Genomic DNA, 57671 nt, shown 5'->3' with positions numbered 1-57671 from the left:
TACGGGAATGGGCTTTTGACGTTGCAGCACTACGTGGTCAGAAAATAAACGGGCGAGTTTGAGTTGGGCAAAGCTTTGAATCTGAACGAGAAGAAAGAAAAGGAGTAAAAATCGTTTCATCATGGATTAGGATTAGTAACGTTGGTGCAATAAAATATTACTAAGTTTGAGTAAAGGTTTTTCTTTTGTCAGGGCTAAAGCTCATCATTCATACCCCTTCCTCACCAGTCTAAAGGCTAGAATTGCTCACTTTCATTTGTTGGAATTATATTCCAAAAGTGCTTTTTTAAAGTATTTTCCTTGCCTTGTGGGTGTAAAATTCCAATCAGAAAACATACGGGGTGCCCAGCGGTCGTCAAAGACCCAGCCCACCCAACTGATGCCCTGTTCAGCGGTATATTTGGTGATGGCCTCACCGTACGATTCATCGCTGATGACCGGAACGTGCGCCCCTACTTCCTCGGTTCCTGAAAAACCTATTTCGGTCAGTATCAATGGGTATTTTTTAGCCACAAATCCCCAGTCCACCGTCCATTTGTCTTCCCAAGGCTTTGATCTTTTCATGGGATACGGGTGACTTACGTAGGCAATACCAACAGCGTTGATTGGGTTTTCTTTGACGGGAGTCAGGTCATAGGCCCAATTGAAACCAGCGACCAATGGTATAGCATCGTTGCCGTGGGCACGAATGATTCCAATCATTTCTTCATTCAAGGTTTTCCATTGCTCCCACGAACACGTTCCCAACTGCCCACCCGCAACGGTGGGTTCGTTAAACAATTCAAAGAAAGCAACGGTGTTGTTCCCTTTAAAATGTTTGGCCATGGTCCGCCAAAACTCAAAAGTTTCTTTTTGGGTCGTTTCATAATTATCAGATTGGTACATTTCGGTCCGTAGATTACCAATCGAATGCCAGTCAATGATGACGTACAAGCCCAATTCCGTTGCCCATTTTACGCCGTCGTCCAGTAATTTTAGATACTCTGCTTTCCCCCGTTTCCGCCACGCAGAAGGATGAACAGGAAAACGTACAATATTGGCTCCCCAGTTTTTGATTTCCTGAAAAAATGCTTTTTCCCAATGTCCTTTGGTATGCAGGTTGTCGGGGTCGGCTACGTTTAGCCCCCTGAATACCATCGCTTTACCGTCTTGGGTCACAAACTGATTCCCCTCTACTTTTATTTTTTTAAGGGCGGTTTGGGCAAAAGCCGAACTTAACAGGACGCTAAAAGTCAGGAGTAATAGATGTGTTTGTAATTTTACCATGGGGTTTGTACATTAATCGCGCATCGCTACTCACTTAAAAAGCACCAAAACACCCAACCATACCCTCCGCCGTTACCTAACTATTTGCGGGAGAAGGTGAGCGATGCAGGTGGTTCAAATTTTCGTTTTCAAGTGGCTCTGGGTATTAAACAGCTACTTTTTTTATCAGAAGAAAGTATTTCAAGGTTGTTTCTAAGACTATTTTGCCATTTTCAAAGAATACAATTCGGCCAAATTTGTATCTTGCCCTACCATTCCTTTACAAACCTTTTATGAACGCTGCGATTTGCAAAAACTGCCAAAACCCTTTGGGAAAAAATGATGATTTCTGCGCTAAATGCGGCCAATCAGCCCACATACACCGTATTGATATGCACCACATTTGGCACGATGTAGTGCACGCCTTTGTCCATGCCGACAAAGGAGTCATTCATTTGACCAAAGAATTGGCGCTTAAACCCGGGATTGTGGTAAAAGAATATGTAACAGGCAAACGAAAAAAATACTACAACCCATTTAGTTATCTGGTACTTACCGTAGCCATCTCGGCGTTTCTGACCCATTATTTCCATTTGATGGAAAACAACAGCCAAAGTGTCAACCCCGTTACGGAGCTTTCTTCGAAGTATTTTAACCTTATTTTATTTATTGGCGTCCCTATTTCGTCCTTTTACATGTGGCTGCTGTTTCGCAAAAAGGGGTACAACTATGCGGAAAATCTCACCTTTCAAGCCTTTATAGGGGGCTTTCGCGTGGTTTTCTTTATTCTGATCTTCACGCCGTTGGTGCTTTTATTTCGTCAGTATTATTTTTACGTGCTTAGCATCTACATGCTTGCCTGGTTTATTTTTACGGCTTGGGCAAAAGTTCAGTTTTTTGGTGGGCCTAAATGGCTTACGATTCTCAAAGCTTTTTTGGTCATTCTCTTTACCCAAATGACCATGACCCTCATTCTTTCGATGGTTGCTTATTTCCTGATTAAGCGTCAGCCCTAAAACTCAGGATTTGAAACAAAATTCAAGAACGAATTACTGAAGGAATTGTACTTCTCTTTGTTGACTTCATAAAGATAAGCACCTTTCTTTGAGGACTTTTGCTTTTCTTTGAGCTTTACAAGCAGGTGCGTTGAAAGGATTTTACGGCTAAAATTTCGCTTGTCAAAAGTCGTTTGGAAGATGGCTTCGTAGAGTTTTTGCAGTTGCGGAATCGTAAATTTTTCGGGCAAAAGTTCAAAACCAAGCGGGTGCAACGCCGCCTTGTAGCGAAGTTTTTGAATGGCTAAATCAATCATTTGACGGTGGTCAAACAAAAGTTCACTGGGCATTTCGCTGACGGGAAACCAATGCGCAAAGTGAACCTGCGAAATTTTGGAATCGTAGTGTTCAATGTTTATCAAGGCAAAATAAGCCACCGAAACGGTGCGGTCAATGGGGTCGCGGTTGATATCACCAAACGTGTAAAGTTGCTCCAAATAGACACCTTTAAGTCCAGTCAGTTCAAACAATATCCGCTCCGCTGATTGTTCCAAATTTTCGTTGGGATTCAACCATCCACCCATCAACGACCACGTATCGGCGTGCAGATTCGGACCGCGTTTTACCAATAAAATTTTCAGGAGGTCACCGTCAAAACCGAAAATGATGGAATCCAGCGCAACAAGGCATTTCGGTTGGGTGTCATAAGATGCTTTATCCAGCATACAGGAAGAGAATTAATCAAAGGTTAAGTGCTAGCGTACCATTAACAAGAAAAAAGTATAAAATCATTCCCTGTTTAATGTTAGGTTAAAGATAAGAGACCCTCATTTTTACCCTATACGCCGATGGTATCGTTTTCGTCGGCGGGAATTTTCTCTTCAATAAACGACACAATCAAGTCAGCGACATTGACACCCGTACAATTTTCGATTCCTTCCAAACCAGGCGAAGAATTGACTTCCATAATCATCGGCCCCCGATTCGACAGTATCATATCTACCCCTGCCACGCGCACTCCCAAGGCTTTTGCGGCTTGAAGAGCGGCTTTTTCTTCCTGTGGCGTCAATAAAATCGGGGTTGCTTTGCCCCCTCGATGGAGATTGGAGCGAAAATCCCCTGCTTTGCCTTGGCGCTTCATGGCAGCAACAATTTTGTTACCAACCACAAAAGCCCTAATGTCAGCCCCTTTTGACTCTGCAATGTATTCTTGAATCAAGACGTTGGTTTTCAGTCCATAAAAAGCTTCAATGGTTGATTTTGCGGCAGTTTCTGATTCCGCCAAAACCACCCCTACGCCCTGAGTTCCTTCCAATAATTTAATAATAACGGGCGGCCCACCCACCAAGTGAATGAGGCTTTCGATGTCTTTAGTCTGATTGGCAAAAACCGTTTTAGGAATCTGTACACCCGCTTTTGAAAGGATTTGCAAGCTTCTCAACTTATTGCGCGAACGCATGATGGCCTGAGATTTGACAGTCGTAAATACTTTCATCATTTCAAACTGCCGCACTACCGCGCACCCATAGTCGGTTACTGAAGCTCCAATGCGCGGAATAATCGCGTCGATGCCCTCAACGGGTTTATTTTTGTATAAAATGACGGGTTTTTCTTCTTCAATCATCACATGACACAACGCATGATTAATGACAAGCGCTTCATGCCCATGCGTGCGAATGGCTTCTACCAGGCGTTTGGTAGAGTATAATTTGGGGTTGGTAGAAAGAACAGCAATTTTCATTATAATAATTACATAATCAGCCGATTAGCATTGTTATTTGCAGCATAACAGAGCCGTAACGGTGGGGTAAAATTAATGGGAAGTTGATTGAATCAAGGTTATCTTTTTGTTAATGCAGTACCGACTCAGCAGCGGTTCTTTTTTGGGATAGAGAAAGGTCTTCTAATGAGACATCCACTAAAAAACGATTTCGAAGAAGTTTTCGCCCCAACAATACGGGGTAGCGCATTTTTTCGCGGTCGGCCAAGGAAAATTCGGCCTGAAAAGCTTTGCCAAAAATCACAATGCGCGTTTTGATTACATAACGCATTTCAGTTTGCCCAAATGAATTCTTGATGGATTTCAGCTCAAATGCTTTAGCCACAAACCGTTTTCGTTTTTCTCCCTTGTGCGCTGGCAAATAAAAAACGAGCTTCTCTTTCACCAATTTTATATTATAACAGTGGATGGAAGAAGTATAAGCCCCCGTGTCTATTTTGGCACGAACGTCCGTTAAGCCCAAATCAGGGAAATCTACACTGTCAGTACGACCGATTAGCCGCATTTCAACCTTGGGGGATGCCATTCTGTTGGCTGTTCTTACAGATCTCATTTATCCCAAAAAAACAATATTTTCTGTTAAAATAGTATGATTTTATGCAAAAAGAGAGTCAATCAGACAACATTTTGCATTGTACCTTTGTTGTTGGAAAAAAATATCAATATTTATTCGATATAAAATGATATTCTCTTCCTTATTTTAAAGTTCATTTGTACGTTTTTAAAGTTCATTTATCTATTTTACACTAAACAATTACTCTATGAAGCAGAAATTACTACTGCTATTCGTCTGTTTGTGGGCGAATTTGAGCTTGTTCGCTCAAGAACGAACAGTGTCGGGTCAGATTAAAGACCCTACCGGTGCACCACTACCCGGGGTAAGTATTTTGGTCAAAGGTACGACCAAAGGTACCAACTCTGACGCAGATGGGAACTTTAAAATTGGAATGGCTCCTGGAAGTACGCTCGTTCTCAGTGCCATCGGCTTTGCCAAACAGGAAATTACTCCTTCGGGCATTACCGTAAATGTTACCATGCAGCAAGATGTTGCCGCCCTGAGTGAGGTAGTTGTGGTAGGTTATGGTACCCAAAAGAAAGAAACCGTTACGGGTTCTGTGGTATCGGTAAAAGGAACTGACTTGGTAAAATCTCCAGCAGCCAACCTCTCCAACTCTCTGGCTGGACGCTTACCAGGTGTTACTGCCGTAAACCGCAGTGGTTTGCCAGGTGGTGATGGCTCTGCCATCAGAATCCGGGGTTCAAATACATTGAACAACAACGGCGCACTTATCGTAATCGACGGTATCCCTAACCGGGCTGGTGGTCTTGACCGCCTCAACCCTGCCGACATCGAAAGCATCTCTGTATTGAAAGATGCAGCGGCAGCTATCTACGGTTCACGGGCAGCAAACGGTGTTATTTTGATTACGACCAAGCGTGGTAAGACTGGTAAGCCTGAGTTGTCGTACTCGCTCAACCAAGGTTGGTCAAACCCAACCGTTATTCCTAAGTTGACAAATGCTGCTCAATATACAAGTATGCTAAACGACTTGGATATTTACGCTTTGCCAACTTCAGAATGGGCCGCTGCCAACCAAGCTTACAAAACAACGGGCTCATTTACCCGCCCCAACGGTACCGTACGTAACGCTCCTTTTTCTCCGCAAGCTATTCAGAAATACGCTGACGGCTCCGACCCATGGAACTACCCCAACACTGACTGGTACGGTTCTACCCTTAAAAACTGGTCGCCACAGGTACGTCACAACCTCCAACTTAACGGTGGAACAGAAAACTTCTCTTATTTGGCTTCATTGGGTTACCAAAACCAAGATGCCAACTACATCCAGTCGTCTACGGGTTATAAGCAGTACGATATGCGTTTGAACTTTGACGCAAAAATCAACAAGTACGTAACCATGACTTTGGGCGTAGTAGGTCGTCAGGAGGCGCGTCGTTATTCTACACAATCTCCCGGTGCTATTTTCCGGATGTTGATGCGCGGAAAACCCCAAGAGCCTGCTTTCTGGCCTGATGGCCGTCCTGGCCCAGACATCGAAAACGGGCAGAACCCCGTGGTAATCACAACTGACTTGGCTGGTTATGACCGCGACACCCGCAATTATTTCCAATCTAATGGTCAGCTTGACATCAAAATTCCAGGCGTAGAAGGCTTGAAATTGAGCATGAATGCTGCCATTGACAACTTGGCCCAGAACAACAAAACATGGTTGATTCCGTGGACACTTTACCAAAAAGGCTCGGGAGTAGATGCCAACGGCAATCCAAACCTTGTTCCTGCCCGTAGAGGACCTGCTGATCCAAGCTTAAACCAAGTAAATATTAATCAGCTTAACATCTTGTTGGGTACGGTGCTTTCTTATGACAAAACCATCGGCAATCATACCTTCAACTTGTTGGCTGGTACAAACCGCGAAACCATCAAAGGCGATAACTTCTCGGCTTTCCGTCGTTTCTTCCTTTCAACTGCTCTCGACCAGATGTTTGCGGGAGGTGACTTACAACGTAACAACAACGGTGGTGCGTTTGAAACAGCTCGTATCAACTACTTCGGTCGTGTAGGTTATAACTTCAAGGAGAAGTACCTCGCCGAGTTCTTGTGGCGTTATGATGGTTCTGACATCTTCCCTGAAGAAACCCGTTACGGCTTCTTCCCAGGAATTATGGCAGGTTGGGTTGTATCAGAAGAAGAATTCTTCAAAAAAGCACTCCCTTCGGTTAATTTCTTAAAATTGCGCGGGTCAATCGGCCAATTGGGTAACGACCAAATCCCTTCGTATCAGTACCTTTCTACCTACGGATTCAGAAGTTATATCTTAGGAAATGCTGAAACAAAAACGTTGTTTGAAGCACGTATCCCTAACACCCAAATTACTTGGGAAGTAGCGACCAACTCTAACTTAGGTTTGGAAGGACAGATGTTTAACGGTAACGTTTTCTTTGAATTTGATGTATTCTCTAACAAGCGTACCAACATTCTTTGGACCAAAAACGCTTCAGTACCTCAAAGTACAGGTTTGACGCTTCCACGTCAAAACTTGGGAGAAGTGCTAAACAAGGGATGGGAATTTAACATCGGTTACCGTAACCAAAAAGATGGCTTCAAGTACAACGTAAGCGTGAACGGTGGCTATGCTCAAAACAAAATTTTGTTCTGGGATGAAGCTCCAGGAGCCCCTGCATGGCAGCAAACAACGGGCAAGCCGATGTTTACGTATCAGACTTACCTCTACGACGGTGTGTTTAAAGACCAAGCCTCCATTGATGCCAACACCATCGACTACAAGGCAATCGTAAACACCCTCCGCCCTGGCGACATGAAGTACAAAGACTACAACGGCGACGGCAAAATCACTCCCGATGACCAAGTACGTAACAACTTCACCAACATTCCTTTGTTTACGGGTGGGGTTAACCTATCGGCCAGCTACCGCAACTTTGACTTGACCGTCCTTATCCAAGGAGCAGCAGGTGCGAAGCAGTTTGTGAGTGCAGCAGAAATGGGTAACATCGGTAACTACTTGTTGGATATGTACGAAAATCGTTGGACCATTGACAATCCAAGCGATGTTCATCCACGTATCGCTAACCGTAACGACCAGTATTTCTCTACTGGTAACGACTATTGGCTCAGAGATGCCGACTACCTCCGCCTGAAAAACTTGGAAATTGGATACAATATTCCTTCTACTTTGGTGAAGAAAATCGGAATGAACACGCTTCGCGTATATTTCAATGGTTTAAACCTGTTTACAGTTGATAAGTTGAAGGTATTTGACCCCGAAACAGATAACTCTACTGGACAGTATTATCCTCAGCAAAAAATCCTGAACGTAGGTCTTGTTGCCGCATTCTAACAACATCGTAATTTGATTTAAAAATGAGTCAATTTGAAAACACTAATCATAAACAGACAGTTGATTATGTTGGCAAAATCTCACTTTGTTTAATCACAAATTACACAACTAAAAAATAGAGATGAAAAAATACAAATTTCTAATCGCGTCACTCATTGCTTCGACGGTAGTTGTTACCAGTTGCGACGATAGTTTCGTAAACACACAACCCCTAAACGAACTTTCAGAAAATGCCGTTTGGACGGATGCTGCGCTTGCAGAAGCGTTTGTTTCTGAAATTTACGCTGGCTTCGGCAACGGTGGTTTTGATGAGCAAATGTTGGCTTCATTGACCGACGAAACCATCTTTACTCACCCAGGTCGCGGAATTACGACCATCACTGAAGGCCGTTCAAACCCCGCCGACATCGGTTGGGTAAACAACACCATCAGCTGGCAGCAAATGTACCTGCGTATTCGCGCATGTAACCTTGCCCTCAAAAATCTCGCAAGCCCTAAGTTTACAAACACGGGCAACATCGTAGAGCGTTTAACGGGTGAGACCAAATTCATGCGTGCTTATTTTTACCATCAGTTGGCCCGCTACTACGGCGGCGTACCTTTGGTGGATCGTCCGTATGATTTAGGAGAAGCCGATTACATGGCTACTCGTAACACGTGGGCCGAAACAGTCGCTTTTATTGTCAAAGATTTGGACGACGCCGCTACTTTGTTGAAGGGTAGAAGCATGGCTGCAGGTCGGGCTAACGAGGCTGCAGCTTTGGCGCTGAAAGCCCGTATTTTAACTTACGATGCCAGCGATTTGCACGATGCTACCAAGATGAAAGCAAAATCTACGGTACTTTCTTCTTTCTCAAAACCTGAATTAGTAGCAAACGTAACAGGCTCACAAGCCGACCGTTGGCAAAAAGCAAAAGCTGCCGCTAAAGCAGTTTTGGATTTGCCAGGATACGGCAACTTGCTCAACCTTACGGCTCCCGTCTCTGCTCAACAGGGTACAACCAACTATATGAACAACTCATTGTCGCGCAATGGCGGTCAAAATGAGTTGCTGATGGCGCGTTATTTTATCAACGCAAAACAAGAAAACGGTGGCCGTCAAGGACTTTTCAATGGTCCTAACGGATACAACAACTGGGCAGGTAATACACCAATCCAAGTCATGGTAGATGACTACGAAATGATGGACGGAACTAAGTTTGACTGGAAAAACCCTGCTCATGCTTCAGATCCTTACGTAAACCGCGACCCTCGTTTCTACGCTTCTATCTTGACCGAAGGTTCACCTTGGAAAGTGCGTAGCAATGCTAACTTACCCCGTGACCCAGCAAGCCAAATCCAAACAGGCCGCTACGAAATCGTAAACGCTTCAGGGGCTAAAGTAACCCACTTTGGTTTGGATACACGCCAAAGCCCAATCGAAGACTGGAACGGAAGCTATACTGGTTATTATATCCGTAAATTTACCGATCCAAACCCTGCCATCGTTGACCAAAATACATGGCAAGAAGTACCTTGGCCTATCTTGCGCTATACTGAGATGATCTTCAACTACGCCGAAGCTTGTATTGAGCTAGGTCAGGACGAAGAAGCCCGTACTTGGTTGAACAAGATTCGTTTCCGTGCTGGTATGCCTGCCATTACCGAGTCAGGAGATGCGCTGAGACAACGTTTCCGCAACGAAAAACGCATTGAAATGTACTTGGAAGAGCAGCGTTTCCACGATGCCCGCCGCTGGATGATTGCTCCTACTACCTTAGGTCGCAAAGCCAACGGTATCAGCATCGTAGGTACACTTAAGCCTGGCAAAACGGTTAGTCTTTATAAATACGATAAAGAAAACTACAACTACTCTTACACGGTATTTGAAATTGATCCAGGTAAGGAAAACCGCAGCTGGGCTGACAAACTGTACTATTTACCAATTGACCGGAACGAAATGAACCGGAACACCAAATTGGTTCAAAACCCAGGTTATTAATTAGAATTATAAGCACTTGGAGAGCCTTATAGCTCTCCAAGACTTCTAAAAATCTATGCTCTCAAAAAATGCGGGGCATAGATTTTTTTAATTTATACCCTCATACAGAGAACTTTGTGTAGATTTGTTTATTAAGAAATGTTATTCCCAAAAAACAGAAATCATGAAAACAGGCATTATTATATCGGTCATTTTTGGAGTTTTTTCCTTGACGCTACGGGCACAAGATACCAAAACAATCAGAGTAAAAGCCGATACCGACCTCAAATACGCCATTCCAGTAGCTGAGCGGTATCGATATCCCCAATTCAAAGAGGGGACTGTATCTTTTTTCAACGCTGCTCCCGCAACGGCAAAACTCAATTACAATTTTCAATTGGGAGAAGTACAATTTCTTAGTCTAACCAAAGACACCTTATCCTTGGCCAACGAACAAAGTATTAAACAGATTCAAATTGGCGAGAATACCTTCTACTATGACGTGGCCCACGGATATGTAGAACGTATTGCTACTTATCCGAAAGCTTATTTAGTAGTCAAAACCATGTTTAAAGTAGCTGCGGTCGAAAAAATGGCCGCGATGGGCAAATCCTCCGCTACATCGTCCATAAGAGAAGTCAATATGCTTTCTACGGGCAATAGTTCGGTCCAAAAACTTGCCTCAAAAGGTGACATCGTTTTTTCCAAAGAAAAAATGTATTTTCTAATGGACTTAAACCATCGTTTTTACAAAACAACCAAAGGAGGATTTTTAAAGCTTTTCCCAACCCATAAAAAGGCCATTGAAGCCTATTTCAAAGCCGAAAGTCTTGACCTAGAAAATGAAGATCATCTCAAAAAAATCCTTCAATTTTGTAGTGAGTTACCCCAGTAAATGAATTGATGCCATTTGCAATAACCATTCATTTTTACTCAATTTGTATCTGCTTTGAGCGCTAAAAGCGCTTCAGGGCTTCATTAATTTTTTTAGCTTTACTTTATCTTCTATTGATGAAACATCTTACACTGCTCGCAGGGTGCATCATTGTACTATTCCTATCGACAAGCTGCCAAGAACAAAAAGATACCCCAACGGAAGTAACCGAGCCTACGCTTTTTACCCTGCTTACTCCTGAAAAAACCAATGTCGATTTTCAGAATATCATCAATGAAGGCCTTAATACAAACGTGTTGATGTATGAGTATTTTTACAACGGTGGCGGCGTTGCTGTGGGTGATTTGAACGGTGATAAACTGGAAGACCTCTACTTTACTGCCAATCTCAGCGCCAACAAACTCTACCTCAACAAAGGAAAAATGCAGTTTGAAGACATCACTGCCGCCTCAGGAGCCGCCGGACGCGAAGGCCCCTGGAAGACTGGAGTGACCATGGCAGATGTCAATGGCGACGGAAAATTGGATATTTTCGTTTGTCATTCGGGCAATCTCCCCCCCGAAAAAAAAGCCAATGAGTTGTTTATCAATCAGGGAAACAACGCCCAAGGAATTCCAACATTTCTGGACCAAACCGCTGAGTATGGCTTAAACGACCCTTCGTCGAGCACCAATGCTTACTTTTTCGACTACGACCACGACGGCGATTTAGACCTGTTTTTACTTAATCACAACATAAAGTCTCTGCCTGTACTCAATGAATCCAACAGCGCCGAATTCAACAAACAAGACGACCCAGTAAGTGGCTCTCGGCTTTTTCGAAATGAGGGCAAACGTTTCGTTGACGTGACCACCAAAGCGGGTATTAACAGCTCTCCCCTCTCCTACGGTCTGGGGGCAGGCATCGCTGATTTTAACCAAGACGGCTGGCCAGATATTTACGTCAGCAATGATTATACCATCCCCGACCATCTTTACATTAATAATAAAAAAGGTGGTTTTGTGGACAAACTCACTACCTCGATAGGGCATACCTCTCATTTCTCCATGGGCAACGACGTGGCCGATGTAAACAACGACGCCACGCCTGATATTTTCACGCTTGATATGCTGCCTGAAGAAAATCGCCGACAAAAACTTCTCATGGCCCCCGACAACTACGAGAAATTTGATATGGTGGTTCGGTCGGGTTTTCATAAGCAGTACATGCGGAACATGCTGCAATTGAATACCCCTCTCCCAGCCTCCCCCAAGTTAGGAGTAGCATTCTCCGAAATTGGTCAACTCGCGGGCATCTCCAACACCGATTGGAGTTGGGCCGCGCTTTTTGCCGATTATGACAACGACGGATGGAAAGACCTCTACATTACCAATGGCTACCTACGCGACTACACCAACCTCGACTTTCTGAAATACATGAACGATTTTCAGCAGAACCAACCCAACATCGGGCGACAGGATGTGCTGAATCTGGTGCAGCAGATGCCCGCATCCAACGTGGTGAATTACCTCTATAAAAACAACAAAGACCTGACGTTCAAAAATGTGGGAATGCAATGGGGATTGGGACAAAACTCCAACAGCAACGGAGCCGTTTATGCCGATTTAGACAACGACGGTGACTTGGATTTGGTTGTCAACAACGTAAATCAGCCCGCATTTATCTACCAAAACGAAGCCCAACAGTTGCTCAAAAATCACTACCTAAAAGTGACATTGGCGGGCAATTCACCCAACCGTTCGGGCATTGGGGCAAAGGTCATTCTGTACCAAAAAGGTCAAACCCAGTACCTAGAGCAAATGCCCATGCGTGGGTATCAGTCGAGTGTTTCTAACGTCCTGCATTTTGGATTGGGCAACGCCACAACGATTGATTCGCTAAAAGTACAATGGCCTAATGGCAAACAACAGCGCCTTTCCAACGTTAAAGGAGATCAATGGCTAACCCTGAACGAAAAGGACGCCAATGAAGCCATCAGTGCGCCCGCTTCCAAACAACCTCTATTTAAAGAAACTCCCTCTGGCATAGATTATGCCCAGCCTGCTTTAGCCTACAATGATTTTAAAAGGCAGATTCTGATGGTCAATCCGCAATCGTACGTGGGTCCAGCACTGGCCAAGGCCGATGTCAATGGCGATGGCTTAGATGATGTATTTGTGGGCGGCGGTAACGGACAGGCAGGGGCCTTGTTTTTGCAACAAAAAGGGTCTACGCCACGCTTCCTCAAAAAACCACAAGCAGCTTTTGAAATCGACGCCAAAAGCGATGCGGACGACGCCGTCTTTTTTGATGCTAACGGCGACGGTACCCTAGATTTGTACGTTTGTCATGGAGGGTATGCCAATTTTGAGCCGAATGACCCTGTTTTGCAGGATGCGCTTTATTTCAATGACGGAAAGGGTAACTTCAGCAAAAATACGACCGCGCTTCCGTCCATGCCCGTCAGTACGAGTTGTGTGCGGGTGGCCGATATAAACGGGGATAAAAAGCCCGATTTATTTGTGGGTGGGCGCGTGGTGCCCGGTAGTTACCCCGAAATTCCCCCCAGTTTTATTTTACTCAACGACGGCAAAGGCAACTTTAAAGATGCCACCTCTTCTGTGGCCCCTGAGCTTCAAAAAATTGGCATGGTGACCGATGCCGCTTGGCTCGACCTCAACGGAGATAAAAAATCCGAGTTGATTGTAGTTGGGGAATGGATGCCTCTGACGGTTTTTGAAAACAATAATGGTAAACTGGCGAACACAACCGATAAATACTTTGACCAAAACTACAGCGGTTGGTGGAATAAACTGCTAGTGGACGACTTCAACGGCGACGGAAAAATGGACTTAATCGTCGGCAATTTGGGTCTTAACAGCCAAGTGAAAGCATCTCCCGAACAACCCGCCGAGGTATATTTCAAGGATTTTGACCAAAACGGCCGCATTGACCCCATTTTGTGTACGTACATCCAAGGAAAAAGCTACCCTTACATCACCCGCGACGAATTGATTGGGCAATTACCCATCATGGGCAAGCGGTATCCTGATTACAAAACCTATGCTGATGCTACGCTCAAAGATGTATTTACAGCATCGGAGCTTGAAGGCGCCACACGACTGGAAGCCAACCACTTGGCTACCACTTGGTTTGAGCAAGGCCCTGCTGGTAAATTTACGGTCAAAAAATTACCCATCGAAGTCCAGACCTCGCCCATTCACGCCCTGATTGCATTGGATTATGACAAAGACGGCAAAAAGGATTTGCTCCTTTGCGGCAATCAACTCCGCACCCGCCTGCGTCTTGGGCAGTACGACGCCAATTTCGGTACGCTGCTCCACAACAACGGCAACGGAACGTTTAGTTATGTTCCTCAGAATGCCTCTGGTTTTTACATTAATGGCGAAGTAAGAAGCATTTTGTCATTAAATAATACCCTTTACTTTGGCATCAACCAACAGAAGGTAGTGGCGTATGGAATGAAATAGAGATATACCTACAACCCCATCAGATGAGCCAGCTTTACCAAATCATCTGATGGGGTTTGATTAAACGCGCATCGTCCGAGCTGCCGTCAACGAAATATCCAGAAACAACACTTTGGCGCGGGCGTTACGTTCGAGGTGATAGTAGCCGTCGGTGATTTCCTGAATCAGTAACTCAATGGCTCCTGGGTTGACGGCTTTGCCAAATTTTTGCACAAAACTCAGTTCTTCGTCCTGCAACCGTAGCAATTCCTCCACGCCGTTTTGCCACAAAAACAAATCCCGAAACAGATTGAGGGTATAGTCGAAAATCCCTTTTTGTTTCTCTTTGCCCAACGTATCAAATTCATCCGCAAGTTTGACCAAAGACACAAAGTCTCGCGAGTAGCATTTACGCATCCATTGCGCAAACCACGCGTGGCGGTCGTCTTCCGTCTCGTTGGTCAGGCGCATGGCCTCGGCCAGATTCCCTTCACAGAGATACGCAATCTGCCGCGCCCGTCGCTCATCAATCCTTTTTTGGGCCAAAAACTGCGTCACTTCTTCATCCGTAAAGGCACGAATGGCTACACGTTGCGTGCGGGAAATGATGGTAGTCAATAATTTATCCGACTGACTGGAAACAATCAAAAACAGTGTCTTTTCGGGCGGTTCTTCCAGAATCTTCAACAGGGCATTGGCCGCTTGTACATTGAGCAATTCAGGTTGCCAAAACAGCATGATTTTAAACTCCCCCTCAAACGCCTTGAGTGACAGCTTACTAACAATATTCCTTGATTCTTTGATGGGAATAATTCCCTGTTGATTGCCGGTGGCGTTAATATACGCCAACCATTCGGGGAGCGTTCGGTAAGGATGTTCTTCTAAAAAAGCACGCCATTTAGGCGTTAGTTCACCCAACAAATCCTCCCCTTCTTTGGGGGTGCGAGGCAACGGAAAGATATGATACACATCGGGGTGGACCAACTTACGCATCTTGGAACAAGAAGCACAACGCCCGCAGGCATCGTCGGGCTGACGGTCTTCGCAATTGACAAACGTAGCAAACGCCCACGCCAACGCAATGCCCGCCCCGCCCACGGGCCCGTCAAAAAGCTGGGCATGCGCAACGTGGTTATTCTGTACGGAGCGAATCAGTGCGCGCTTGGTATCGTCGTGACCGAGTATATTCTTAAAAAGCAAAATAGAAGCGATTGGATGTTGTCTGCAAAATTAAAGAATGTCGGCTTGCTTTGGGCGAAAAGTGCGCCAAATTATAATTTAAACGCGTAGGGGCAGACGTGAACGGTCCGCCGACCAGCGGGCCTGCCCCTACCTTTCGTCTTGCTTAAAAAAATTTACGGTATCACCATCACATACCCCTTCGATTGCAGCGTAGTCATCAGCAGCATGGCCGAGAGTGTCACTTTAATGTTGGGATTGCGGGGCTCCTGCTCCATTTTGCGCATGTAGAGCGATTGTCCACAGATGTATATTTTGACGCCGTTGGCGGTCAACTCGTTGATAAGGGTGGTATTGGGATTGGGCATCCCGTATTTTTTCTTGTAGGCTTCGTCGTTCAAAATCAGGGGTGTACCCAAAAAATGCACCACCGCTACCACGTCTAAATTCTCTCTAGGAATGCCCGCCGAAAGATGCAGATTGACCAAGCGGGCCAATTTGTCGAGCGTGGCATTGACAGAATCAGGCTTATCAGCGCCTTTGGAGATTTCATACAACACCTTGTATTTCATCTTTTTATCGGCAATAGGCTCCGCCTCTGGCACTTCAAACATGCTGCCACCACTCTTGATAAAAGGAAATTTTTTCTGCGCCTGACTGGCCAAACTAATGAAAAAGAAAAGGGCTAAAAGAGAGTAAAAGCTGGTACGCATGGAGTAGAAAGGTTTATAAATGAACGTGATTTTTCATTAAATATAAGGGTATTTTGGGAAAGTGGGTGGCAACTTACGCATAAAACAATCTACAATTCTGCCTATTTTTGCGCCACAAAACATGAAACAGCGTATTAGCAATATGTCAAATCAATCCACGCCCAAACAACGGGGCTTTTTTTTCCCCGCCGAATGGCACCCACACCGCGCCACTTGGTTGAGTTTTCCGCACACGGAGGCTTCTTGGACATACGAACGTCAGCCGAAAATGCTTCCTGCATACCTTGAATTTATCAAAAACATCAGCGAAGGCGAAAAGGTGTGCATCAATGCCCACAACGAAATCGTAAAACAAACCATACAGCTTCACCTACTCAACGCAGGGGTGGACATGAACCAGATTGAATTGCCGCTACACGCCACCAACGACTCATGGTGCCGCGACCACGGGCCGGGCATTCTCATCAACCCTGACACCAACGAGCGTTTGGTAGTGAATTGGGGCTACAATGCATGGGGTGGAAAATATCCTCCTTTCGACAACGATGACCTGATTCCCGTGGCCATCGCCCATTATTTAGGGTTAGAATACGTCACACCGGGCATCATCATGGAAGGCGGCTCGGTAGAGTTCAATGGTAAAGGGACTGTGATGACGAGCCGGGCGTGTTTGTTGAACGAAAACCGCAATCCGCACCTCAATCAAGGACAAATTGAGCAGTATTTGTACGATTATTACGGGGTTGAGCAGGTTCTTTGGGTGGGCGATGGCATCGTGGGTGACGATACCGACGGACACATTGATGATACCGTTCGGTTTGTAAACGAAGATACCGTGGTGACCATTATTGAAGAAAATAAATCGGACGCCAACTACGACATCTTACAGGAAAACCTGCACGAATTGAAGCAAATGCGGTTGCTCAACGGCAAACAACTCAATATCGTAGAGTTGCCTATGCCAACGCCTGTATACAGTGATGAGTTGCGATTACCGGCCTCCTACGCCAACTTTTATATCAGCAATGCCGCCGTCATTGTACCTACGTTTCGTTGCGATAATGACCAAAGGGCGCTAGACATTCTGAGTCAGTGTTTTACCGACCGAAAGGTGGTGGGAATTGATTCGACCGAAATCGTGTGGGGCTTGGGAAGTTTTCACTGCCTGAGTCAGCAGGAACCTATTGTATAATCAACGTCAGCAAGGTTTATACAACAACCTACAAAACAACATCGGCGAGGATTTAAACGGGAGCGCCCAGCCCTCGCCGACGTTAGTTTTAGTGATGCACTCCGCCGTCGCCGTGGACGTGTCCGTGCTCCAGTTCTTCGGCCGTAGCAGCGCGCACTTTTTGTACTTTTCCCACAAAATGCATTTCACGTCCAGCCAATGGATGGTTAAAATCCATCAAAACAAACTCTTCGTCAATTTCAACGATTTGGCCCATCAAACGATGTCCTTCTTCGTTGGTCATCGGAACCATATTGCCTACTTGAAGGATGTCTTCCTGAAGTTTGCCATCCACTTTGAATACTTCCAAAGGAATCTCCGCAACGGCTTCGGTGTCATAATCTCCGTAACCCTGTTCTGGGTCTAATTTAAAGTCAAAAGTATCGCCTTCGGCAAGACCATTCAATCGGTCTTCAAATGCTTCGGGAAGGCCACTCATGCCTTGAATAAAATACATAGGTTGGTCATCACCAACGGTTTCGACCATTTGCCATTCGTCGCCGTCGTTCAAAAGACTCAGTTCGTAGGTTACCGCTACGACTTGATTAGGTGCTATTTTCATTGATACAAATTTTTAGCAAACCTACGGTTTTTCGGGAGTGATACCTAATTTGCGTTTAATTTTCGCCACAAAATAAGCCCTTCATTTTCACTTATTTGCTCAAAACCTGCTTTCATCAAAACCCGTTGTGAATTGACCAATGCCACGGGGGTATGCGCAATCAGCGCCTTTAAGGCACGGTTTTTAAACACCCATTCGGCCAGACATTCGAGCGCTTCGGTGGCAACTCCCTGCCCCCGAAAAGACTGGTCGATTCCGTAGCCAATTTCTGTTTCGCCTTGGTCATTGGGCAAGCCTGCCACGCCGATTCCACCAGCGACGCAATTCTCTGATTTGTACACGATGAGCCAGTTGGTAAACCATTCATACCGCGAGGCGTTGGCGGCGGTTTCGGGTAGCCAATAATTGGCCAATGCATCATCAAATTCATTCTGAAAATATTCTTCCATCTGCATGGGGCGCGGAACCAGCCCCAACGAGCGTTGAAGCGCGTCGTAATCAGCCGCGTGTAGTTGCAATTGGGTTGTATTGAGCGGAATTAACCGCAAACGAGTTGATTCTAACTGAAACATGGGAAAAAATTAGTTGGACGTAAACAATACAGTTATGCTTTGTGAAATGTATCCACAAAGTAATCAAAGCGGCTCAGCGCCGTTACGCCACCCTATCAGGCAATGAGATGAAAGTTGTGAGTTGCAGAGGCAATAAAGTTAAATTGCGTAACAAAGGTAAAAAAATGTCTACTTTTGAGCAAGGATAGCAACAATGCTTCTCCCCTAACCGTTGAGAGTCATTTGTTGGAAGACAACTTGGTTATCAATACAAACTATGGAATTGTTTGATAATCTGATAGATAGCCTTTCCGAGCAAAGCTACGGAGTAATTGATTCTTTTCTGACCACCGAAGAAATAAACGACTTGGTCATCAATCTCAGAAAACGCCACGCGGCGGGCAGTTTTAAGGAAGCAAGCATCGGGCAAGGCAGCGCCCAGCACATCCAAGTCTTGGTTAGAGGCGACCAAATTTTATGGTTGGAAGAATCTTCGGTCGTTGAAATAGAGCAGGTATACTTTAAAAAAATCAACGCGCTGATTCAATCCCTCAACCAAAGCTGTTATTTGGGACTGAAAGATTTTGAGTTTCACTATGCCTTATACCCAATCGGGACTTTTTACAAGCGCCACCTCGACCGTTTCAAAACCGATTCGCACCGCAAAATATCAGTCATTTGTTATTTGAATGAAGATTGGCAGGCCACTGATGGCGGCGAGTTGGTGATTTACTTGCCCAACAAACCACCCGTCAAAATCTCTCCCGTTGGTGGAAGATTAGTTTGTTTTGAAGCCGATGTATTGGAGCACGAAGTTCTTCCCGCTACGCACGAGCGCCTCAGTCTGACGGGCTGGCTCAAAACTTATTAATAAAAGCAAACTCCAAAACGCCTTCATAAACAACTGATAATCAAAGATAAAAAGTGATTTCTAATAAACTCATTGTCTCTGTTTTTACAGCAACCATGAACCAATATTTACAAAATAGGTTAGCTTTTATAAATCAAGTGCTTTTTATGAAATACAAAAGTAAATTCCTTTATTTTTCAACTTCCAAACCGTTATGCCGCGCTGTTATCGTTTAGTTTTCGTTTTACCATTATTATTTTTTAGCCTGCATTCTACCATGTCGCGTTCCCAAACCGTCATTTCTCTTTGGTCCAATGGACAGATGCCCAATGATTTACAAAATCGTTCAATTCAAGAAAAAATCGAAGTAGGCAACGACGGTATTTTACGAATCAGCAACATTGTTTTTCCCACGCTTTCGGTCTATGTTCCTACCACTCCCAATGGAGCGGCGGTGATGATTTGCCCCGGCGGAGGCTACGCCATCGAAGCATCGGGCCATGAGGGTGTAGATGTGGCAAAGTGGTTCAATAGCATCGGTGTGACGGCATTTGTATTGAAATATCGATTACCCGACGATAAACTTTGGTCTAACAAACACGAAGTGGCACTTCAGGATGCCCTTCAGGGCATTAAAATAATTCGAGAAAGTGCCGATAAATACAACATTGACCCCAATCGTATTGGCATTATGGGTTTCTCGGCAGGGGGGCATTTGGCTGCCACGGTCAGCACGCTTTGGCATCAGGCCAAAGAATTAAAAGGCTTCGAAAATCTATCTGACGTGCAAGTATGTAAGCCGAATTTCTCCATTTTGATGTATCCCGTCATTACTTCTGGACCATTTAAGCACGCAGGGTCATTTGAAAGACTATTTGGAAAAACGCCTTCACAGGAACAATTAGAGCATTATTCGGCCGAAAAACAGGTATCTGCCCAAACTCCTCCTACCCTACTCGTCCACGCCACCGACGATAAAGGCGTACCCGTAGAAAACAGCATGTTGTATTATGACGCCCTTCGTAAACTTCGGATTCCTGCGTCCATGCTGCTTTACGAAAACGGCGGGCATGGGTTTGGACTGGCAAAAAAGCTCAAAGGCTCGGTGCACAGCTGGCCCGAAAGCTGCCATCAATGGCTGGTTGGAATGGGATATATTCAGTAAAACGAAAAGAATAAAAACGCAGCGCGGCCTTTGATGTATTATGTTCATCAAAGGCCGCGCCTCATTTTACCAAAAGTACAATCGTATTCGGTCTAAAAGTACTTTAAATTTAAACCGAAATAGATCTGAATTGGAAGTAAATGAATTTGACAAGGCAAAACTTGTACGGTTTTTACTGTAAAAATTGAGGTAAAAGTCGTAGAAAGTACGGGCGGTCACTCCCCATTTTCGTAAAAATTGCTTCCTACCAGGGTTGTGGGAAATACGGCTAACAGACTTAGAACCAAAATGATAGACCAAACTCTTGCCGATTCCTTTAAAATTCCGGATGCCCACTTCCCACATTTTACGGCTAATGTCGGGGTCAGAATACATACCCGGACTGAATTCAATGCTGAATCCGCCAATCAGGTTCCACGTATGGCGGTGCATCACGCTGGGCGGAAATGAAGCCCCCTGCCAATCAGCCACTGCTAAGTTTTTATATTCTTTCAACAGTTTATTTTCCTGAAAATTTTGCAGTGAATCGCCATAATCACGCCCTCCGATTACATAACCGTAGGGGTTGGGATGCCGCTCAATCTGCGTGCCAGAAAAATAAAAATCGTCTTTTCCGTAGTCTTTAATGGCCTGATACAGATGGGTGTCCCAGTCGGGGCAGGCATACATGTCGTCGTTCATGTAGAGCACATAATCCGCTTGGGTTAACGAAAAAGCGGCGTTACAGCCCATACATATTCCTACATTTTCAGCTGAAATACTGTAATCTATCCCTTCTTTTTGTGCCCACTCGGGCGTACCATCTTTTCCTTCATTGATGTGCAAAACAATTTGATGTGGATACGCAGAGTTTTGGCGGATGCTTCTGATGCAGGTTTGTAAATAAGACAGATTATTCCACGTAGGAATGATGATGGAAAACAAAGGCGAGGGGGATGCCTTTGAACTTTTTACATATTCGATCATGACAGAAGTAATAATGGTGGTGGTGTAACATACAATCTATAAGCCCCTACGCACAACAACTTCAATTTGTTGCGCAAACCCACCGTTTTTTTTACAAAAAATCAGTACGCGAACCTCCCATTAGCAAAAAAAAGGAACGCCGACAAGATTAACCCTGCCGGCGTCCAAAAAAAACTTTTTATATCTACTTCTTCACCGCAATTTCAAGCATTTTCTGGCCATTGGCTTCTAGTTCAACCAAGTTTCCGTCAACGACAAATGACACGGGCTGGTTCGAAAAATTCTCCACTTCGATGGCTTCGGGCTTGACCGAAACCCGAATTATCTGCCCTTTGAAAGTAATCCTAAACGAATATCCTTGCCATTGGTCGGGCAAATAAGGCGCAAACGAAAGCACGCCGTTTCGAATGCGCATTCCCGCAAAACCTTTGATAACCGACATCCACGTTCCCGCCATACTCGTAATGTGCAGGCCATCTTCAGTATCGTTGTTGTAATCGTCGAGGTCGAGGCGCGAGGTACGCAGGTACATTTCGTAGGCTTTTTCTTTGTAACCCAACATCGCCGCCAAAATCACATGTACGCACGGCGACAGCGACGACTCATGAACGGTCATGGGTTCGTAGAAATCAAAGTTGCGGCGGATGGTATCAAGGTCAAAATCCTCTTCAAAGAAGTACAACCCCTGAAGCACATCGGCCTGTTTAATAAAACAACTACGCAAAATCCGATCCCACGACCATTTTTGGTTGATGGGCCGGTGCTCAGCAATGTCGTCGACGGTGAGTAATTCTTTATCCAGAAAACCGTCTTGCTGCAAATACACCTGCCGCTGGGCGTCATAAGGGTAATGCATATTGTCAATGATATGCTGCCATTTAGCGGTTTCCGCTTCAAAATCAAAATTGATTTTTTGCAACAGTTCATTCACTTCTAACTTATAGCGACTGACGCCTTCCAACGTAAACCGCAAACACCAGACCGCCAGATAGTTGGTGTAGAAGTTATTATTGACGTTGTTTTCGTATTCATTGGGGCCCGTCACCCCGAGCATCACGTATTTTTGCTTATCGCTCGACCAATTGACCCGCTGCGCCCAGAAACGCGCAATGCCAATCAATACTTCCAAACCGTATTCGGCCAGATAGCCCTCATCGCCTGTGTGCCGAATGTAATCATGAATGGCATACGCAATGGCACCGTTGCGGTGGATTTCCTCAAAAGTAATCTCCCATTCGTTGTGGCATTCTTCGCCCGTCATGGTCACCATCGGGTACAGGGCAGCGCCGTCTTTAAAGCCCAAATTAGCCGCATTTTCGATGGCTTTTTGCAAGTGTTTATGGCGGTAAATGAGCAAATTACGCGCTACTTTTTGGTCGGCAGTCGCCAAATAAAAAGGCAAACAGTAGGCTTCCGTATCCCAATAGGTACTGCCGCCGTATTTCTCACCCGTAAAGCCCTTAGGGCCTATGTTGAGGCGGTCGTCCTCGCCGGTGTACGTTTGTTCGAGTTGGAAAATATTAAAACGAATGCCCTGCTGCGCGGCATCGTCGCCTTCAATGACAATATCGTTTTTGTCCCAACGCTCCGCCCAGGCTTCTATCTGCTCGGCCTTCATTTTCGCAAAACCTTTGTCGGCAATTCGCTCAACATAGGCCTTAGCGTTAGCGAGTAACCGGTCGGTCGGATGATTTAATGACGCCAGATTTACGGCGTATTTATACAAAGCCACTTCTTCACCCGCTTTGGCTTCTATTTCTAACTTGCAGGCCACAAACTTCTCCGCCTTAACGGGTTTAGATTGAAAATCAACGCGTTCGCCATTAAGCGTAAGGTCTATTTTCATTCCCGTACAAACGTTGAAAAGCTCCGTCTTAAACGGTGTATCCTTGGTTCGCATTTCGAGATACGCTTCTCCAAAGGCGGTTTCCTTACGGATTTCGTCCCAGAATTTTTCGCCGTAATTGGAGTCTTTGTTGCTTATATCACCGTCTAAATAAGGCGTGAGGGTGATTTTTCCGTCAAAATTAATCGGTGTAATGGCATAGCGAATCGCCCCCGCTTCGTCGTCGACAATGCTACAAAACCGCTGAGAATGAACACGTACCTGCTTCCCGTCCGACAGGGAGGCCACGAAGGTACGCTCCAATATCCCCTCTTTCATGTTGAGTACCCGCGAATATTCGGAGACGGGGCACAGACCCAAATCAAGCATTTCACCGTCGATTTGCACGTCAATTCCAATCCAATTGCAGGCATTGAGGACTTTGGCGAAGTAGCGCGGATAGCCGTTTTTCCACCAGCCTACGCGGGTCTTATCGGGATAAAAAACCCCCGCTACGTAGTTTCCGAGCAGGGTTTTTCCCGTAAATTTTTCTTCAAAATTACCACGTTGCCCCATGCGGCCGTTGCCAAGGCTCGTGAGGCTTTCGGTGATTTCGTTGTATTCGGCATAAAAGTCCTCTTCAATAATACACCACGGATCGTGCTTTATATAATTTTTCATCGGGACAAGGTCAGTTGAAGCCCCAAAAGTAGAAATTTACCACGAAGGTTTTTGTATCTATTTTGTCAATAATTAACGGTATGTTGACTCTTTGGGACAAAAACAGATTACTGATTTGAACTTAAACAATTGTACTTTTTTACTTAGCCCTCCTCTTCAAAAATCCCTTCTTTTTGCGATTACAACTCAATTTTTCTCATTATTTAACATACTCTTTTTCATTCATCATGCATTAAAATAATCATTTCACCGGCAAATAAGTAGGTTTCACCGAGATTATAACCCTTAAACACCATGCACATTTTTTTAAACCGTCTATTTTTTTATAATTTTATCAGACTTACTCTTCTGTATGAAAAGCGCTTAAAATTGAATTTTTTCAATGAAAAAGCCGTCATGCCATGTTGCCTATTATTTCTACAACAGCCCTTATTGAAACGTCGCTTTTTGACTATCCTTTTGTAAAGGATTCAATGAAAACCATTGAACGACCATTTTTGCTCTCGCCAGATTGCAAATGTGCCATCAAGGAATGTGTAACACCGCAGACATTGGAAGCGCAGGAAATACTTTTGGAAGCTGGACAACTCAGCGACCGATTGTATTGGATTGAAACAGGCTTAGTTCGCTTCTTTGCGGATGCGGATGCGGATGCGGATGCGGATGCGGATGCGGATGCGGATGCGGATGCGGATGCGGATATAACCACAGGATTTTGCAGCGAAGGCGATTTTTTCTGCGCAATCAGCAGTTTTTTCTCACAGAAACCCTCCACAGAATCTATCTGTGCAGAAGAGCCTAGCGTTTTGTATTCGATTGGATTTGAGGATTTGCAACGGCTTTTTGGCCTGTATCCAGAGCTAAGCCACGCTTTTTGCGGTTTGTACGGTCACTTGTTAGAATTACATCACGCACGTACAACTTTGCTTCGTTATCGTACACCCCATGAGCGATATGAAGCATTTTTGGTACAGCATCCACATTTACCCAATCGCCTGAAGGTAAAGCACATCGCATCTTATCTCGGCATTCACCGCGTGACGCTGTGCAAAATACGAAAGCAGCTCACCCACAAAAAGGCATAATTTTTGACCCTTCCTGCATTTGGTAGTTTAAACTACCTTGGGTTAAAAAAATAGTTATTTCATTTGTAACAAGTAAGCCTCCCGAACATCTTGGCGGACGTGGGAGGCTTATGAGTCTAACCGTTTTATTAATTAAACCAATCAAAAGTATGAAAAAGATGCAATTGTCCTCTTTATTTACACTATTTTTCTGCCTATTTTTATTTACCAGTTGTGAAAACAAGCAGGAAAGTATTAATCTGGATGAAAAAGAGCAGATTTTAAAACTATTAAAATCTCATGGCTTTACTGAGCAGCCTTTCTCTGGAGCAGGAAGAATTTCAACAATGGGAGAATTTTCCGAAAGAAAGAAAATTCGTACCCTTGAAGATGCCAAAAACTTTATTAAAATTTTTGAGAGCTTTAATGAAGGTACAATTAAAATTGATTTAAACCAAATTCAAAACAAAAATCTACGTTCCTCCTTTGTGGCATGTGATGACCAAGGTACATATTATGTAAATAGGGCAGTAGAAGGTTTAATGAGTACCATTGATATAACATTTCAAAGAGATGAATTAGGAAAGATTTTTAATGTTACATCCATGGTACATGGCATTCCATTTTATGGATATAGTCAAGATAATTTTACAATTTTTGGAGATAAAAGACAAGATTTTTGTATTGATGGTACAATGGTATGGGGGCTGGATATAGCTGGTCTTCCCTTAGCTGCCCGGCCGCAAGTTTATCTTCGAGTACACCTTTATGGACCTGAAAGTTGTCAAGCTCAAGTTTCATGGGGATATGGACATTGCTAACTTAAACAAGTACTTTTATGAACAAGAAATTTTTTTGGATTACTGTTGCCGCTATCTTAGCTGTAATAGCACTATTTGCGCTGGCAGATTTCCTTTATATGAAACCGGGTACTGTTGAACGAGTTGTAGAAAAAGCACAACCATAATAACTACGAAGCAGAAGCCATCTTGAAATTTATTTTGAGATATCTTTTGCTTTGTTGAGATATTACCTTTCAAATATGTTCGTTTTATAAAGATAGTTTTCTAAGTACCAAAACAAGAGTTGCCGATGAAAAAACCGCTTATTCTACTTTCTCTAATTGGCATTACTGTTTTTTTGCTCTACCCCCGCGAGCAACCTTTTGGTGAGTTTGAAATCAATGACGTTTCCAAAGCGCATTACTTTGTAGATTCAGTCTCTACAGATCGCCACGACGGTCACGCCCATGTGGAAGTAAGCATTACAGGAGAAATAGATTCTGCCGCTACTATTTCATATGCCTCCCTGCCAGAAAATTATGGAGGATATATATATGAATTGAAAAAAGGAGCCGTGAATATTTTTTCCCAATATGATTTTTATGTGGGCGATAAAATTTGGATCAAGTTTGAGCCTAAAGGCTCCAAAAAAGGAAAACTCAAGATTAAAACACTAATTCATTAAGAGATTCATTGTTACAAGCTGCTGCTAAAACGGCCCCTAACGATGAAAATTATCCTGCCAAATACCCCCGAATATTCTCCGCTACCTTATGCACCAATCGCGTACGGGCTTCGATGCTCGACCACGCAATGTGCGGTGCCAACAGCAATTTTTCTTTTTTCTGCAATTGCATGTACGGGTGTGAGGCAGGAATCGGCTCCTGCGTGAATACATCGATGGCCGCCCCCGCAATCAACTCATCGTCAAGCGCTTTGGCCAAATCTGCTTCGTTCACAATGCCCCCACGACTGGTATTGAGGAGCAAAGCCGTAGGTTTCATTTGAGAAATACGTGCATAATTGAGCAGGTTTTCAGTCTCCGCGCTTAAGGGTGCGTGAATGGAAATCACATCGCAGGTTTTGAGGAATTCATCCAACTCCAACCGCTCATAAATAACGTTATATTCCTGCCCCGAAGCCGAAAAATACACCACCTCAGCGCCGAAAGCCAAGGCAATCCGCGCTACCTGTCGGCCGATTTCGCCCAAGCCCAATATCCCGAAACGCTTTCCGTTCAACTCCCAATAAGGACGCCCCAAGTGCGTAAAAATGCGCTCATTGGAATATTCTCCCGTTTTTACATAATCATCATAATAGGCCGTAGAATTGAGCAAAGCCAACAGCAACGCAAACGTCTGCTGCGCCACGCTGTCGGTCGAGTAGCCTTTTACGTTTTTGACCTGAATGCCCAACTCATGCGCCGCCGTCAAGTCTACGTTGTTTGTGCCCGTAGCCGCTACACAAATGAGTTTAAGCGTTGGCGTACTGGCCATCGCCTCCCGCGTCACTTTTACTTTGTTGGTAATCACCACTTCAGCGCCCTGAATGCGCTCCGCTACTTGCTCAAGTTGCGTATCAGGATGCAGGATGGTTTGGCCCAAGGCGTTCAATTCGCCCAAATTAGGCACATCGCCGAGGGTACGGGCGTCTAAGAAAACGATTTTCACGGTGTATTAAGAAATTGGTAAATAGCTTTTTTATCTATTCACAAAAGCAATAAAACAGGAAAAATTACCCTCAAAAAAAGCCCATAAAAAAATCCCTGTCTCACGACAGGGATTCAATATTAATTTTCAGAATCATTTATTGGGCCAACTTTTCAACAATCAGCCCCGATAAATATTCCCGAATTGATTCAATTTTGATTTGACTAATCACGTCCTCGCAGAAAGCATACATCAACAGCGTAACGGCCTCGGCTTTGGGAATCCCGCGCGAGCGCATGTAGAAAATGGCTTCGTCGTTGAGTTTTCCAGTCGTGGTTCCGTGCGAGCATTTTACGTCGTCGTTGTAAATTTCCAACTGTGGTTTGGTATTCATCGAAGCTTCGTCCGACAACACTACGTTGCGGCATGATTGGTACGCGTTGGTCTTACTGGCGTACTCGCGCACAAAGATTTTGCCGTTGAAAACCCCCGTCGATTTATCCTTCAAAATACCTTTGTACAACTCATTGCTGTACGAATTGGGCTGAGCGTGGTCAACGAGCGTATGGTTGTCGACGTGCTGTTTTCCGTTCGGAAAATACAACCCGTACATGAAAGACTCGCAGTGTTGGCCGTCCAAAACGATGTTGAGGTTGTTTCGCACAAAACCCCCGTTTACCGTCACAGTTACGGCATAAAAATGGCTCTTGTCTTTCTGAATCACCTGCGTTGTGCCAATGTGGTAGGCCTTTTCAGTCTCGTTTTGTACTTTGTAATACTGAACGTTGGCATTTTCTTCCACCACAATTTCGGTCACCACGTTGGTAAACGAACCGTTGTCGCCGATGGTCCGGAATGCTTCGGCCATTTTCACTTCTGCGTTTTTGCCCACCACAATCAAATTGCGCGGCTGCGATGCGGCATTGGCGGTGCGGGCATCCGTGATAAAACGCAGAATGATAGGCTCTTCCACGACTTTGCCAGCAGGAACGTGGACAACCACGCCGTCGTGCGCAAAAGCGGTATTGAGGGCCGTAAATGCTTCGTCTTGGTAATTGGCGTAATGGGCAAAATAAGTAGCCAACAGTTCGGGTTTCTCTTTTACCGCCCGACCAAAATTAAGAATCTGCAACTGGCTTTCGGGAGAAACAATACTCGAAAGCTCGGCATTGTACATTCCGTTGACGAAATACAGTACGTTGCCTTGCAAATTTGGAATTTCGAGCGTTTCTACGTCGTTCGTGCCAAAGTCAGATTTTACGTTGAAATCAAACGCCTGTTTTACTAGGTTATTGACGTTGCTGTATTTCCATTCCTCGTGCTTGATGGTCGGGAAACCCAACGCTTCAAAGCGCTGCATGGCTTCGCGGCGTTTTTGGTGGACTTCGGTTTTGGCTTCACCATTAAGGCGGCTTTCCGTAGCCTGAAAATCTGCGACGAGTTGTTGTTTTAAGTCTATATTTTTTGATAAATCCATGTCTGAATTTTTACAACTCAATAATGATATTTGCAACTGATAACGACAATTTCGTCGTTGGTAACTTCATACACTAAACGATGTTCGTCATCAATTCTTCTTGACCAACATCCTTTTAGATTATACTTTAAAGGCTCCGGTTTGCCTGTTCCCTCAAAAGGTGTCCGTTGTATTTCTTCCAACAGTTTAATGATACGGTCTTGCATTTTCTTATTAATGCTTCTCCATTCATTAAATTGACCAAATGCCGTAGGCGTAAATGAAATATTTCTCATTTACGTAAATCACTCAACGTTACTACTATCTTCTCTCCTCGCTTAGCTTCTTCCATTGACTTCTCCAAAGCTTCTCTATTGGCTAGACTTGAAAGCAAGTAATCAGTTTCATCCATTTCACTATCAATAGTCAAACGTATCTTACGATTTTTATACATTGCTTTCAGGCTACGAAAAAGCTGGTAGTCAAGCTCTTCAGCATTCAATTCAATCGTAGTAGTCATGAGTCAAAGTTTTTTATTTGTAAACTACAACGCTGCCACTTCGGCTTTGATCCAATCGTAACCCTTTTCTTCGAGTTCAAAGGCGAGTTCTTTCGAGCCCGATTTTACAATACGACCTTTGTACAATACGTGTACGTAATCGGGAACGATGTAGTCAAGCAAACGTTGGTAGTGGGTTACGACGATGACCGCACGCTCAGGCGAACGAAGTTTATTAACTCCCTCAGCTACAATCCGTAAAGCATCAATATCCAATCCCGAATCGGTTTCGTCGAGAATCGCCAATTTAGGCTCCAACATGGCCATTTGGAAGATTTCGTTGCGTTTTTTCTCACCACCCGAAAAGCCTTCGTTCAATGAGCGTTTCAGCAACGCATCGTCGATGTTAACGATTTTGGCCTTTTCACGCATGAGTTTCAAAAACTGCGCCGCGTCCAAAGGCGCTTCCCCGCGTGATTTGCGGATTTCGTTGAGCGCGGTCTTCAAGAAGTTGATGGTCGTGACGCCCGGAATTTCGACAGGGTACTGAAACGCCAAAAAGATTCCCGCCGCAGCGCGCTCTTCGGGCGACATTTCGAGCAAATCCTGCCCTTCAAATTCAACACTTCCTCCCGTTACTTCATATTCTTCGCGCCCCGCCAATACCGATGCGAGGGTACTTTTGCCCGAGCCGTTGGGGCCCATTATTGCGTGGACTTCGCCAGGTTTGATTTCCAAATTGATTCCTTTCAAAATCGCTTTATCGTCAACCGACGCTTGTAAATCCGTAATTGTAAGCATAATACGTGTATGTTATCTTGTTCAGGACGGAGCAAACCTCCGAAGTATATCAGAAAAAGTCTGCAAAATTACAACAAAGAGTTCAAATAACCCTTATGATATTTGATAACAATTCTAAATAAGGAAAAGTTGGGAACAATTGATAAAAATGTGGGGGCAGGCCTTTTTACGAACCGCAAAACAGAAGAACCCAAAAATGATAAATATAAAAAGGAATACCGTAGGGGCAGGCACGCAGCGCGCTTCTTTTTTGTGAACCGCAAAACAGAAAAATAAAAAATGTAAAACGGAATATCGTAGGGGCAGGCCCGCAGCGGCGGCCGCTTGCGTCTGCTCAGTTACAGCGAAGGTGACAAAAAATGGGCGGACGCAAGGCCCGCCCCTACGTCAATCAACTCAATTTCTTTTTCAAATACCCCAAAGCGTTTTTGTACGCATCGGCGGTAGCGGTTGGGTCGTGCTTGGGATTGCTTGGATTGGCAAAACCGTGTACAGCATCGTACATCTTGATCGTGACCTGCTTACCCGCCGTTTTCATATTTTCTTCAAATTTCGCAACCGTAGCCGGTGGAATCCCTTGGTCTTGGCTACCAAAAATACCCAATACGTCCACGTTCAAGGTCTTAAGTTTTTCCACATCTTGCTCAGGACGACCGTAGTACATCACGCAACCCACCGCCTGCTTTCCTTCTAGCAAGGCCGATTGCAACGAAAGCATTCCGCCAAAGCACCAGCCCACACTCGCAATTTTTGCGTCTTTTCCTGCGTAGGCAATACCACCCTTCATGATTGCCTCCAAGCGCTCTTTGGGCGTTGATTGCATGATTTTACCCGCTTCTTGCGGCGTGGTACCCACTTGTCCGTCGTACATATCAAGGGCCAGTACGTTTACGTCGCCGAGGTCATTATAGAAGGTTTCAGCTTCTTTTTTGATGTGGTCGTTCAGGCCCCACCATTCTTGATAAACGAAAAGCCACTTATCCGATTTCTTTGCTGATTTGATAAAAAACGCCGACGCAGGTTTGCCGTCAGAAGTTGCGAAGGTAATCATCTCACCTTTACCCGCGTAATGAAAAGGCAACGGCGCTTCGTGAAGCATCTGGAAAGCAGGATCAGCTCCCAGCATAGCCATGTCGTGCTCCGAGGTTTGGCACAATGGGATGGGCGCTTCCAGCGGACGAGGGGTAAACGCTTGCATGGCAAACATCGCCCCAACGAGAATCAGTTTTTTCATTTTTGAATGTGATAAGGTGAACAACTGTAGTAACACGTAATTCTAACCAAAATTGACAAAAATGGTTCAGAAAACAATACTTGAAAATAAAACTATAAAAATAGTTTGTAAACTATAAATATAGTTATATGTTTGTTTTATGGAAAAGCTCACCAACAAAGAAGAGGAAATCATGCAGGCGCTCTGGAAAGCCGAAAGTGCTTTTGTGAAAGACCTATTGCCTTATTTTACCAACCCGCCGCTGCATTACAACACGGTTTCGACCATCATCCGTAATCTCGAAGAAAAGGGGTATGTACATCATCGTTCGTTCGGGAATACGCATGAATATTTCCCGCTTATCAGCAAAGAAGAATACCAGAACCAGTTCGTTATCAACAAATTGGTTGGCGACTACTTTGACAACTCTTACAAAAATCTGGTGTCTTATTTTGCCCAAAACGACAAAGTAAGTGCCGATGAACTGCGGGAAATCCTGCGTATGATTGAACAAAACGAATAACAGAAAACCTATTAACGCTTCACCATGAACTACGAACTCCTTTCCTATCTCCTGAAAGCCAGTTTGGTATTGGCCATTTTAACCACCGCCTACGCTTGGCTGGTAAAACGTGAGACTTTTTTGCAGGTCAACCGGTGGTTGTTATGGATCAATGTGGCGGCCACCTTGTTGTTGCCCATCATTCCCCTCCCCGATTTGGAATGGGTGCCCAATGCCCCCGCCCAAGCCGTAGCCGTCGTTTTGCCACCCAAGCCGGCTAGTCCAGTACCAAAGGTGACAAAATCGGAGCCATTCATTGCTCCCAGTCCTCAGGCAACGACGGTGCCAAGCGCAGTTTTGGAAGATTCATCGCTTTCGGTATGGGATTGGATCGGCATTGTGTATGGCGTAGTGGCAGGTTTGTTAGTGCTGAAATTACTGATTCAGCTGGGAGCTCTCTGGCGACTGCAACACGGCAGTACCCAATACGAAACCGAAGACGGTGTATACTTGATTGAGAATGATAAAATTACGTCACCTTTTTCGTTTTTCAACCGTATTTTTTACAATCCTACCCACCACAACGACGACGAATGGGCGCAGGTGTGGGCGCACGAATGTGTACACGCGCACCAACTCCACAGCATCGACATGCTCACGGCCGAGGTGCTAAAGATTGTGTTTTGGTTCAATCCCTTTGCATGGTGGCATCAGCGACTGGTGCAGGAAACGCTCGAATTCATCACCGACCGCGCGGTGTTGGACAGCGGTATTGAAAAGAAATCGTATCAATACCATTTGCTTCGCACTACACTCTCGGCCGATAAACAGACTTTTACCAACCACTTTGGCGTACCGCATTTCAATAAATCACTGTTGAAAACGCGCATTGAGATGATGAACAAGTCAAAATCCAAGTGGATGGGCGTGGGGAAATATTTCCTTTTTGTGGCAATGTTGTGGGTTTGTGCGGCTTTTACAAAACCCTATCGGGCTGAAATAGCGGCGAAGATTGTGAAGGAAGTGCCAGAATTGAAGGTAGTTTTTGAAAGACAAAATCCTCCTTTGACGCAGCTTAATGACTTTGTACTTGAAGCCCCCCCCAAACCTGAGAAGGAAACCGTTGTCTCAGTCAATTCATCATCAAAAGACACTTTAGTCTCGCAAACCAAGTATGTAATATACAAGGATAACAAACTGCATTGGGTCGTTACCCCCACTATGACCTTTGAAGATTTTCTTGCTATCCATGAAGAATTTGAAAAAGTAGGTGCTACATTTTACGTAAAAAAGACCGATTACGACCCCATAAGTCATTATTTATCAGGCATTCACCTGAAAACCTCTTTTTTGAAAGATGGTGAAGATTGTTATACCAATGTTTCGGGGGCAAAGCAAGAACCCATTACTGCTTTTGGGGGCTGGGTAGCCATTGAAGGTGGTAGGGCTGAAATAAATAAAACTTCATTTGATCACCAATTCAGTTCGGTTGTATCAGCGGACAAAGAAAAAGTGGATAAATGGCTTGCAAGTCATTCTAGGGAATATCGTAAAGCCGAATTGGAAGCAGAAAGTCGTAAAATTGAACTCGAATTGAGAAACTATGAGTCTCAATGGAGAGGTAGTACCAATAAATTTTATTCCAGCCCTTTAAAAACCCCAAATGGGATAGCCAAATTCAGCCCAAACGCTCTCCAATATCTCTGCCAAATGGGTGCTCGCAATCGTATTTATTTTGAAGAAAGGCAACTGCGCATTGAGAATCTCTATAAATCCTCCGAGTTTTTCATTAATAATCAACCAAGTACATATCAAGAAGCAGAAAAGTTAATCATTGATGAAATTCGTTATGTAGTTTCTTACGCATTTTATACAGACTCCACACGCAAATCAGCCCATCGAACGATGATAATTTTCACAAAAGAATCTAATAAGCCATGAAAACCCTTACTAATCCAGACCATTTCACCTTTACCAACCACTTTGGTGGACCGCATTTCAATAAATCACTGTTGAAAACGCGCATTGAGATGATGAATAAACCACATAAGACTTGGAAGACGGTCGGCAAGTACTTCCTATTCGTGCCTGTACTCTTTATAGTATTCTCATTTTCAAAGCCTTACCTTATCGCCAATAACCAAACAAAGTATTTAATTCAAACAGATGATGCCATTGAGTGGGTTATTACGCCCAAAATTACAATGAAAGATTTGACGAAAATACAGGAAGCTATCGAGGCGCATGGTGGAACGTTTGAAGTAACATCTTATCAATTAGACCCTTTGCAATTGTATGTCCAACGAATGGAAACTCGCCAAAGTACAGAGAAAAGTGCAGGTTCTTCGCACTACGGAAACCCGTATTCACTTCGACCTATAATGGGTGATTTTCTAAAATTGGATCTCAAGACAAACAAAATCATTCATTATATCAGGAAATCCCCTTTGGCTGACTTACAGAAAGTGGTGCTGGAAGACCGCGCAGAGGCAGAAAAAGCCTATAATGAAAATGCCCTTGAATATGAATTGAGGGAGAAGCAGATTCAAATAGGGACATTTTGGGAAAATATTCAATATCTAACTGTCACTTCTTTTCCTGAAAACCAATCGCCGTTCTTTAGAGTGTTATTGGGAAAATCTACCTCCGTTTGGAAAGATAGACTTTCAGGCGCAGAAATATTGAAAGAAGCATTAAAACATCCCAGTGCAATTACACGAGTTAACCGACACCCGATTGCCAATGAAGATTTAGCTCAATTAGACCCAAAAACGATAAAAGATGCATTCATCTTCGACATCTATGATGAAAAGAAAGATTATGCCAAGAAGACGTATGTACTTGTTCATACTAATCTTTAAATTCAAATAGCCATGAAAACCCTCACTGATCCCACACATTTCACCTTCACCAACCACTTCGGCGAGGTGCATTCAAATAAATCAAGGTTACATAGTCGTATTGAGATGATGAACCGTCAATCCACTTGGCGAAGCAGTTGGCGGTATATTGTCCTGAGTTTATTGTTGTTTTTAACGGCGATGTGTCAGCCACTGCTGCAATCGGAGCCAGAGAAAGAAGCCGTTATTAAAAATGATAAAAGCCAGAGGCCAAGCATTGACCAAATGACTGTCAGCACAACCTCTCACTCAGGGGATACTGTCATCTTTGAAAACTACAAACAAGGCCAGCTGGTGGGTAGGGTTAAAATTGAGAATTCGAATAAACATACCTCCTACACTTGGACGGGCGACATGAATCAACTCATGGAAGCAAGTTTTTTTAAACGAAAAAACACTATGCTCTACGTTCGGGCTAATCATCAATTAGCTCTTTACGATGAATACAAGAAAAGCGTGACGGTATTTGTGGATGGCAAGCAAGTCTCATTGGAAGAACTAGAGAACGTGCACATCAGGCAGGTAGCCCAAGTATATGCGCACAAGCGCGCCTCAAAAGAAAATTTATATGGTGTTGCCGAGGAGTACCGGAATAATCAAAAGTCAGTTCCTGAATTAAAAATGATTCAAGCCTCCACCCGCAAACCCAACGAAACCGATTATGTCATTTGGATTGATCGGGCACCCAACCGGCTGAAACGCGATTCGAGCTATTATGTATTCAGCCCTTTTTATTCGGGCGATTTTTAGCCTCCTCCAAACACAAAGACACCTGGGCCAAAACAGGCCCAGGTGTACTCTAAACAACCCATTCTCGCAAGATTTTTAATATTTTTATAAGGCAAATTTGTTACGCCTCCAATGTCTCCATTTGTTCTAAATGACAAATCAAAATCGGAATATGCGACGCCAACACCATTTTTTTGGAGAGGCTTGGATTAATCAATCCCGATAACCAGTCCCGCTTACGGGTAGCCATGACAATCAAATCTGCATGGTGTTTGTCGGCATAATTTTGCAATCCATCCACAACCGACTCTTCGTCGATGGCGTGGAGGGTATACTTTTTATCCCCAAATGCCGCTTTGATGTCACCGATAAACTGCTCATCATCAAACACATTCACTTCAAAAGACGCATTTACTTTTACAAGGTCCAATTCAGCATTAAAATGTTCGGCTAAATTGAAGGCAAAACCCAAGGCATTTTCTTCGGGTCGCTCTAACTCCGTGGCGTACACGATTCGCTTAATGTCTTTGGTGTGCGCCTGCGGTGGCAACACCAACACCGGGCACGCGGCCTTGGCCGAAACACTCGTGGCTACACTGCCCATCAGTTTATCGAGCCAGCCCCCTTTTCCCGTGCGGCCCATGACGACCAAAATCGGCTTCTGCTCCAAGACCTCGTCCAAAATCACATCTGCTGCCGAGCCAAATACCAGTTTACTTTCACACGCAAATCCATCTTGTCTACATTCTTTTTCCCACGCTTCTAGCTTTTCTCTGTCAATTTTCTCCGTCTGCTCCGCCAACGTAACTAATGCTTCGGGCGGCAGGTTAGGATCAATGATTGGCGGATGATACGCATGTACCAATGAAATTCCCGCATCGTACCTTTCTGCAATTATTTGCGCAAATTCAAGCGCTTTTTGTGAGTTGTCAGAAAAGTCCGTGGGTACCAAAATTGTTCTCATTGTTTTTCTACGTTGGTTGGATGCCATAAAATTGTGCTATTTAAAGGTGAAACTATATGACAAAAATCAGTTACCTTGGTGATAAAAATCACCCCTCTGGGTAGAACTACTGAAAAAACTCGTTTTAACGTCAAAAATGTATGTCAATGAAGAAACAATTTACGCTCAATTTGCTCGCTTTCCTATTATTTTCGGCGTGTTTTGCCCAGAAAAACCCACCCGCCGCTGGCTTCGACGCCGCTGGCTCTGATGCCAAAGCCATCGAAATAGCCGACCAAGTGATGGAAAATATGGGAGGGCGCAAAAATTGGGATAAAACGCGCTACATCGCCTGGAATTTCTTCGGAAATCGAAAACTGATTTGGGACAAATGGACTGGCAACGTGCGCATCGACAATGTCAATAACGACCAGACCGTTCTTTTAAACATCAATACCGACAAAGGACGCGTGTTTAAATACGGGCAAGAACAAACGGCTCCCGATTCGACCGCCAAGTATGTAAAAAGCGGAAAAGGTGCTTGGATAAACGACAGTTATTGGCTCCTAATGCCTTTTAAACTAAAGGATTCGGGCGTAACCCTCAAATACCTCGGCGAAGACAAAACGCAGGACGGCGTAGAAGCCGATGTACTCCAATTGACCTTTAAAGGGGTAGGCAACACCCCCGACAATAAATACAAAGTATGGGTAAAGAAAACAAACCCAATGGTGTGGCAATGGGCTTATTATCCCAAGTTTGACGCTGAGAAGCCGGGCTTCATTCGTCCGTGGACCGACTACAAGCAACACGGCAAAATCTTGATTTCCGGAGAGCGTGGCGACCGCGACCTCACCGACATCATGGTGTTCGATAAATTACCCGAAAGTATTTTTACCGATTTCAAACGACCAGATTTAAGCCAGTACCCACAGGCGAAGTAGCAATAATGTTAAAATCACTAAGGCACTAAGTTTTACCAAGACTTAGTGCCTTAGTGGTTAAAAAACACTTTCAACATGATTCACTCCAAAGCCGCCATTGCCAACGGCACGGGCAGTTTTTCCATCCAAACCCTCCAAATAGCCGCTCCGCAGGGCGATGAAGTGCTGGTTCAAATCAAAGCGGCGGGCATCTGCCATACCGATTGGGATTCGCAATCGTGGGGAAAACCCATCGTAATGGGCCACGAAGGTGCGGGCATCGTGACCGACATTGGCCCTGATGTAACAAACCTTCAAGTAGGCGACAAGGTGATGCTCAACTGGGCCATTCCGTGTCATAAATGCTTTCAGTGCCAAGAAGGCAACCAACATATTTGCGAAGTCAATTCGCCCGTAACGGCAGGAAATAAGGCCTCTGGTGGGCACGCTACGCTCGCCTCTACCCTTCTGGAAGGTCAGCCCATTGAGCGCGCGTTTAGCCTCGGTACGATGGCAGAATACACGTTGGTACGAGAAGCTGCCTGCGTCAAAATCACAGTCGAGATACCTTTTTCGTCGGCGGCTATTGTGGGTTGCGGCGTCATGACGGGCTACGGCTCAGTGGTCAACGCCGCCAAGGTCAAAACGGGTAGTTCTGTGGTAGTGCTCGGTACGGGCGGCGTGGGGCTGAACGTCATTCAAGGCGCGAGAATTGCGGGCGCGGCCAAAATCATCGCCGTAGATATCAATCCCTTACGCCTCGAAATGGCCCGTGAATACGGCGCTACCGACACCGTTTTGGCCGACAAAGCCGATAAAGGATTGTTGCAGGCCGCTCAAACGGTCAAATCCATGACCAACGGGCGCGGCGCTGATTACGCCTTTGAGTGTACCGCCATTCCCGAACTCGGTGCAGCGCCGCTCGCGATGGTGCGCAACGCGGGCGTAGCCTGTCAGGTGAGCGGCATTGAGCAAGAAATCAGCATCGACATGAACCTTTTTGAGTGGGACAAGGTCTACATCAACCCGCTTTACGGCAAAGCCCGCCCCCAAATAGACTTTCCGATTCTCCAACAACTCTACGCCAAAGGCGATTTGATTTTGGATAAAATGGTCACTAAAACCTACGCCCTAGACCAACTCTCCGAAGCCTTTTCGGATATGCACGCGGGCAGGAATGCGAAGGGCGTGATTGTGTTTTAGTGCCACCACATCATTTTGATTTTATAATGTATGTCCCAATTCTTCACCGTCGAACTCTCCGACCCACGTTTTGAATCCGACAATCTGCGCTTGATTACGGTAAAAAGCACAGCCCTCAACAAACGCGCCGATATCAGCGTCTTTGTACCCGACGTTCCTGTTTCTGAACTCAAAGGCATGGTCATTCTCCTGCATGGTGTGTATGGAAGTCATTGGGCGTGGACGCTCAAAGGCGGTGTTCATCAAACCGCCCATAGGCTTATGAAGGAAAACAAAATGCCACCCATGCTTCTGGTCATGCCTTCCGACGGGCTGTTTGCTGATGGCAGCGGATACGTTCCTCATGTGTCGGAAGACTATGAAAAATGGATTGTGGAAGATGTGGTAAGTGTAGTAACCCAACAAATCGCGGGGCGTCCATTGCCGCTTTTCCTTACGGGGCTTTCGATGGGCGGGTATGGTGCCATGCGGCTGGGCGCCAAATATTCTGATAGATTCAGGGCTTTTTCGGGACATTCATCCGTGACGGAGTTGGGCCAATTGAGCCAATTTGTGGAAGATTTTGACAGACTGCTCTCCGTTGTTCAAACACAAGAATCAGTACTAGAAACGATCCTGCAACACAAAACCACGCTCCCACCTTTTCGGTTTGATTGTGGCAAGGAGGATATTCTCATTGAATACAATCGACAATTGCATGAGGCATTGATCCAACACGGCATTGACCATCAATACAATGAGTTTTCGGGGGGACACGAATGGCCCTATTGGGAAGAGCACATTGTGGATTCTTTGCTCTTTTTTGGTCGTTTTTGTCCTTGATTTTTTTGTCACGCAGAGTAGCTGAGGAGCGGTGCGCCGCTACGGCGAAGAAATTTCGTTCGGAATTATACCTTTGTGCCATATTAAAACAACGCAATGAACGATACAGCCATTACCCACAAACCCTCTGTTATTGAAAAAATAGATGCGGATGCTGCAGAAATTAGCTTTGGTCAACCTTCCGACGATTTGACGGGCGTCTTTCTCCGCACCATTATTGCTTCCAAACCTGCGGGAAAATTTCTGGAATTGGGAACCGGTGCGGGGCGCGCCACGGCTTGGATTTTGGAAGGAATGAGCGCTGATTCTAGCCTCATTTCGGTAGAATTTGACAAAAACCTGATTGCCATCGCCCAAAAACACCTTGGTCAAGACCCGCGATTGGTGTTGATTTGCCTTCCCGGCGAAGAAGTCATCCTAACGCTTCCCACCGATAGCTTTGATTTGATTTTTGCCGATACATGGCCTGGCAAATACAATCATTTGGCCGAAACCCTGAATTTGGTTAAGCCGGGCGGTTTTTACATCATCGACGACATGCTCCCCCAACCCAATTGGCCCAAAGGACACGCCGAAAAAGTAGCCACACTCATCAAAACCCTCGAAGAAGATACCCGTTTTGAAATGGTTAAAATGTCGTGGGCCTCGGGCGTGATTATTTTGGTCAAAAAAGCATAAAACTCTGCGGGTAGGTTTCGCAGCCAAGCAGTCGTGATGCTGACAATCATTCTTTATGCACATCTTTAAATTTCAACATATCGACAAGTCGCTGTTCTTTTTCGTTGTCAAAACCGCATGAAGTCTTAAATTCTTTCGGATTTTCATACGTTCCAAAAAGCATATCCCACCAAACAATATCACCATAATTATTGGTGTGTTTGTTGTATTCGTGATGAATTCTGTGCATTTCTGGACGTTGGAAAATATAACCAACCCATTGCGGGCTTTTAACATTTGTATGATAAAAAAACTCCCCAAGTGCGGTACAAAGCGTATAAATTCCACCTGCCTCCATGCTCAATCCAAGTAAAAAATACACCAGCAAACTGCCAATTATTGAGTTGACTGTCATTTCCAATGGGTGCTTATAAAAAGAAGTGATGACTTCGATTCGTTGCGGACTATGGTGGATTTGATGAAAATGGGTCCATAAAAAATCAACGGTATGTCGCCAACGATGCCACCAATAAAAAATAAAAGTCGCGATAAAATACGCAATCACTCCCCCGAAATAAGGGTTTACGTGGTCTGAAAGATGAAATAATGAATAGACCGAAAACCACTTTTCCCACGTGTATCCTGCCAGTATCACTACGCCAAGTTGAACAAAATTTACCGCTAAAACTCTAATGGTCCAAGTCGGCACGTCAGGAAGTTTCCAACCCGGAATGAGTCGTTCTAAGATAAAGCAAAATCCAAAAACGATAAAAATGAGGGTAAGCATATCTTTGTTAGCTTTTTAAGTTTCGGTTACAAAACTCACCCCAAATTCACCGCAAAAAATTGACATAAATCAATTCAAAAATCGGACTTTACCATTTCTTAGCCCTCAATCGGCTGAGGGTTTCAAAGCTAATACCAAGGTAAGAAGCAAGGTATTTGAGCGGCACGCGGTTGCTGATATCTGGAAAAGAAGTGACCAACTGTCGGTAGCGTTCATCGGCCGTTTTCTTTCTTAAATTTTGGGCGCGCTGCTCACTCAACACATAATAATGCTCCGTCAGAAGCCGTCCTACCCGATTAAATTCGGGATATTGAAGATACAATTGATGGAGGCGTTGGTAAGAGATTGACCATAAAATACAGTCTTCAATCGTCTCAATCATCTCTTCGGAAGGCGTTTGGGTATAAAAGCTGACAATGGAGATCACAAAATCGCCTTCTTTCATAAACCAAGAATTGATTTCCTCTCCCTCTTTCAGATAATATCCCCGCAAGCATCCCTGCTCTACAAAGTGCATTCGATGCGCCGTTTGTCCCTCTTTCAGAATCAATTGTTTTTTGGGCACGACTTCCTTCACCAAGGAGTTTCGCAATACCTCCTCAAACACATGGCTCATCGAAGGCCACAGTTGTTTGGTGAGTTCAATCAGCTTTTCCATATTTTGGGTTGTTTCAGGGTTTTAAACGCAAAATGGCCGCACATAAATGTGCAGCCATTTTAGTACTGAAAAGTTATTTATCCAAAAACGCGGTTAGCTCAGGCTCTTCACAATCTCCTGAAACTGCTCTACATCAATGGTTTTAGCCTCCAAAGGCAGTTGCGTCTTAAGGGTTGAAAACACCTTATCGTCAAACACGAGGTTGAACATTTTGGAGTAATTGTTTTCTTTTTCAGACGTCAGGTAGTTCATCGCAATCTTGCGGATGGTGTCGTTCATCTGCTCGCCCATTTCGTTGCCGTAGAAACCAAACTGCTCACGTACCATGTCTTCGGCGCGGGCAATCACTTCTTCCGATTCTACTTTGATGTCGACTTGCTCGGCCATCTTGTTTTTGATCAGCGACAGTTTCAGCGACTTCGTAAACTGCGGATAGTCGGCGTCGATTTGCTCAGGCGTGAATTTTCCTTCGTTGGCGTTAAACAACCATTTTTTCAGAAATTCTTCTGGTAAATCAATGCTGATATTGTCTAACAACGCTTGGTCGATGTCACGACGCAACAACGAATCTGCTTCGCGGGCGTAGTTGTTTTTGATGATTTCGGCTACTTGGTCGCGGAAAGCTTCTTCGTTATCTACTTTACCCACGCCCAATACTTTATCAAAAAACTCCTGATTGATTTCAGCAGGTGCCTGACGTGTGATGTCTTCTACCGTGAAGGTAAAATCACCCGCCAATGCAGCGGCATCTTCGTCTTTCAAGCCTGTCAAATGCGCTACGGCTTTATCGTCAACGAAGGTATTGCGAATATCAAACGTAATCTCGCTGCCTTTGCTCAAACCGATAAATTGCGCCTGCGCTTCTTCTTTGACCTGACGCGACGGAATGGCCGTTTTGGTTGAGAAGTCACCTTGTTTCAACTCGCCGTAGATCATATCACCCGCTTCTGAAACTTCCGGATTGATCTGACCCGCAAATTGCGTACGCAGGTTTTCGATAGTATCATTCAATTCTTTTTCGCCCGCTTCGATGGTATAACTAGAAACCGACGGCAAAGTGCTCAAGTTCACCTCAAAGTCAGAAGCCAATCCCAATTCGTAGGCAAACTCAAATTCGCTTTGCTTGTCCCAGTCGATGGTTGATGTTTTTTCGCGGTCAATCTGCGGATCACCAACAACGGGCAGTTTATTGTCGCGGATATAGCCACTGACGGTATCGCTCAATAATTGGTTGACCTCGTCAATAACGATGCTTTTACCGTACATGCGCTGAATCACCTGCGCGGGCACTTTACCCGGGCGGAACCCCTTCAAATTAACGCGTTTGCTATAATCTTTGAGGGTCTTATCTACTTTTGGTTGGTAATCCTCTTTTGCCAACTTGACGGTCAACGTGGCGTTGGTGGGTGTACTTTTTTCTAACAGAACCTCCATTTTGCAGTTATTAGTTATCTGTTATCCCGATGTCAGTCGGGACGATGATTGAATGGTTACTCATTGAAAAAACCCTCAAACTTTGCGAGCTTGAGGGTTTAGTTTTTGACGGTTTCCGAAACGTATTTTTGTTCACGGACGACGGCCACTAAAGGTGCGGGCGGAGGGACTCGAACCCCCATGCCTTGCGGCGCCAGATCCTAAGTCTGGTATGTCTACCAATTTCACCACGCCCGCAGCGTGTGTGTTTGGGGCTGCAAAATTACGAATAGATTTGTAATAAATGCAAATAAATAGATAAGTTTTAACGTCTTTATTTTTGATTTTTTTTTCAAACCAAACTACTTAACTGTTTATCAACAATTTACTAAAAATATATCCGTTTGTATTTTGCTCATAAATCAGAAAATAGTTGTAAAAAAAAATAATTCTGACTACTTTAGTCGTATTGAGTACAACAAATTCGGTCCACCGACCCATCCATAAACATGCCCATCGAAGTAGAAATTGATTTGGATCTTGAGCGTCTGGAGATTCTGAAACGATACCGCAGACTTCTACGTGCCGCCAAGCCCTTTTTGAAAGACAATGATGCCAAACTCATCAAAAAAGCGTTTAATCTTTCTGTTGAAGCCCACAAAGATATGCGCCGGAAGTCTGGCGAGCCTTACATTTATCATCCCATTGCCGTTGCCCAGATTTGTGTTGAAGAAATCGGCTTAGGAACCACCTCTATTATCTGCGCCCTTTTGCACGACGTTGTTGAGGACACCGACTATACCCTTCAGGACATTGAGCGCCAGTTCGGGAAAAAGGTAGCGCAAATCATTGATGGCCTCACCAAAATTTCGGGCCAGTTTGAGTTTGGAACGTCGCAACAAGCCGAAAACTTTCGGAAAATGCTGCTGACGCTCTCTGATGACATTCGTGTCATCATGATTAAACTCGCCGACCGTCTGCACAACATGCGCACCCTCGACAGCATGGCGCGCGACAAGCAGTTGAAGATTGCTTCCGAGACCATCTTTATCTATGCGCCTCTCGCCCACCGTTTAGGATTACATTCCATCAAGACCGAACTCGAAGACCTGTACCTTAAATATACCGAGCCCGAAGGTTTTGAAGAAATACGAAGCAAGTTGAGGGCGACCCGCGCCTCCCGCGACCGTTTTATTGCCAAATTTATTGAGCCGATTGAGGACGACCTCCGGGAGCAGGGATACGATTTTGTCATCAAAGGGCGTCCAAAATCTATTTATTCCATCTGGAATAAAATGCGGAAGCAGAAAAAGCCTTTTGAGGAAATCTACGATTTGTTTGCGGTGCGCGTCATTATGAATTCCAAAGACGACCCCAAAGAAGAGAAATCTGACTGCTGGCACGCATACTCGATTGTCACAGACCATTATACCCCCAACATCGACCGCCTCAAAGACTGGCTGGCCACTCCGCGTGCCAACGGCTACGAATCGCTCCACATTACAGTCATGTACCGCCCCGAAGGCACCGACAAAGCCCAGTGGGTGGAAGTACAGATTCGGTCCAAACGCATGGACGAAATCGCCGAAAAAGGCGTAGCAGCCCACTGGAAATACAAAGGTAACGACACCAAAACCAGTCAGGGCATCGACCAATGGATCAATCAGGTGCGCGAGATGCTCGAAGCCACCAAAGACAGCAAAGCCGCCGCGTTGGAATTTTTGGATGATTTCAGGAGCAATCTTTTTGCCGAAGAAGTATTTGTGTTTACCCCAAAAGGCGAGCTGCGCGTATTGCAGCGCGGCGCCACGGCCCTAGATTTTGCTTTTGACATCCACTCTGAAGTGGGCGCTCGCTGCATTGCAGCCAAAGTAAACAACTCGCTTGTGCCCATCAGCCAGTCGCTCAACAACGGCGACCAAGTTGAAATCATCACGGCCAAACGACAAAAACCCAGTGAAGACTGGTTAAAATTTGTCGTGACGTCGAAGGCCAAAGCGCGTATCAAAGAGCTTATCAAAGAAGAAAATAAGCAGTACCTTACGGATGGGCGCAGCATTATTGAACGCAAGTGCAAGATTCTGCACTTGGAAGTAACCAACGAATTGATTAATCAGCTGCGGGCGTATTTCAACTGCAAAACGCCCAATGACCTGTATTATCGTTTTGGAAAAGGCTACATCAATGCCGACGAAATCAAGAAATTCAAGCATGAAAAAGAAGCAAAGTTGAATGTGTTGGCCAAAATCAACACCGATACAATGCAAGACGGTAAGCAGTTTACCAAAGAGCTCAAAAAGATGCACGGTGAACGTGCCGACGCCGACGCGCTGCTCATTGGTGAAGACATGGACAAGATTGACTACATCTTGGCCAAATGCTGTAATCCTATCCCCGGCGACGACGTATTTGGGTTCGTGACCGTCAACGAAGGCATTAAAATTCACCGTACTACCTGCCCCAATGCACCCGAATTGCTCTCCAATCACGGCAACCGCGTCATCAAAGCCAAGTGGACTTCGCAACAAAAATTGGCATTTTTGGCGGGACTCCGCATCGAAGGCACCGACCGCGTGGGCTTGGTCAATGACCTGACCCGGATTATTTCCAACGAACTCCACATCAATATTCGGTCTATTGCAGTCGAAACAGACGAGGGGATTTTTGAAGCCATCATTAAATTGTACGTATACGATACCCGCCACTTAGAACAGCTTCTACAAAAACTGGAAAAAGTGGAAGGTGTATTTAAAGTCGCACGTTTTGATTGAAAATTCGTACTTTTGCCCCCGTTAATTGTTAATCGTACGGGTGCCCACGCGTCAATTATTAATTGCAGTGAGTACGCACCAGTGACTTTTAACCTTAACCTGTCAACCAAGAAAAAAATGCCCCAAGCCAAACACGAAAATTTAGAAGCGGCCAAACGCATCCTGACGGCTTATTTGGAACGTAAAGGTCTGCGCAAAACGCCCGAACGTTTTGCGATATTGGAGGAGATATACAGCCGCGAAGACCACTTCGACGTGGATGAGCTGTACATATCAATGAAGAATAAAAAGTACCGGGTGAGCCGCGCCACCGTCTATAACACGCTTGATGTACTGGTTGATTGTGATTTAGTGACCAAACATCAATTTGGCAAAAACCTAGCGCAGTACGAAAAAGCCTACGGCTACCGTCAACACGACCACATCATTTGCATGGACTGCCACCACGTGATGGAGTTTTGCGACCCACGCGTTCAGAATATCCAAAACATGGTCGGTGATTTGCTCAAATTCAATGTATTGCACCACTCGCTCATCTTCTACGGCAACTGCCAGCGCCTAAACTGCGAAAATAAAAATAAAATAAACGAAAGACCCCAAAGAATTGAAATAGAATAACTTATGAAAGTTGACGTATTACTGGGCCTCCAATGGGGCGACGAAGGGAAAGGAAAGATTGTGGACGTTTTGGCGCCCCAATACCAAGTAGTAGCACGTTTTCAGGGCGGACCCAATGCAGGCCACACCCTCGAATTTGATGGTTTCAAACACGTACTGCACCAAATACCTTCGGGAATTTTTCGTCCTGAAATCAAAAACATCATCGGCAATGGCTTGGTTCTGGACCCGATTGTTTTGAAAAAAGAAATCGACGGACTCGCAAAATACAACCTCCCGCTCAAGCAAAACCTCTTTATCTCCAAGAAAGCATCGGTCATTGTACCGACCCACCGTTTGTTGGATGCCGCTTATGAGAAATCTAAAGGCGATTCCAAAATCGGCTCTACCTTGCGTGGTATCGGGCCTGCCTATCAGGACAAAGTAGCCCGTCAGGGATTACGCATGGGCGACCTTGTTTCGCCTGATTTTAAGGAGAAATACAATCGTTTGGTTGACCAACACAAGGTTATCCTTGATTTTTACCAATACGATTATTCCTCAACCCTCGCCGATGCCGAGGCAACCTTCTTTGAAGCAACGGAATTTTTGAAAGACTATAATTTTGTAGATAGCGAATACCTCGTCAATGAAGCGATAGAAGCGGGGCAAACGGTATTGGCCGAAGGCGCCCAAGGCTCTTTGCTTGATATTGACTTTGGCTCGTATCCTTTCGTAACGAGTTCCAACACCACGACCGCCGGTGCCTGCACGGGTCTAGGGTTGTCGCCGCGCCGTATCGGTGAAGTATTCGGGATTTTCAAAGCCTACTGCACCCGCGTAGGCAGTGGCCCTTTCCCTACCGAATTGTTGGACGAAGTGGGTGAGCGGATGCGTCAGGAGGGCCGTGAATTTGGTTCTACTACGGGTCGCCCGCGTCGTTGTGGTTGGTTAGACCTGCCAGCGCTTAAATACGCCATCATGATTAACGGCGTGACGCAATTGGTGATGATGAAAGTGGATGTTTTGAATATTTTCGAAGAAATCAACATCTGTACGCACTACCAATTGGCCGACGGAACCCTCACCGACCGTTTCCCGTACGATTTGTGTACCAATGAGGCCACGCCCGTGTACAAAACCATGAAAGGCTGGGCGCAGTCGCTCGAAAATCTTCATACTTACGACGAAGTTCCTGCTGAGTTGGCCGCTTATATTGAGTTTCTGGAAGCAGAACTTAATTTGCCCATCAGCTTTATTTCAACGGGCCCCGACCGCGAAGCCATCATTCACCGCGAAGCACAAATAGCTTAATCCTAGAGCTATTTTTCAACATTATTATCAGGTGCGGGCTTCGGTTCGCACCTTTTTTTATTGCCACCTCACCACCCGATATACGACGGTGGTTTGACTCCGTTAAGGCGCAGATAAACGATCAACTGACCGCGATGATGGGTTTGGTGATCGTTCAGCAAAAAAACAATCTTACGTTTAGTGGAATGCCCGCCCCAATAATCCAGCTCTTCTTCCAGGTTTTTTTCAGTCATTTGGGCGATCGTCTCTTCGGTATAATCAAAGGCTTTACTGATGATTTCTATTGCTTCTTTTTTGGTAATATTTTGATCAACCTTTTCCAAAAGGGCTTTTATATCCACGGGTGGATCAATGCCGCGAATCAGTTTGGCCGAGAGAAAATACATGTTGCCCGCCATGTGTACCAACTGATGCACAAACGTCATTTCGTCGGGGGTGGGCTTGTAGAAATACTTTTCTTCAGGCATCGCTTGGGCTACTGCAAGCGTATAGCTTTTCATACCTTTCCATTTACTGAGAGCATCGCTCACAAAAGTAGCTTTGGACTGGGCATAAACGGCGGCTGAAACAATCGTCAGCAAAAGGGAAAAAAGTAAATTTCTCATTGGCAGGAATAGAAAAAAAAGAAACATACCCTTTTTAGGGCAGTTTTTTCAATAAGCTGAAAATTTTGTATTTTACATCATCAAATGATTTAACAAATGTACTTTTTTGACCGATGATTTTACGTAGCCTGTTACTTCTTTTTATCCTTTCCATTGGCTGTACAAAGGCAGATGAAGTTGCTTCCAAAAAATCGACGCTGAAGATTTTGTTTGTAGGAAACAGCCTTACGTACACCAACGATCTGCCACAATTGGTGCAGGAAATGGGCAAACACGACAGCGTCAGCATTGAGTATACAACCTTTCTTTTCCCCAACTATTCGTTGGAAGACCACTGGAATGAAGGCAAAGTGCAAAAGGCAATCGAAACGGGTCGTTATGATTTTGTAGTTGCCCAACAAGGCCCTTCTGCCTTGCCCGAATCGCAGATTTTATTACTTGAATACACCCGGCGACTGGCAGAAGTTTGCAAAAAAAACAATGCCTCAATGGCCATTTACATGGTTTGGCCCTCTTCTACCCGTTTTTTAGATTTAGACAACGTCATTTACTCCTACACCCAAGCGGCCAAACAAACCCAATCGCTGCTCTGCCCAGCGGGCTTAGCCTGGAAATACGCCTGGCAATCAACGCCAAGCTTGCCGTTGTATGGCAACGACAACTTCCATCCGAGCATGACGGGCAGTCTTTTGGCGGCCTTCACGGTGTACGGAACATTGACCAACAAAGCCAACTTTGATTTCCTTGCGGCAGGAAAGCCTTCTTGGTCGGATGAAATATCGGCAAAGAATTTGGAGCTCCTAAAACGAGCAGCCTTGAAGGCCATGGAAAAGTGATTGATGGAAAATCCCCAGTTATTTTTCAGCAGTTCCCTCACATCCTCCTCTTTTTTCAAAACTTATTTCTCTCTGCCAAGTTTATTAAACACATCTGCCAAAGCGGGTGCTCCATAAATCAACTTTTCATAAAAAATGCCTTCTTGTATAATTATTGGTGCGGGAATAACGGGGCTGACTGCCGCGCGTACACTTCAACAAAACGGCTGGAACGTCACGGTTCTCGACAAAGGGCGTGGTGTAGGCGGGCGCATGGCAACCCGACGTCTGGCCAATGCCCGCGCTGACCACGGTGCTCAATATTTTACGGCCCGTACCGCCGAGTTTCAGCAATTTGTTTCAGCGCTAACCGAAGTAGGAATCGTTAAACAATGGGCCTTGCAAGAAACCGAAGTTAGTGATATTTCTTTTCATCATCCGCGTTTTGTGGGAGTGGAGGGCATGAGCAGCATTGCCAAATACATAGCTCAATCACTCAATGTACAAACTGGCCAGCGCGCAATACACATTTCAGGGGATGAAAACGGGTGTATTGTTCTGACGGAATCAGGAAACGCCTATGAGGCCGATACGCTCATTCTTACCCTTCCTGCCCCGCAAGCCTTAGTACTTTTAAACGACAGTTATCTGCTTTCAGCGGCCGAGTCCAGTGTTTTTGAAAGCATAGAATATGCCCCCTGCATTGCGGTAATGGTACTTTTGAAGGGGAATAGCCATATTCCAACGCCAGGCATCCTCAAATTTGGGCAAGGCCATGTGGCCTGGGTGGCCGATAATTTCCAAAAAGGGATTTCAGAAACAACGTCCATCACCATTCATGCCAGCGCCGCCTTCAGCAAGCAGCACTTAGAAGAAGACCTTACAAGAACGGGTGAATTGCTCATTGATTCGCTCAGTGAGTGGATTCCCAAAGCGCAGATTGAATCGTTTCAAGTACATCGTTGGCGGTACAGTCTGGCCGAAAAATCTTATCCGAAGCCCTATTACGTCTGCAAAACTCCATTTTCACTATTGATGGGTGGGGACGGATTCGGACAGGGAAATGTGGAAGGAGCGTTTCAATCAGGGCGGCAAATGGCCAACTTTTTGCTTAAAATTTAGATAGAAATACCCTGAAAATCTAAATTTTGGACCTCATATCCCCGCTATCATATCGGCCACCGCTCGGCCAGTGGCCATAGCGGCATTCAACGATGGATAAGAAGTATGATCGCCGCATTCGTACAAATGTTCGCTGATTTTCAAATTAGTTGCGGGCACATTGGCGGGGTATTTGACCAACGATTCAGGAATATGATACGTACGAAGGTGCTTCCACGTTTTTACTTCATCACCAAACCAACTGGTCAGCTCCTGTACGATGCGGTCGGTTAGTTTTTTTTCGTCAAACAATTCTAACCCTTGCGTACTTACTGATACCAACGCTTTGCCTTCGGGAGCATACGAGGGAGCAATATCGCTAGGCACGCACAAATTATGCACCACGGACAACCGATTAGGATTGAGCGCCAGCATTTTTTCCTTCAACGGCGAACGCTCCGTGGCAAAGTAGGTGCAGGTCGTTACGTTATATTCTCGTTTTAGGTTCCGCCCCAACAGCCCATCAGCTTGTCGGGCATCGGTGGCCACAACTATATTTTTAGCAGTTAGCGTTTTACCATCCGAAAGATGAACTTTATTACCTTCAATCTTTTCTACTTTAGTGTTTAATCGCAAGGTATGAGGCGGTAATTTAGCCGCCATTTGCTCGGGAATGGCCTGCATTCCTCCCGCAGGAATGACGGCGTCACCAGTATAAAATTGCTTGAAAATAAACCGAAAAAAGTTACTGGAGGTTTCCAACTCATTTTCCAGAAATACGCCCCCAAAAAAGGGTTTAAAGAAATCGGCAATCATCTCATCGCTCCAGCCATAATTGCGCAAATAAGTAAGCGTATCGGTGGCGCGCTCGTGAAAAAAAGCCTCGGTCGGCTCCTTGCTTACATTATTTGACAATTGAAGTACCTTGAGCTTATCAACCAGCGTCCCGACCGATGAAAAAAGGGTTTTAAACACTTGAGCAGGTTCTTTGAAGGGGTCGCTGATGACCGAAAAAGCATTGTCTTTGCGAATCAAAGCGCCCGAACGGAACGATTTTAACGCCAATGTGTTGTAATTCAACAATCGTTGTGCCTCCGGATACGCCGTCAATAATATCTGGAAGCCACGGTCCAACAGGTAGCCATCGACTTTATCGGTTCGCACCCGTCCGCCAACCGCCTCGGCGGCCTCCAATACCAAGGGGGTAACGCCAAAATGTAATAAATAATTGGCGCAAGACAAACCTGCGATACCCGCTCCGATAATAATGACTTCGTGATTGGCCATGATTGTAAATGAGTTTTGCACAAATTAAAGCGGAAGCCTCGTTCAAACCAACGTTTTTTTTGTTTTTAACGACCCCTCCGCTCCTTAAAATCTATGGTATCAACAAATTCAATCTAAAACTGTTTGCGTACCTTTGTGTCCCAAATTAAATAAAACCACTCGCTCCAGCGAATAATAACCGTTAATATATACACAAATGCCTAAAGCTGAAATGATTACCGAAAAAGGGACAATGTTGATTGACTTTTACGATCAGGATGCCCCTATTGCCGTTGCCAATTTTATCAAATTATCGAAAAGTGGATTTTACGATGGCCTTACTTTCCACCGCGTCATTCCTAACTTCATGATTCAGGGAGGCTGCCCACAAGGAACTGGCCGTGGTGGTCCAGGATACACCATCAAATGTGAATTGACAGGCAACAATCAGTACCACGACCGTGGTGTTCTTTCGATGGCTCACGCTGGTCGCAACACGGGTGGCTCACAGTTTTTTATCTGCCACAATCGCACCAACACCGCTCACCTCGACCGTAATCACACGTGTTTTGGCAAAGTAGTAGAAGGGTTGGACGTTATTGATGCCATCCGTCAAGGAGATAAAATTACCAAAATCAACATCATCGAAGACGAAGCTTAGGCTTCGTCTTTACCCTTAACCAACATATTAAGATGAAAAAGTGGATTCCAATTTGTTTTCTGGGAATCAGCGTCTTGTTGATGTCCCTGACCAATTCTTCCCCGGTAGCGCTTTCAACAAGCACGGCCGATTCATTGTCTGACTACGTGGGAACGTACAAAATGAAAGACAACGGGTATTTTAGTGCATACAAAATCACCCTCAAAGAAGGTGCGTTGTTTGGAGAAGCCGATGAAAACGGGGCCAATAAGTTGCTGAAACAAGACAAACCAGATACATTCAAATCCACCAGCCAATACGGCTCAATCATCACGTTCAAACGTAATCCTGAAACCAAGAAAGTGGTCGGGCTTTCGCTCTTGATTCAGGATACAGAAATGTTGGCAGACAAACAATAGCGTGTTGGCCAAAAGATAACGGTTAACTTTTCAAAAATCATGAAAGTAGAATTAGTACGCGTAGACGACGGCTTTCATTTTGAGGCCACGGGTTCATCGGACCAAAAAGTACACACCGATGCCTCTCCAAACATTGGCGGCAAAAATATGGGCGCTCGCCCAATGGAATTATTACTGATGGGACTCGGTGGCTGTACGGCCATTGACGTCGTGTTGGTCTTAAAAAAACAGCGTCAGGAGATATTGGATTTTCGAATTTCGGTAGAAGGCGACCGAATCAAAGAAGACGACACAGAGCGCTCGCCTTTCCGCAAAATAACCATTCACTATTTCTTCAAAGGAAACCTCGACCGCGCCAAAGTAGAGCGGGCCGTAAAACTCTCAATGGAGAAATATTGCTCGGCAACGGCCCAATTTGAACCATTGGCCGAAATTTTTCACGAGATTACGATTGAAGCTTAACTAGTAGGCAGTAGACAAAATAGTACTGCCTACTGCTTACTTCCTACTGATTCTACCACCAACGATAAAACAGCCCTATGCGGGCGTTGAGGGTTGAAGCATCTTTGATTCCTTCGGCGACAGACTCAAACGGCAAGTGTTGGTATGTAGCTCCCGCTTCTAAGCCCAATTTCCCCTGTTTTTTAAACAGCACACGCACTCCCGCTCCAGCTTGGGCCACAAATCGAAATCCATTATCTCCCGTCGGAATGTTTCCCCAGTAATTTATCAATTCGGCAAACGCTCCCCCAAGGCCTACCTGCACATACGGTCGCACGCGGGCATTGACGTTTCCAACGTGGTAACTCCCCGTCACTACCAAAGGCACGGCCGAAAAAGTACGCGTTTGAACGGCAGAAACATCCTGATTGTCAGAACTATAAACCTGTCTTCCAATACGATTTTGGAAGTATTGCGAGCCTATGGAAAGACCCGCCGATAAATTCGTTTTAGGGAAGACAAAGTCAACCGCAACGTTGTAATTACGCAACGTCGTGTTATCCATGTAATTACCAAATGTACCGGTTGGCAGCCCCAATCCACCCGTTACTGACACCCGGTAAGTAGTATAACGTTCGTAGGGCGACTGACGTTTAAATAATTCGGGCCGGTCAACCACTTGCTGCGCAAAGAGCTCTCCCGCAAACATAAGGGCAATGGCCAAACAAATGACTCTTTTCATATTATATATTATTTAACGAGCAACTTTTGAGGTTTACGGGTCCGAGAAACCCCACCTATTGCTGAATTTTTAATTCTTTTTAAGGTAGGTTGATTGCGTAAAAACTGCGTCAATGACCGATGCAACGGCATTTTCATCAAAAATTCCATCGCCTCGTATCTGTGCATTCCAGACAACCGTTGCTTTGTCACTCGTGCCAGCATTCTTAAGATCAATGATTTCAACGTACCAATACCTTTCCGTCGTTTGATAATACGAATACGTAGGCGGATAATAAAAACCACCACCGCCAAAACCCCAGTAGGTGTTCCAAGGATTAAAATTGGCCACTACTCCCGTTTGGGTTTCGCTGATTCGAAGCACGTTTACGCCAAAATCAGGCTTGGCGGTTTTGCCTACTCTGGCGTAGCCTCGCTTGGTCATATTTTCAGCCACACGGCTCAACACGCGAAAATCCAACGCCGTCGTGGCCACCCCCGAGCGGTCATTTTGAACCACAAATACACTATCCGCCAAGCTGAAAGTGCTATAATTTCCGAAATTGGTGTTTTTCTCGTAGTTTGTTATAAACACTTGTGAATCCTCTGGCGTTAGGTCCTGTAAGGCATCTGGGCTACACGACCAGCTCATTGCCGCCACCGCAAGCCCCAGCATGATGTTCAAATACTTAACTTTCATTGTTTTACGAAATTGATTAAATGTGTGTCTTTTATTAACGAAAATATCCCCCAAATCATTTCATCTATTCATGCTCTATATTGCCCACGACCCTATTTATTGTCATCCGTTACCAACAGGCCCAAATGGCGAACCACACCGTTTTCCCATGCTCAAATACGAACTCATACCTGAACAACTCCTCTACGAAGGCACTTGCACAAGCGAAAATTTCTTTTCGCCTGGCACGTTAGAAGAGCGGTGGATTTTGGGCGTACACACCTACCCATATTGGGAAGATTTGAGGCGGTTACGGATTTCAGAAAAAATGGTCAGACGCATCGGTTTTCCGTTGTCGGCGCGGCTCATTGAGCGCGAAACCCGTATTGCCCAAGGCACGATTGAATGTACGCATTATGCGTCAAAATATGGCATTTCGATGAACGTAGCTGGTGGAACACACCATGCTTATGCCGACCGTGGGGAGGGTTTTTGCCTCTTGAATGACGTTGCCATTGCCGCTAATTATCTGTTAGAAAACAGATTAGCTACCAAGATACTGGTCATTGACTTAGACGTGCATCAAGGAAACGGCACTGCCGTTATCTTTCAGAATGACCCGCGCGTGTTTACTTTTTCGATGCACGGCAAAGACAATTATCCTTTGCACAAAGAAATTTCTAATTTAGATATTGCCCTGCCCACGGGCTCCCAAGACGACGAATATTTAGGACTTCTTACCCAAACGCTACCTTCTCTTTTTGAACAACAAAAACCCGATTTTGCTTTTTACATTTCGGGCGTTGACATTTTGGGGACGGATAAATTGGGAAAACTTAAAGTAAGTATTGCCGGTTGTCGCCAACGCGACGAATTTGTGTTTGAACAATGCCAAGCGCACCAAGTTCCCGTGGTGGTGTCGATGGGTGGGGGGTATTCCCCGCGCATTGCCGACATTGTAGAAGCACACTGCAACACGTTTCGGAGTGCGCAAAAGATCTATTTCTGATGCAATTTTCTGGTATGCGTCAGACAGTCAAAACCGTCTGACGCATAAATAATTATTTCAACAACTGATAAGTCACAAAAGCCAAACCATACGCCAGCGCCGTCATGTAAGCCAACTGAATCAGGGGCCATTTCCAGCCGTGGGTTTCGCGGTAGACAACCGCAATGGTACTCATGCACATCATGGCAAATACGTAGAAAATCAAGAGCGAAAACGCCAACGCAGGCGTGTACATTGGCTCACCCGTTTTGGGATTGATTTCGGCACGCATTCGGGCTTTAATGGTGCCATTGTCGTCATCTGCGGCGCTGCCGATGCTGTAAATAGTACTCATTGTTCCCACAAATACCTCACGGGCCGCAAATGACGCCAGCAAGGCAATGCCAATCTTCCAATCATAGCCCAAAGGCGCGATGGCAGGTTCAATAAATTTACCAAAATGCCCCGCGTAAGAATGTTCTAATTTATACGCCGCAACGGCATTGTCGAGCGTGGTACCTTCCAGGGCAGGATTAGATTTCTGGACCGTTTCTTCCGCCCGTGCAATCGTATCGCCAGGGCCATACGACGCCAACACCCACAAAATAATCGAAATCGCTACGATAATTTTTCCCGCTTCGGTCACAAAAGATTTGACGCTGTCCCACACCGACAAGCCCACATGATACCACCTTGGAGTCTTGTAGGTCGGCATTTCCATCACAAAATAACCGCGCTCGGTATTTTTTACCATTCCTTTGATGACCCAAGCTGAAAGCAGCGCACTCACCAGACCCAGCAGGTAAAGTCCCATCAACGTCAATCCCTGCAAGGTAAAAAAGCCCAAAACAGGTGTTGCGGGAACCACCAAAGCAATCAAAATGGTAAAAATGGGCAAACGCGCCGAGCAACTCATCAGGGGAGTTACCAGAATGGTAAGCAAACGCTCCTTACGATTTCCGATGCTTCGCGCCGACATAATGGCGGGTACTGCACAGGCCACGCCCGAAATCAGCGGCACCACACTTTTACCGTTTAGACCGAATTTACGCATCAGTTTATCCATGATGACCATCACTCGGGCCATATAGCCAGATTCTTCCAACAAAGCCACTAGAAAAAAGAGAAAGGCAATTTGGGGTATAAAAATCACCACGCCACCAATACCCGCAATGAGTCCATCGGTCAATAAATCTGTTAAAGCTCCCGACGGTAACTGTTGTTTTAGCCAATCATTCAGCGCCGACACCCCCGCATCAATCAAATCCATCGGGTAGGTTGCGAGCGTAAAAACAGCCTGAAAGATGGTGAGCAACACCATCAAAAACACCGCATATCCCCAAAAAGGATGCAGCAAAATGGCGTCTAGTCGCTTGGTCCACAGTGGTTTTACCAAAAAATCATCCGCCGCTTTGACCGAATCCTTGACCAAACCATCAATCATCGCGTAGCGATGCATGGTTTCGGCGGCCTGAAACCCACTTTCTTTGAAGTCATACTTCTCAATGAGTTGGTCAAAAGCGACTCTTTTTTCGGTGTTCAAAAACGAAAAAATATCGTGCTGTTGCACGTAGTGCAACGCCAGATAATTGTTGGAAAGCTGATTGGTACGCTTAACATCGTTGATTAATTCTGGGAATTGATCGGCAGGATTAAAAAAATATTTTTGATTCAGCGTCGTGATTACGGGTCTTTCGAGGGTTTGCACAACGGCTTGCTTCAAATTATCCAAGCCTTCGCCCACTCGGGCATTGATACGCACCACGGGCACGCCAAGTTTCATGGCCAATTTTACCGCATTGACCTGAAGGTGTTTATCACGCGCTACGTCTAGCATATTCAGCGCCAATACTACGGGCAGCCCCAAATCTGCCACCTGCGTAAAAAGCAATAAATTGCGTTTAAGATTGGAGGCATCGGCTACCATTACCACCACATCGGGGTAGTTTTCATGGGCGGGATTGGCCAAAATATCAATCACAACCCGTTCATCCAGCGACTTTGGGTACAGGCTGTACAAACCGGGCAAATCAATGACGATGGACTCGGTTTTGGGGTCCAACAACCACGTCCCCGATTTTTTTTCAATCGTTACGCTTGGAAAATTCCCCACCTTTTGGCGCAGGCCGGTGAGTTGATTAAATAAGGAAGATTTGCCGCTATTGGGATTGCCGATAAGGGCTATGGTGGGTGTCTTTTTCAAAGTGTATTAAATGCTATCTTCAACCAAAACCGTTGCTGCTTCGTCTTTGCGCAGGGCAAGGCAGTAGCCATTGACCTGAATACCGAGGGGATCGCCAAAGGGAGCTATAAAATCCAACATTACTTCAGAACCGGGCAGGCAGCCCATTTCCAGCAATTTCAACGATAAATCCACTTGGCGAAATGC

General features: G+C 45.1%; 56 protein-coding genes and 1 tRNA gene (2 of these 57 cut by a window edge). 29 read left to right on the top strand and 28 right to left on the bottom strand.

Translation table 11 applies throughout. The annotated features are described in order from the left end of the window. On the bottom strand, positions 1–123 hold the 5' portion of the coding sequence (locus GVN20_RS16965) for a sialate O-acetylesterase (protein ID WP_206023295.1). It extends 1833 nt beyond the left edge of the window; only the first 123 of its 1956 coding nucleotides appear in the window; its start codon is at positions 121–123; the stop codon falls past the left edge of the window. Positions 124–252: 129 nt separating this feature from the next. After that, positions 253–1266, bottom strand: a complete 1014-nt coding sequence (locus GVN20_RS16960) for a glycoside hydrolase family 5 protein (protein ID WP_166559480.1) — start codon at positions 1264–1266, stop codon at positions 253–255. 272 nt (positions 1267–1538) lie between these two features. On the opposite strand from GVN20_RS16960, the gene GVN20_RS16955 reads away from it, so the two are divergent. Further along, positions 1539–2261: a DUF3667 domain-containing protein gene (locus GVN20_RS16955; RefSeq protein WP_166559479.1), complete on the top strand. Its 723-nt coding sequence runs from the start codon at positions 1539–1541 to the stop codon at positions 2259–2261. Here GVN20_RS16955 and GVN20_RS16950 read toward each other — a convergent pair. The 3 genes from GVN20_RS16950 to GVN20_RS16940 form a co-directional block, all read right to left on the bottom strand. Continuing rightward, complete coding sequence (locus GVN20_RS16950; RefSeq protein ID WP_166559478.1) at positions 2258–2965, bottom strand: NrtR DNA-binding winged helix domain-containing protein; 708 nt, start codon at positions 2963–2965, stop codon at positions 2258–2260. The two genes, GVN20_RS16955 and GVN20_RS16950, sit on opposite strands and share 4 nt — an antisense overlap. Positions 2966–3078: 113 nt before the next feature. Further along, positions 3079–3981, bottom strand: a complete 903-nt coding sequence (gene rimK / locus GVN20_RS16945; protein ID WP_166559477.1) for a 30S ribosomal protein S6--L-glutamate ligase — start codon at positions 3979–3981, stop codon at positions 3079–3081. A gap of 109 nt (positions 3982–4090) precedes the next feature. Next, positions 4091–4546: a RimK/LysX family protein gene (locus GVN20_RS16940; protein ID WP_229599094.1), complete on the bottom strand. Its 456-nt coding sequence runs from the start codon at positions 4544–4546 to the stop codon at positions 4091–4093. Positions 4547–4781: 235 nt separating this feature from the next. Here GVN20_RS16940 and GVN20_RS16935 point away from each other — a divergent pair, with 235 nt between their 5' ends. The 4 genes from GVN20_RS16935 to GVN20_RS16920 all read left to right on the top strand — a co-directional run bounded on the left by GVN20_RS16935 (position 4782) and on the right by GVN20_RS16920 (position 14223). Then, a complete protein-coding gene (locus GVN20_RS16935) occupies positions 4782–7898 on the top strand; it encodes a TonB-dependent receptor (protein ID WP_166559475.1) in 3117 nt (1038 codons plus the stop codon). A gap of 121 nt (positions 7899–8019) precedes the next feature. Continuing rightward, positions 8020–9879, top strand: coding sequence for a RagB/SusD family nutrient uptake outer membrane protein (locus tag GVN20_RS16930; protein ID WP_166559474.1), 1860 nt, complete (start codon positions 8020–8022; stop codon positions 9877–9879). A gap of 163 nt (positions 9880–10042) precedes the next feature. Next, complete coding sequence (locus GVN20_RS16925; RefSeq protein WP_166559473.1) at positions 10043–10753, top strand: hypothetical protein; 711 nt, start codon at positions 10043–10045, stop codon at positions 10751–10753. Between the two features lie 116 nt (positions 10754–10869). Then, positions 10870–14223: a VCBS repeat-containing protein gene (locus GVN20_RS16920; RefSeq protein ID WP_166559472.1), complete on the top strand. Its 3354-nt coding sequence runs from the start codon at positions 10870–10872 to the stop codon at positions 14221–14223. 60 nt (positions 14224–14283) lie between these two features. Here GVN20_RS16920 and GVN20_RS16915 read toward each other — a convergent pair whose 3' ends face one another. Both GVN20_RS16915 and GVN20_RS16910 read right to left on the bottom strand, forming a co-directional pair. After that, on the bottom strand, positions 14284–15402 hold the full coding sequence (locus GVN20_RS16915) for a DNA polymerase III subunit delta' (RefSeq protein WP_166559471.1): 1119 nt from the start codon (positions 15400–15402) through the stop codon (positions 14284–14286). Between the two features lie 155 nt (positions 15403–15557). Continuing rightward, complete coding sequence (locus tag GVN20_RS16910; protein ID WP_166559470.1) at positions 15558–16094, bottom strand: DsrE family protein; 537 nt, start codon at positions 16092–16094, stop codon at positions 15558–15560. Positions 16095–16215: 121 nt separating this feature from the next. Here GVN20_RS16910 and GVN20_RS16905 point away from each other — a divergent pair, with 121 nt between their 5' ends. Further along, complete coding sequence (locus tag GVN20_RS16905; protein ID WP_229599093.1) at positions 16216–17286, top strand: agmatine/peptidylarginine deiminase; 1071 nt, start codon at positions 16216–16218, stop codon at positions 17284–17286. 88 nt (positions 17287–17374) lie between these two features. Here GVN20_RS16905 and GVN20_RS16900 read toward each other — a convergent pair whose 3' ends face one another. Next, positions 17375–17887: a peptidylprolyl isomerase gene (locus GVN20_RS16900; protein ID WP_166559469.1), complete on the bottom strand. Its 513-nt coding sequence runs from the start codon at positions 17885–17887 to the stop codon at positions 17375–17377. A 44-nt stretch (positions 17888–17931) separates the two neighbouring features. Then, positions 17932–18459 carry a GNAT family N-acetyltransferase gene (locus GVN20_RS16895; protein WP_166559468.1) on the bottom strand — a complete coding sequence of 176 codons (528 nt, stop codon included), beginning with the start codon at positions 18457–18459 and terminating at the stop codon, positions 17932–17934. 256 nt (positions 18460–18715) lie between these two features. Between GVN20_RS16895 and GVN20_RS16890 the strand changes: the two genes are divergently transcribed. Further along, positions 18716–19309, top strand: a complete 594-nt coding sequence (locus GVN20_RS16890; RefSeq protein ID WP_166559467.1) for a 2OG-Fe(II) oxygenase — start codon at positions 18716–18718, stop codon at positions 19307–19309. A 256-nt stretch (positions 19310–19565) separates the two neighbouring features. Further along, positions 19566–20453 (top strand): alpha/beta hydrolase, encoded by an 888-nt coding sequence (locus tag GVN20_RS16885; protein WP_229599092.1) that lies wholly within the window; start codon positions 19566–19568, stop codon positions 20451–20453. Positions 20454–20519: 66 nt separating this feature from the next. Here the strand turns inward: GVN20_RS16885 and GVN20_RS16880 are convergent, their stop codons facing one another. Both GVN20_RS16880 and GVN20_RS16875 read right to left on the bottom strand, forming a co-directional pair. Continuing rightward, a complete protein-coding gene (locus tag GVN20_RS16880) occupies positions 20520–21419 on the bottom strand; it encodes a glycosyltransferase family 2 protein (RefSeq protein WP_166559465.1) in 900 nt (299 codons plus the stop codon). 184 nt (positions 21420–21603) lie between these two features. Beyond that, complete coding sequence (locus GVN20_RS16875; RefSeq protein ID WP_166559464.1) at positions 21604–23925, bottom strand: glycoside hydrolase family 65 protein; 2322 nt, start codon at positions 23923–23925, stop codon at positions 21604–21606. A 401-nt stretch (positions 23926–24326) separates the two neighbouring features. On the opposite strand from GVN20_RS16875, the gene GVN20_RS16870 reads away from it, so the two are divergent. The 4 genes from GVN20_RS16870 (at position 24327) to GVN20_RS16860 (ending at position 26456) form a co-directional block, all read left to right on the top strand. Beyond that, the gene (locus GVN20_RS16870; protein ID WP_166559463.1) at positions 24327–25010 is read left to right on the top strand and encodes a Crp/Fnr family transcriptional regulator; all 684 of its coding nucleotides are present in this window, start codon (positions 24327–24329) and stop codon (positions 25008–25010) included. A 149-nt stretch (positions 25011–25159) separates the two neighbouring features. After that, positions 25160–25810, top strand: coding sequence for a hypothetical protein (locus GVN20_RS16865; protein ID WP_166559462.1), 651 nt, complete (start codon positions 25160–25162; stop codon positions 25808–25810). A gap of 17 nt (positions 25811–25827) precedes the next feature. Then, positions 25828–25956 (top strand): hypothetical protein, encoded by a 129-nt coding sequence (locus GVN20_RS29930; RefSeq protein ID WP_255455448.1) that lies wholly within the window; start codon positions 25828–25830, stop codon positions 25954–25956. 125 nt (positions 25957–26081) lie between these two features. After that, positions 26082–26456 (top strand): hypothetical protein, encoded by a 375-nt coding sequence (locus GVN20_RS16860; RefSeq protein WP_166559461.1) that lies wholly within the window; start codon positions 26082–26084, stop codon positions 26454–26456. A 49-nt stretch (positions 26457–26505) separates the two neighbouring features. Here GVN20_RS16860 and GVN20_RS16855 read toward each other — a convergent pair whose 3' ends face one another. From GVN20_RS16855 to GVN20_RS16830, 6 genes are all read right to left on the bottom strand, one after another. Continuing rightward, the gene (locus tag GVN20_RS16855; protein WP_166559460.1) at positions 26506–27441 is read right to left on the bottom strand and encodes a D-2-hydroxyacid dehydrogenase; all 936 of its coding nucleotides are present in this window, start codon (positions 27439–27441) and stop codon (positions 26506–26508) included. A 136-nt stretch (positions 27442–27577) separates the two neighbouring features. Further along, complete coding sequence (gene sufD, locus GVN20_RS16850) at positions 27578–28897, bottom strand: Fe-S cluster assembly protein SufD (RefSeq protein ID WP_166559459.1); 1320 nt, start codon at positions 28895–28897, stop codon at positions 27578–27580. A gap of 17 nt (positions 28898–28914) precedes the next feature. Continuing rightward, positions 28915–29172, bottom strand: coding sequence for a Txe/YoeB family addiction module toxin (locus GVN20_RS16845; protein ID WP_166559458.1), 258 nt, complete (start codon positions 29170–29172; stop codon positions 28915–28917). Further along, positions 29169–29396 carry a hypothetical protein gene (locus GVN20_RS16840; protein WP_166559457.1) on the bottom strand — a complete coding sequence of 76 codons (228 nt, stop codon included), beginning with the start codon at positions 29394–29396 and terminating at the stop codon, positions 29169–29171. Before GVN20_RS16840 ends, GVN20_RS16845 begins: the two co-directional genes overlap by 4 nt. Positions 29397–29420: 24 nt before the next feature. Continuing rightward, complete coding sequence (gene sufC, locus GVN20_RS16835) at positions 29421–30176, bottom strand: Fe-S cluster assembly ATPase SufC (protein WP_166559456.1); 756 nt, start codon at positions 30174–30176, stop codon at positions 29421–29423. 391 nt (positions 30177–30567) lie between these two features. Continuing rightward, positions 30568–31410, bottom strand: a complete 843-nt coding sequence (locus GVN20_RS16830) for a dienelactone hydrolase family protein (protein WP_114066419.1) — start codon at positions 31408–31410, stop codon at positions 30568–30570. Between the two features lie 139 nt (positions 31411–31549). On the opposite strand from GVN20_RS16830, the gene GVN20_RS16825 reads away from it, so the two are divergent. From GVN20_RS16825 to GVN20_RS16810, 4 genes are read left to right on the top strand one after another with little or no spacing between them, the layout of a single operon-like run. Next, the gene (locus tag GVN20_RS16825; RefSeq protein ID WP_166559455.1) at positions 31550–31912 is read left to right on the top strand and encodes a BlaI/MecI/CopY family transcriptional regulator; all 363 of its coding nucleotides are present in this window, start codon (positions 31550–31552) and stop codon (positions 31910–31912) included. Positions 31913–31936: 24 nt separating this feature from the next. After that, entirely contained in the window at positions 31937–33832 is a 1896-nt protein-coding gene (locus GVN20_RS16820) for a M56 family metallopeptidase (protein WP_166559454.1), read from the top strand. After that, complete coding sequence (locus GVN20_RS16815; protein ID WP_166559453.1) at positions 33829–34752, top strand: hypothetical protein; 924 nt, start codon at positions 33829–33831, stop codon at positions 34750–34752. The genes GVN20_RS16820 and GVN20_RS16815 overlap by 4 nt, the downstream gene beginning before the upstream one ends. 12 nt (positions 34753–34764) lie before the next feature. Beyond that, on the top strand, positions 34765–35541 hold the full coding sequence (locus GVN20_RS16810) for a hypothetical protein (RefSeq protein ID WP_166559452.1): 777 nt from the start codon (positions 34765–34767) through the stop codon (positions 35539–35541). A 100-nt stretch (positions 35542–35641) separates the two neighbouring features. Here GVN20_RS16810 and GVN20_RS16805 read toward each other — a convergent pair whose 3' ends face one another. Then, on the bottom strand, positions 35642–36484 hold the full coding sequence (locus GVN20_RS16805) for a universal stress protein (RefSeq protein WP_166559451.1): 843 nt from the start codon (positions 36482–36484) through the stop codon (positions 35642–35644). Between the two features lie 140 nt (positions 36485–36624). Here GVN20_RS16805 and GVN20_RS16800 point away from each other — a divergent pair, with 140 nt between their 5' ends. The 4 genes from GVN20_RS16800 to GVN20_RS16785 all read left to right on the top strand — a co-directional run bounded on the left by GVN20_RS16800 (position 36625) and on the right by GVN20_RS16785 (position 40089). Then, a complete protein-coding gene (locus GVN20_RS16800) occupies positions 36625–37407 on the top strand; it encodes a hypothetical protein (protein ID WP_166559450.1) in 783 nt (260 codons plus the stop codon). 75 nt (positions 37408–37482) lie between these two features. Further along, positions 37483–38589: an alcohol dehydrogenase catalytic domain-containing protein gene (locus tag GVN20_RS16795; protein WP_206023294.1), complete on the top strand. Its 1107-nt coding sequence runs from the start codon at positions 37483–37485 to the stop codon at positions 38587–38589. A 30-nt stretch (positions 38590–38619) separates the two neighbouring features. Then, on the top strand, positions 38620–39411 hold the full coding sequence (locus GVN20_RS16790; RefSeq protein WP_166559449.1) for an alpha/beta hydrolase family protein: 792 nt from the start codon (positions 38620–38622) through the stop codon (positions 39409–39411). Positions 39412–39507: 96 nt separating this feature from the next. Continuing rightward, positions 39508–40089 (top strand): O-methyltransferase, encoded by a 582-nt coding sequence (locus GVN20_RS16785; RefSeq protein ID WP_166559448.1) that lies wholly within the window; start codon positions 39508–39510, stop codon positions 40087–40089. A gap of 46 nt (positions 40090–40135) precedes the next feature. Here GVN20_RS16785 and GVN20_RS16780 read toward each other — a convergent pair whose 3' ends face one another. From GVN20_RS16780 to GVN20_RS16765, 4 genes are all read right to left on the bottom strand, one after another. Beyond that, positions 40136–40855 carry a sterol desaturase family protein gene (locus GVN20_RS16780; protein ID WP_166559447.1) on the bottom strand — a complete coding sequence of 240 codons (720 nt, stop codon included), beginning with the start codon at positions 40853–40855 and terminating at the stop codon, positions 40136–40138. Between the two features lie 88 nt (positions 40856–40943). After that, the gene (locus GVN20_RS16775; RefSeq protein WP_166559446.1) at positions 40944–41513 is read right to left on the bottom strand and encodes a Crp/Fnr family transcriptional regulator; all 570 of its coding nucleotides are present in this window, start codon (positions 41511–41513) and stop codon (positions 40944–40946) included. A 93-nt stretch (positions 41514–41606) separates the two neighbouring features. Next, a complete protein-coding gene (gene tig, locus GVN20_RS16770) occupies positions 41607–42947 on the bottom strand; it encodes a trigger factor (RefSeq protein ID WP_166559445.1) in 1341 nt (446 codons plus the stop codon). Positions 42948–43102: 155 nt separating this feature from the next. Then, positions 43103–43184, bottom strand: a tRNA-Leu gene (locus GVN20_RS16765). Between the two features lie 251 nt (positions 43185–43435). On the opposite strand from GVN20_RS16765, the gene GVN20_RS16760 reads away from it, so the two are divergent. The 3 genes from GVN20_RS16760 (at position 43436) to GVN20_RS16750 (ending at position 47608) form a co-directional block, all read left to right on the top strand. Further along, complete coding sequence (locus tag GVN20_RS16760; RefSeq protein ID WP_166559444.1) at positions 43436–45697, top strand: bifunctional (p)ppGpp synthetase/guanosine-3',5'-bis(diphosphate) 3'-pyrophosphohydrolase; 2262 nt, start codon at positions 43436–43438, stop codon at positions 45695–45697. Between the two features lie 117 nt (positions 45698–45814). Continuing rightward, positions 45815–46315 (top strand): Fur family transcriptional regulator, encoded by a 501-nt coding sequence (locus GVN20_RS16755; RefSeq protein ID WP_166559443.1) that lies wholly within the window; start codon positions 45815–45817, stop codon positions 46313–46315. Between the two features lie 3 nt (positions 46316–46318). Continuing rightward, the gene (locus tag GVN20_RS16750) at positions 46319–47608 is read left to right on the top strand and encodes an adenylosuccinate synthase (RefSeq protein WP_166559442.1); all 1290 of its coding nucleotides are present in this window, start codon (positions 46319–46321) and stop codon (positions 47606–47608) included. Positions 47609–47676: 68 nt separating this feature from the next. Here GVN20_RS16750 and GVN20_RS16745 read toward each other — a convergent pair whose 3' ends face one another. Beyond that, positions 47677–48213, bottom strand: coding sequence for a DinB family protein (locus GVN20_RS16745; RefSeq protein ID WP_166559441.1), 537 nt, complete (start codon positions 48211–48213; stop codon positions 47677–47679). Between the two features lie 113 nt (positions 48214–48326). On the opposite strand from GVN20_RS16745, the gene GVN20_RS16740 reads away from it, so the two are divergent. Continuing rightward, the gene (locus tag GVN20_RS16740) at positions 48327–49049 is read left to right on the top strand and encodes an SGNH/GDSL hydrolase family protein (RefSeq protein ID WP_166559440.1); all 723 of its coding nucleotides are present in this window, start codon (positions 48327–48329) and stop codon (positions 49047–49049) included. Between the two features lie 135 nt (positions 49050–49184). Then, positions 49185–50150 carry an NAD(P)/FAD-dependent oxidoreductase gene (locus GVN20_RS16735; RefSeq protein ID WP_166559439.1) on the top strand — a complete coding sequence of 322 codons (966 nt, stop codon included), beginning with the start codon at positions 49185–49187 and terminating at the stop codon, positions 50148–50150. A gap of 33 nt (positions 50151–50183) precedes the next feature. On the opposite strand, the gene GVN20_RS16730 is transcribed toward GVN20_RS16735, so the two are convergent. Continuing rightward, positions 50184–51416, bottom strand: a complete 1233-nt coding sequence (locus GVN20_RS16730; protein WP_166559438.1) for an NAD(P)/FAD-dependent oxidoreductase — start codon at positions 51414–51416, stop codon at positions 50184–50186. 196 nt (positions 51417–51612) lie between these two features. Between GVN20_RS16730 and GVN20_RS16725 the strand changes: the two genes are divergently transcribed. Genes GVN20_RS16725 through GVN20_RS16715 form a run of 3 tightly spaced genes read left to right on the top strand, consistent with a single transcriptional unit; the run spans position 51613 to position 52916 of the window. Then, on the top strand, positions 51613–52056 hold the full coding sequence (locus GVN20_RS16725) for a peptidylprolyl isomerase (protein WP_166559437.1): 444 nt from the start codon (positions 51613–51615) through the stop codon (positions 52054–52056). A 32-nt stretch (positions 52057–52088) separates the two neighbouring features. After that, the gene (locus GVN20_RS16720) at positions 52089–52454 is read left to right on the top strand and encodes a DUF3471 domain-containing protein (protein WP_114461445.1); all 366 of its coding nucleotides are present in this window, start codon (positions 52089–52091) and stop codon (positions 52452–52454) included. Positions 52455–52493: 39 nt separating this feature from the next. Further along, on the top strand, positions 52494–52916 hold the full coding sequence (locus GVN20_RS16715) for an OsmC family protein (RefSeq protein ID WP_166559436.1): 423 nt from the start codon (positions 52494–52496) through the stop codon (positions 52914–52916). A 52-nt stretch (positions 52917–52968) separates the two neighbouring features. Here the strand turns inward: GVN20_RS16715 and GVN20_RS16710 are convergent, their stop codons facing one another. Together GVN20_RS16710 and GVN20_RS16705 are read right to left on the bottom strand one after the other, a co-directional pair. Next, positions 52969–53637, bottom strand: coding sequence for an OmpW family outer membrane protein (locus GVN20_RS16710; RefSeq protein ID WP_166559435.1), 669 nt, complete (start codon positions 53635–53637; stop codon positions 52969–52971). Positions 53638–53706: 69 nt separating this feature from the next. Then, on the bottom strand, positions 53707–54315 hold the full coding sequence (locus tag GVN20_RS16705; RefSeq protein WP_166559434.1) for a DUF4136 domain-containing protein: 609 nt from the start codon (positions 54313–54315) through the stop codon (positions 53707–53709). Between the two features lie 70 nt (positions 54316–54385). On the opposite strand from GVN20_RS16705, the gene GVN20_RS16700 reads away from it, so the two are divergent. Further along, positions 54386–55303, top strand: a complete 918-nt coding sequence (locus GVN20_RS16700) for a histone deacetylase (protein WP_166559433.1) — start codon at positions 54386–54388, stop codon at positions 55301–55303. A gap of 52 nt (positions 55304–55355) precedes the next feature. On the opposite strand, the gene feoB is transcribed toward GVN20_RS16700, so the two are convergent. Together feoB and GVN20_RS16690 are read right to left on the bottom strand one after the other, a co-directional pair. Continuing rightward, a complete protein-coding gene (feoB, locus tag GVN20_RS16695; protein ID WP_166559432.1) occupies positions 55356–57485 on the bottom strand; it encodes a ferrous iron transport protein B in 2130 nt (709 codons plus the stop codon). Between the two features lie 6 nt (positions 57486–57491). Then, a protein-coding gene (locus tag GVN20_RS16690) for a FeoA family protein (RefSeq protein WP_114066446.1) crosses the window boundary here: on the bottom strand, positions 57492–57671 show its 3' portion. Its footprint extends 48 nt past the window's final position; only the last 180 of its 228 coding nucleotides appear in the window; its start codon lies beyond the right edge, outside the window; its stop codon occupies positions 57492–57494.

Source organism: Runella sp. CRIBMP, assembly GCF_009905605.1.
Taxonomy (GTDB): domain Bacteria; phylum Bacteroidota; class Bacteroidia; order Cytophagales; family Spirosomataceae; genus Runella.
The sequence above is the reverse complement of the archived record's forward strand: the minus strand, read 5'-3'. Positions and strand labels throughout refer to the sequence as shown.

What these genes read in the sequence shown, in the direction of transcription:
- rimK (WP_166559477.1), bottom strand. Translation starts at nt 3,981, where the DNA reads ATGAAAATTGCTGTTCTTTCTACCAACCCCAAATTATACTCTACCAAA.
- GVN20_RS16840 (WP_166559457.1), bottom strand. Translation starts at nt 29,396, where the DNA reads ATGACTACTACGATTGAATTGAATGCTGAAGAGCTTGACTACCAGCTT.
- GVN20_RS16935 (WP_166559475.1), top strand. Translation starts at nt 4,782, where the DNA reads ATGAAGCAGAAATTACTACTGCTATTCGTCTGTTTGTGGGCGAATTTG.
- GVN20_RS16730 (WP_166559438.1), bottom strand. Translation starts at nt 51,416, where the DNA reads ATGGCCAATCACGAAGTCATTATTATCGGAGCGGGTATCGCAGGTTTG.
- GVN20_RS16865 (WP_166559462.1), top strand. Translation starts at nt 25,160, where the DNA reads ATGAAAAAGATGCAATTGTCCTCTTTATTTACACTATTTTTCTGCCTA.
- GVN20_RS16750 (WP_166559442.1), top strand. Translation starts at nt 46,319, where the DNA reads ATGAAAGTTGACGTATTACTGGGCCTCCAATGGGGCGACGAAGGGAAA.
- GVN20_RS16805 (WP_166559451.1), bottom strand. Translation starts at nt 36,484, where the DNA reads ATGAGAACAATTTTGGTACCCACGGACTTTTCTGACAACTCACAAAAA.
- GVN20_RS16760 (WP_166559444.1), top strand. Translation starts at nt 43,436, where the DNA reads ATGCCCATCGAAGTAGAAATTGATTTGGATCTTGAGCGTCTGGAGATT.
- GVN20_RS16955 (WP_166559479.1), top strand. Translation starts at nt 1,539, where the DNA reads ATGAACGCTGCGATTTGCAAAAACTGCCAAAACCCTTTGGGAAAAAAT.
- GVN20_RS16920 (WP_166559472.1), top strand. Translation starts at nt 10,870, where the DNA reads ATGAAACATCTTACACTGCTCGCAGGGTGCATCATTGTACTATTCCTA.
- GVN20_RS16710 (WP_166559435.1), bottom strand. Translation starts at nt 53,637, where the DNA reads ATGAAAAGAGTCATTTGTTTGGCCATTGCCCTTATGTTTGCGGGAGAG.
- GVN20_RS16845 (WP_166559458.1), bottom strand. Translation starts at nt 29,172, where the DNA reads ATGAGAAATATTTCATTTACGCCTACGGCATTTGGTCAATTTAATGAA.
- GVN20_RS16830 (WP_114066419.1), bottom strand. Translation starts at nt 31,410, where the DNA reads ATGAAAAAACTGATTCTCGTTGGGGCGATGTTTGCCATGCAAGCGTTT.
- GVN20_RS16780 (WP_166559447.1), bottom strand. Translation starts at nt 40,855, where the DNA reads ATGCTTACCCTCATTTTTATCGTTTTTGGATTTTGCTTTATCTTAGAA.
- GVN20_RS16875 (WP_166559464.1), bottom strand. Translation starts at nt 23,925, where the DNA reads ATGAAAAATTATATAAAGCACGATCCGTGGTGTATTATTGAAGAGGAC.
- GVN20_RS16795 (WP_206023294.1), top strand. Translation starts at nt 37,483, where the DNA reads ATGATTCACTCCAAAGCCGCCATTGCCAACGGCACGGGCAGTTTTTCC.
- GVN20_RS16900 (WP_166559469.1), bottom strand. Translation starts at nt 17,887, where the DNA reads ATGAAAATAGCACCTAATCAAGTCGTAGCGGTAACCTACGAACTGAGT.
- GVN20_RS16815 (WP_166559453.1), top strand. Translation starts at nt 33,829, where the DNA reads ATGAAAACCCTTACTAATCCAGACCATTTCACCTTTACCAACCACTTT.
- sufC (WP_166559456.1), bottom strand. Translation starts at nt 30,176, where the DNA reads ATGCTTACAATTACGGATTTACAAGCGTCGGTTGACGATAAAGCGATT.
- GVN20_RS16905 (WP_229599093.1), top strand. Translation starts at nt 16,216, where the DNA reads ATGAAACAGCGTATTAGCAATATGTCAAATCAATCCACGCCCAAACAA.
- GVN20_RS16930 (WP_166559474.1), top strand. Translation starts at nt 8,020, where the DNA reads ATGAAAAAATACAAATTTCTAATCGCGTCACTCATTGCTTCGACGGTA.
- GVN20_RS16790 (WP_166559449.1), top strand. Translation starts at nt 38,620, where the DNA reads ATGTCCCAATTCTTCACCGTCGAACTCTCCGACCCACGTTTTGAATCC.
- GVN20_RS16800 (WP_166559450.1), top strand. Translation starts at nt 36,625, where the DNA reads ATGTCAATGAAGAAACAATTTACGCTCAATTTGCTCGCTTTCCTATTA.
- GVN20_RS16885 (WP_229599092.1), top strand. Translation starts at nt 19,566, where the DNA reads ATGTCGCGTTCCCAAACCGTCATTTCTCTTTGGTCCAATGGACAGATG.
- GVN20_RS16880 (WP_166559465.1), bottom strand. Translation starts at nt 21,419, where the DNA reads ATGATCGAATATGTAAAAAGTTCAAAGGCATCCCCCTCGCCTTTGTTT.
- GVN20_RS16715 (WP_166559436.1), top strand. Translation starts at nt 52,494, where the DNA reads ATGAAAGTAGAATTAGTACGCGTAGACGACGGCTTTCATTTTGAGGCC.
- GVN20_RS16755 (WP_166559443.1), top strand. Translation starts at nt 45,815, where the DNA reads ATGCCCCAAGCCAAACACGAAAATTTAGAAGCGGCCAAACGCATCCTG.
- GVN20_RS16745 (WP_166559441.1), bottom strand. Translation starts at nt 48,213, where the DNA reads ATGAGAAATTTACTTTTTTCCCTTTTGCTGACGATTGTTTCAGCCGCC.
- GVN20_RS16810 (WP_166559452.1), top strand. Translation starts at nt 34,765, where the DNA reads ATGAAAACCCTCACTGATCCCACACATTTCACCTTCACCAACCACTTC.
- GVN20_RS16735 (WP_166559439.1), top strand. Translation starts at nt 49,185, where the DNA reads ATGCCTTCTTGTATAATTATTGGTGCGGGAATAACGGGGCTGACTGCC.
- sufD (WP_166559459.1), bottom strand. Translation starts at nt 28,897, where the DNA reads ATGGATTTATCAAAAAATATAGACTTAAAACAACAACTCGTCGCAGAT.
- GVN20_RS29930 (WP_255455448.1), top strand. Translation starts at nt 25,828, where the DNA reads ATGAACAAGAAATTTTTTTGGATTACTGTTGCCGCTATCTTAGCTGTA.
- GVN20_RS16785 (WP_166559448.1), top strand. Translation starts at nt 39,508, where the DNA reads ATGAACGATACAGCCATTACCCACAAACCCTCTGTTATTGAAAAAATA.
- GVN20_RS16895 (WP_166559468.1), bottom strand. Translation starts at nt 18,459, where the DNA reads ATGTTTCAGTTAGAATCAACTCGTTTGCGGTTAATTCCGCTCAATACA.
- tig (WP_166559445.1), bottom strand. Translation starts at nt 42,947, where the DNA reads ATGGAGGTTCTGTTAGAAAAAAGTACACCCACCAACGCCACGTTGACC.
- GVN20_RS16960 (WP_166559480.1), bottom strand. Translation starts at nt 1,266, where the DNA reads ATGGTAAAATTACAAACACATCTATTACTCCTGACTTTTAGCGTCCTG.
- GVN20_RS16705 (WP_166559434.1), bottom strand. Translation starts at nt 54,315, where the DNA reads ATGAAAGTTAAGTATTTGAACATCATGCTGGGGCTTGCGGTGGCGGCA.
- GVN20_RS16825 (WP_166559455.1), top strand. Translation starts at nt 31,550, where the DNA reads ATGGAAAAGCTCACCAACAAAGAAGAGGAAATCATGCAGGCGCTCTGG.
- GVN20_RS16820 (WP_166559454.1), top strand. Translation starts at nt 31,937, where the DNA reads ATGAACTACGAACTCCTTTCCTATCTCCTGAAAGCCAGTTTGGTATTG.
- GVN20_RS16740 (WP_166559440.1), top strand. Translation starts at nt 48,327, where the DNA reads ATGATTTTACGTAGCCTGTTACTTCTTTTTATCCTTTCCATTGGCTGT.
- GVN20_RS16720 (WP_114461445.1), top strand. Translation starts at nt 52,089, where the DNA reads ATGAAAAAGTGGATTCCAATTTGTTTTCTGGGAATCAGCGTCTTGTTG.
- GVN20_RS16890 (WP_166559467.1), top strand. Translation starts at nt 18,716, where the DNA reads ATGGAATTGTTTGATAATCTGATAGATAGCCTTTCCGAGCAAAGCTAC.
- GVN20_RS16860 (WP_166559461.1), top strand. Translation starts at nt 26,082, where the DNA reads ATGAAAAAACCGCTTATTCTACTTTCTCTAATTGGCATTACTGTTTTT.
- GVN20_RS16700 (WP_166559433.1), top strand. Translation starts at nt 54,386, where the DNA reads ATGCTCTATATTGCCCACGACCCTATTTATTGTCATCCGTTACCAACA.
- GVN20_RS16870 (WP_166559463.1), top strand. Translation starts at nt 24,327, where the DNA reads ATGTTGCCTATTATTTCTACAACAGCCCTTATTGAAACGTCGCTTTTT.
- GVN20_RS16725 (WP_166559437.1), top strand. Translation starts at nt 51,613, where the DNA reads ATGCCTAAAGCTGAAATGATTACCGAAAAAGGGACAATGTTGATTGAC.
- GVN20_RS16910 (WP_166559470.1), bottom strand. Translation starts at nt 16,094, where the DNA reads ATGCGTACCAGCTTTTACTCTCTTTTAGCCCTTTTCTTTTTCATTAGT.
- GVN20_RS16950 (WP_166559478.1), bottom strand. Translation starts at nt 2,965, where the DNA reads ATGCTGGATAAAGCATCTTATGACACCCAACCGAAATGCCTTGTTGCG.
- GVN20_RS16940 (WP_229599094.1), bottom strand. Translation starts at nt 4,546, where the DNA reads ATGGCATCCCCCAAGGTTGAAATGCGGCTAATCGGTCGTACTGACAGT.
- GVN20_RS16925 (WP_166559473.1), top strand. Translation starts at nt 10,043, where the DNA reads ATGAAAACAGGCATTATTATATCGGTCATTTTTGGAGTTTTTTCCTTG.
- GVN20_RS16775 (WP_166559446.1), bottom strand. Translation starts at nt 41,513, where the DNA reads ATGGAAAAGCTGATTGAACTCACCAAACAACTGTGGCCTTCGATGAGC.